Consider the following 57,017-nt stretch of genomic DNA (forward strand, 5'->3'; position numbering starts at 1 on the left):
GCAAATGCCGTAATCAGGTCCGGCCAGCCTTGGAAAGGTGCTACAGCCTCTTGACAGCTAACACGGTAGATCCCGGCTCAAGGCCGGGACGACGAACTGATAGATCCGTTCTCACCCTACGCCCCCAAATTCAACCTTCCGTTCACCAAGTCTCAACTCCCTCCCGGCTAGATTCCGCCCGCTGTCTTGGGGGATGGGGCCTTGATCGTTTCGACCGCTGCCGCGCAGCGCCGCGCGCTGTTCATTCTCGCGCTCACTTTGGTGATTGGCGCGTCGCGCTTCGTCACCGAAAGCTGGGCGGCCGGTGCGTTGGCGGTCGGCAAATGCGGCGCCTATGGCCAGGCCTATGACTATCCTGCCGAAGAGACCGCGCGGGCTGCGGCGCTCAAGCAATGCAAGGGCGACTGCACCGCCGTGACCATGAAGCGTGCCTGCGCCGCGTTTGCCATCGACATGGCCAAGCCCTGCGGCGCCCACGGCTATGCGGTGAAGCCGAAGATTTCGAGCTCGCTCAATGCCGCGACCAAGAAATGCTACGAATTCGGCGGCAAGGAATGCGTGATCCGCGCATGGGCCTGCGACGCCAAGGGGTGACCTCTTGCGTCATTCCGGGGCGCGTCGTAGACGCGAACCCGGAATCTCGAGCTTCCGGGTTCGTCGCTGCGCGGCGCCCCGGAATGACAGCGGAAAAACCCCATGCAATTCGACACCAAAATCGCGGTCGTGATCCGGACCGATCTTGAACCGTGGCAGAAGCTCAACGTGGCTTCGTTCCTGGCCGGCGGCATTGCCGCTTCGTTTCCCGAATGCATCGGCGAGCCCTATGGCGACGGCTCCGGCACCAAATATCTGTCGCTGATCGGCCAGCCGATCCTGATCTACGGTGCCGATCGCGCCGCGCTGTCGCGGGCGCTCGAACGCGCGCTGGCGCGGGACGTGACGCCTGCGGTCTATACCGAAGACATGTTCAAGACCACGCATGACGCCGCCAACCGGGAGGTGGTGAAAGCGGTGATCCGCGCCGAACTCAATCTCGTTGGGCTCGCCATGCGCGCCGAGCGCAAGGTGATCGACAAGATCGTCGATGGGTTGAAGTTTCACAGCTAGGAAATGTGTTCCTGCCTGCAGGTTGGCGCTTTGCCGTCAGGCGGAATCGCCGTCGCCGCTCGCCGGCCAGCCGCCGATCGACGAGCCGATCGAAGTGCCAATCACTGGACCAAGAAAAACGTTGGAGGCCCGGGTCGCGAAATACGCGCGGATCACGCCCAGCGAGAGCATTCCGCCGGCTACGTGATCGAGATCTTCGATGTTCAGTTCACGAATTTCACGGCTCGAATTGGTCATGTTGCACCCCTGCGACCTTCGGTGAGATTCACGCTCACCTCAGGCCGCTGGGTACGCCAATCCAGGCCGGCCATCTGTGCCTGACGTCACGCTGGTTCCGGCAAGATGGCTGCGGCCAATTCAGGCCGGCGGCAAGCCGAGCGCCTGTCCGGCCTCGATCCAGACCGGCAATTCGCGCTGATACAGTGCGTTGCTTTCCTTGAAGCCGATTGCCGGTTCGAGCACGAAGGTAGACAGAATTTCCTTCACCTTCGGATCGTTGTTGGCGGCCACGCAGAGTTCGGACAACCGCTCGACGATCGGCTGCGGCGTCGCCTTCGGCACCGCCCAGCCCGAGAAGCCGCTCACGGTGAAGAATTTCGAGGTTGCGCCGAGTTCGGGCAGGGTCTTGACGTTGGGAATCGCGTCGACCTTCTTGGAATGCACCGCAAACACGACGCCGGCGTTGCTTTGCAGGACCGATTGCGCGGCCGTGTAGCTGCCCATCGCGACGTCGAGGGTGCCGTCCGCGATGCCCGTCCACATCGGCGCTTCACCCCGGTAATGGATCGGCTCGATGTTGAGGCCATACTGCTTGTTGAGTTCATTGATGGTGATGTGCGGGGAAGAGCCGGCGCTGTAGGTGCCGAAGTTCATCTTGCCGCTCTTGCGCGCGAAAGCGACGAAGTCGTCGAATGTCTTGATGCCCGATTTCGTGCTTGCGACCAGCAGCAGCCCGGCGCCCGGGATGATGCTGACGAGCGCCAGGTCCTTGTCCATGTCGTAGCCGGGGTTCTTCATCATGACCCGGTTCATCACAAAGGTGGTCGAAATCGAGCACAGGATGGTGTGGCCATCCGGCTCAGCGCGCGCGACTTCCTGAGCGCCGATCGAACCGGAGGCGCCCGCCTTGTTTTCGATGACGACGGTTTTTCCCACCTGCCTGGAAATGTAATCGCCGAAGCCGCGCGCCAGGAGGTCGGTCTGCCCGCCCGCCGGGTAGCTGCAGACCATCCGGATTTGCCGCGACGGCCATGCGCCTTGCGCCGAGGCCCCGCGCACCAGGAATGGCGCCGCGGCAGCGGCGGTACCGGCGGCGATGAAGTGACGGCGATTGAATTTCGTTGACATGATTCCTCCCTGAATTGGCGGGGAGGGTATCGCATCGTCCGGCTTCCGCCATGCGTGAAAGACGGGACAGATTGGCGCAGCGCAGCGAATACCGGAGTGTCCCCGGTGAATATGCATGCTCGCGTGGGCTTCTTTGTTCGATTTTCACGTTAGACCACGGATGCAGCGCGCATCCGGCATCTCTGCGTTCTAATCGAGGGCAATCTGTTCAAGGACTCGGGGCGTTTCGGGCCGCGGAAGGCGAGCCCGTGTTTGGGTCGCGCGAGTGCGTGGCGAGATGGATTGCTTCGCTGCGCTCGCAATGACGGCTGAACGACCAAATCCTCACGGGGACGTGAAAACGGCAGCTTCAGTCCGATATTGACAATGACTGACCAGTCAGTCATATAAGGATTATGAGCAGAACGCGCCCCAGCACCGACGCCCGTCCAAACCGGCCAAAAGCCGCGTTGTGAGCAGGGCTGCCGCCGCCAAAACGCCAAAAGTGGTCTCGGCGAAGGTCGAGTCCGCAAAGCCCGCTTCGAACCGGGCCGAACGCGCCGCCGAGCGCCGCGAGGCCATTATCGAGGCCGCGATGGATGAATTCATCGCCCGCGGCTTTGCGGCCACAAGGCTCGACGACGTCGCCAAGCGGGCAGGCGTCGCCAAGGGCACGATCTATCTGCACTTCAAGGACAAGGAAGCGCTGTTCGAGGAATTGATCCGGACCGCGATCGTTCCGCTGGTCAACCGTCTTGCCGCAGCAGGGCCGCCGCCGGCTGGCGCCTCGATCCGGGACATGGTGGAGAACTTTGCCCGGGCCTTCATCCATGACGTGGTGACGACGCGGCGTGGCGACATCGTGCGCCTGATCGTTGCCGAAGGGCCGCGATTTCCCGATATCGCCGATTTCTACTACCGCGAAGTGGTCTCGAAGGGGATCGCCGGCATGCGCGCGCTGATCGAACTCGGCGTCATCAGCGGCGAAATCCAGCAGAAGAATCTGGCGCGCTTTCCGCAGATCCTCGTGGCGCCCGCCATCGTCGCGATCATCTGGCAAAGCCTGTTCAGCAAACACGCGCCACTCGATGCGAACGAGATGTTTCGCGTTCATCTCGATCTGATTTTTGGCGAACGGAGGACGACATGACTTCGTCGCGCAAGACCTTTTTGAGAGCGTCGACCATTTTCACCGTGCTCGCGCTGGCTGCCGTGCTGGCCGGCTGCAAGGAGCGCAAGGATCCCGGCTTTCAGGGCTGGGTCGAAGCCGACATGATCTTCGTCAGCCCCGACGAATCCGGGCGCGTGACCAAGCTCAGCGTGCGGGAGGGCGACGAAGTGAAGCCCGGCATGCAGATCTATTCGGTCGATGACGAACTGCAGAAGGCCGATCTCAACCAGCACAATGCGACGCTGGCCAATGCCCAGCAGACCTATGACCGTGCGGCGTCTTTGTCCAAGACCGGTTCGGGCACCCAGGCCAATCTCGACTCCGCGGTCTCGGCGCTGCGTGTGGCGGAGGCGCGCGTCAACACTTCGCAGACGCGGCTGGCCCGGCGCAACGGTTTCGCGCCGGTCGCCGGCACCGTTCAGCAAATCTATTTCCGCGAAGGCGAGATGGTGCCGGCGCAGCGGCCGGTGTTGTCGATCATGCCGCCCGGCAACATGAAGCTGCGCTTCTTCGTGCCGGAGACGCAATTGCCGAAGCTTGCGATCGGCGACGAGGTCAAGGTGACCTGCGACAATTGCGCGGGCGATCTTACCGCAAAAATCTACTTCATCGCGACGACGGCGGAATATACCCCGCCGGTCATCTACAGCCTCGATGAGCGCAGCAAGCTCGTCTATTTGATCCAGGCGCGACCGAACAAGCCGGCCAGTCTGCGCGTCGGCCAGCCGATCAGCGTGTTCGTCAATGCGCCGATACCGGTGGCTGACAAGCGATGAATTCAGCCCCATCAACCGCGCCTGACATTGCGATCAATGTCGAGGGTCTGTCGAAATCGTTTGGCGGCCGGGCGGTCGTGCAAAACCTCTCGATGCAGGTCAAGCGCGGCTCGATCTACGGCTTCCTCGGTCCCAACGGCTCCGGCAAGACCACCACCATCCGCATGCTCTGCGGCCTGCTGACGCCGGATTCCGGCGAGGGCACCTGCCTCGGCTACGACATCCGCCGCGAGGCAGACAAGATCAAGCGCCAGGTCGGCTACATGACGCAGCGCTTCAGCCTGTATCAGGACCTCTCGGTGCGCGAAAACCTGGAATTCGTGGCGCGGCTCTACGGCCTGCCCAACGCACCGGGCGCGGCGCGCGACATGATCCAGCGCATCGGCCTCAACGGCCGCGAGGAGCAACTCGCGGGCGAACTTTCCGGCGGCTGGAAGCAGCGGCTGGCGCTCGGCGCCTGCACGCTGCCCAACCCGCAATTGCTGCTGCTGGACGAGCCGACCGCCGGCGTCGACCCCAAGGCGCGGCGCGATTTCTGGAACGAGATCCATGCGCTCGCAGCCGATGGCCTGACCGTGCTGGTCTCCACCCATTACATGGACGAGGCCGAGCGCTGTCACGAGATCGCCTACATCGCCTACGGCCATCTGCTGGCGCACGGCACGGTCGACGAGGTGATCGCGCAATCGGCGCTGTCGACCTACACCGTCACCGGCGCCGATCTCAACGGGCTTTCCGCTGAACTGTCAGGCAAGCCCGGCGTCGACATGGTGGCGCCGTTCGGCACCAGCCTGCACGTCTCCGGCCGCGACAAGGCCGCACTCGAATCCAGCGTCGCGCCCTACCGGGACAACAGGGGGTGGAACTGGCAGCATGGAGATCCGTCGCTGGAAGACGTGTTCATCGATCTGATGAGCCGCTCAAAGGACAATTTCCAATGAGTACGACCGATACAAACAGCGGGCGCCGCAATGTTCGGGAGCCGTCATTCGGCTTCTGGTGGCGCAGCTATGCCATGCTGGTGAAGGAATTCATCCAGCTCCGCCGCGACCGGGTCTCGTTCGCGATGATCGTGATGCTGCCGGTGATGCAACTCGTGCTGTTCGGCTTTGCGATCAACACCACGCCGCGCCATTTGCCGACCGCGGTGTTGCTGCAGGAAGACAGCGACCTGGCGCGCTCGATTCTCAAGGCGATGGAGAACACCGCCTATTTCCGCTTTACCCATGAAGTGCACAGCGTCGCCGAGTTCGACGACCTCCTGCAATCCGGCAAGGTGCTGTTCGGCGTCGAAATCCCGCGCGGTTTTGAGCGCGCGGTGCGGCGCGGCGATCATCCGGCGCTGCTGGTCGCCGCCGATGCGACCGATCCGGTGGCGGCGGGCTCGGCGCTCGGCACACTCAACGGCATCGTGCAGACCGCATTGGCGCACGATCTGCAGGCGGGCGATCCGCCATCGACGCCGTTCGAGATCCGCGCCCATTCGCGCTACAATCCGGCGGCGTCCTCGCGGCTCAACATCGTGCCGGGCCTGGTCGGCACCATCCTGACCATGACCATGCTGATCTTCACGGCGCTATCGGTGACGCGTGAGATCGAGCGCGGCACCATGGAAAGCCTGCTGTCGATGCCGATCAAGCCGGTCGAGGTGATGTTCGGCAAGATCATACCTTACGTGATCGTCGGCTTCGTTCAGGCAACGCTGATTATCGGCATCGGCGTGCTGTTGTTTGGCGTGCCCATTCTCGGCAGCCTGGCCACGCTGGCGCTGCTGACGACGCTGTTCATCACCACCAATCTTGCGATCGGCTACACCTTCTCGACCATCGTACAGAACCAGTTGCAGGCGATGCAGCTGTCGATGATGTTCTTCCTGCCCAGCATTCTGTTGTCCGGCTTCATGTTTCCGTTCGCCGGCATGCCGAGATGGGCGCAATATATCGGCGAGTGTCTGCCGCTGACGCATTTCGTTCGCATCGTCCGCGCCATCATGCTGAAGGGCGCGACCATCCAGAATTTGCAGTACGACACCATTGCTCTCACTGCACTGATGCTTTTGGCGATGACGATCGCCGTGACCCGCTTCCGTCGCACGCTCGATTGATGCAGAATATGATACGCGACGTCATTCCGGGGCGCCTCGAAGAGGCGAACCCGGAATCCAAGGATTCCGGGTTCGATGCTGCGCATCGCCCCGGAATGACAGGGTGGGGAATGGTCGGATGCTGGGGCTGTGGGGCAATAGAAGTGAGAAGCCTGTGGTGTTATCCGCTGACTTTCAGCACGCGCTGACGCAGCAAATCCTGCGGACCGAGCTGATCCGGATCAAGGCGCTGATCGGGACCACCGTCCTGATCGGGTCACTGATCCTCATCGTCCATGTGCTCGATCCCAATGCGATCCAGAAGCTCTGGCACGGCCGCTTCGATCCGAGCGAGCTCTACATCGTCCTGGTCCCGTTCGTTCTGTTTGAGCTCTGGGTCCACTTCGTCATCACCCGGCATCTTGGCAAGGGCTATGATTTGCCGGTGTACCGGCGCTATATCGGCGCGCTGGTCGAAACCTCGATGCCGACGCTCGCTTTGGCGATGCATATCGACAGCATGGGTCCGGTGGACGCGCTCGGTTTCGCGGTGCCGCTGACCTATTTCATCTTCGTCATTCTATCGACGCTGCGGCTGGATTTCTGGCTCTCGACCTTCACCGGATTCGTTGCCGCGGCCCAGCTGCTCGCCATGGCAATGCTCTATCGTCGCGCCGGCAGCGTGGATCCGCCGCCGGACCTGTATTATCACTCGGTGCGCAGCGTCATCATCCTGATTTGCGGGATGCTGGCGGGCGCGGTCGGCGTTCAATTGCGCCGGCAGTTCGAAGCCAGCATTCTCGCCGCGACCGCGCGTGACCGCATCACCAATCTGTTCGGCCAGCACGTCTCGCCGCAGGTGGTTGAGCGTCTGATGGCCGAGGGGGCGGCGACCGGCAGCGAAATCCGGCGTGTCGCCGTCATGTTCGTCGATTTTCGCAGTTTTACCGCGGGCGCCAGCACCCGCACCCCGCAGGAAGTGGTGGACCGCCTCGATGGTGCATTCGCCGTGCTGGTCGACATCCTCGACCGCCACGGCGGGATCGTGAACAAGTTTCTGGGCGACGGCTTCCTGGCGCTGTTCGGCGCCCCGTTCGACGCAGGTAACGCCGCGCACCGCGCGGTGGCCGCTGCGCGCGAAATGCTCGAGGCGAACGAGCGCGCCAACCAGGCGTCGAGCTGGCCGCTGCGCATCGGCATCGGCATTCACGTCGGCGAGGTCGTCGCCGGCAATATCGGCTCGCCGCGGCGCAAGGAATACACCGTGATCGGTGACACCGTGAATTTCGCCAGCCGGCTCGAGGCGCTCAACAAGGATTTCAATTCGCAGTTCCTGATCTCCGAAGCGGTTCACGACGCGCTCGGAGAGGAATGTCGCGATGCGGTCGCGCTAGGTGAGGTTCCGGTCAGGGGCTATGAGCGGCCGATGACCGTGTGGCAGTTGGGATAGGAGAATGGCAATGCAACGGCGTTACATCACCGTCGACGTGTTCACCGATCGGGCCTTCGGCGGCAATCCGCTCGCCGTGGTGCTCGATGCCGGCGGGTTGTCCACGGCGCAGATGCAGGCGATCGCCACCGAGTTCAATTATTCCGAGACGACCTTCGTGCTGCCGCCGGCCGACCGCGCCAATGACGCGCAGGTTCGTATCTTCACCGTGAACCGCGAGCTTCCGTTTGCCGGCCATCCCAATGTCGGCACCGCCTACGTGCTGGCGACGCAGGCCGCAAAACCACCGGTGCGACTGCTGTTCGAGGAGGGCGCGGGCCTCGTCCCGGTCGAAATTGCGACCGAACAGGGCAGGGTCGTCAGCACCGAATTCACGGCGCCGCAGCCGCTGAAGCGGATGTCGCATCTTGGCGCCGAACAGGCGGCTTCCTGCCTGTCGCTGTCGGCGAGCGACGTGAAGGTTGATCGGCATCCGCCGCAGATCGTCTCGGTCGGGCTGGCGTTCCTCGCCGTCGAACTCACCTCACGCGAGGCGCTGCGCCGCGCGAAGCCGAATGCGGAGGGATTCGCAAAAACCTTCCCGTGCGACGGCAGTGATGCGGTCTATTTCTATACGCGCGACGTGCCGGCAGGCGAAAAGCCGTGCGAGTTGCAGGCGCGGATGTTTCATCCCGGCGCCAGCGGGCTTTCCGAAGATCCCGCCACCGGCAGTGCCACCGCCGCTTGCGCGGCGCTGCTCGCCGATCTCGATCCGTTGAAGGATGGCGAACTGAAATTGCGGATCGGCCAGGGCGTCGACATGGGGCGGCCGAGCCTGTTGCTGACGCGCGTCCGCAAGCAAAACGGCGCGGTCGCCTCCATCCATGTCGGCGGCGCCAGCGTGCAGATGATGGAGGGCACGTTTAGGTTAGCGGGCGAGGGGTGAAATAGCCCGTCATTTGCGAGCGTAGCGAAGCAATCCATTGCGCCGCATAACGGATAGATGGATTGCTTCGTCGCTTCGCCCCTCGCAATGACGCCCCAGCTATACCTGCCTCGCCGCCAAATTCTCCACCTTCACGCCATCGCGGTCCTCGATGATCTCGGCGATCCATTGCCGGTGGCACTGCTGGTGGTCGCGCTCGTAGCAGAGGATGCAGACCGGACCGGACTTCTTCACAAGCGCCGACAATTCGTCGAGTTCTTCCCTGGCCTGCGTGGTCTTCAGATGCGCCGAATAGATCTTGTGCAGCAGATCGAACTTGCCGCTGCGCGCCGCCTCGCGGCCGGTCTTCGGCGTACCCAGCCCCTTCAGATGCAGATAGGAAATGCCGCGCTCGTCAAGGCCGGCCGCGAGCTGGTTCTTGGAAAAGCCCGGCCGCCGTGACGCGGCCACCGCGCGCACGTCGACCAGCAGCTTTACGCCGGCGCATTCCAGTTCATCGAGCACGGCCTTGGCCGGCGTCTGCTCATAACCGATGGTGAAGAGGCGATTCCTGCGTGCCATGTCGATGTCCCGGCGCCGTTGTCCTGACGTCAGGCTAGGTCACCCCGCAACGGATTTCCATAACCGCGGAGGTTATGCCGCAGCTGCCCGGCCGCCAGATGCGTTGCCGCCGGCTGCGCCATGTCGCATAGTCGCGAAAACAGCGCCTGTTGATGGCCGGTTATATCGGGGGAAATACGATGCATGGATTTTGTCGCTCGCTGGCGTGGATGGCCGCAGTCGCGCTGCTGGTTTGCGGCGGCCCGGCGCGGGCGCAGGGCACCTATCCCGACCGGGCCGTGAAAATCATCGTCCCGATCGGTCCCGGCGGCAGCTACGATCTGGTCGGGCGGCAGATTGCCGACGTGCTTGCGAAACGCATGGGACAGGGCTTCGTGGTCGAGAACAAGCCCGGCGCCGGCACCGTCGTGGGGACGCAGGCCGCGAGCCAGAGCGACCCGGATGGCTATACGCTGGTGGTCGGCGGGCTCTCCAACATGGCCTTTAACTCGGCGCTGTATTCCAAGCTCGGCTACGACCCAATGAAGGATTTTGTGCCGGTCGCGCTGGTCTACAAGTTCGGCTATGTGATGGTCGGCCGCAAGGATCTGCCGCAGCCCAAGCTGGCGGATATCGTCGCCGCGGCGAAGGCCAGCCCGGGCTCGATCTCGGTAGCGACCGCAGGCGTCGGCACCGGCCAGCAACTGGTGGCGGCGGCGTTCATGAAAGCTGCCGGCGTGAAGCTGCTGGAAGTGCCCTACAAGGGCTCGCCGCCGGCGTTCACCGATCTGCTGGCGGGCCGCATCGATCTGTTCTTCGACTCGATGGCGGCAGGCCTACCTCACGTGCAGTCCGGGCAGGCAAAGGGCATCGCTGTGCTGGCGTCCAAACGCAGCCCGCTGGCACCCGACGTGCCGACGATGTCGGAAGCCGGCGTTCCCGGGCTCGATGTCGATTCCTGGCTCGGAATCTTTGCGCCGGCCAAGACTCCGCCGGAAGTGATCGCAAAACTGCGCCGCGATATCCGCGCCTCGTTGCCCGACCTCAAGGAGCGCTTCGAGAAGAGCGGCGGCGAAGTCTGGGACCTGCCGGACGACAAGCTCAATGCCTTTGTCGCGTCCGAATACGAGACCTGGACCAAGCTGATCCGCGAGGCCGGCATCAAGCTCGACTGACGAGGAGGTATTCTTTTGACGCGTTTTCTTGACGCGAACCGGCAATCCACCCCGGATCAAGTCCGGGGCGGGCTTTCGCTCGAAAACGCTATGCCTATTTCACCCGCTCGATCAATTCCATTGCGCCCGCGGGCGCGCGTACCTTGCCCTCGTGGATCACGTAGGCGAAGACGTCGCGCGGCGCCTTCTTCGGCTTGGCCGCATCGACGCGCGGCAGGTCGTCGGGCTCGCTTCCCGAAGCCCAGGCCTGAAACCGCTTCGCCCAGGCGTCGAGCTGTTTTGGCGGGTAGCAGGTCTTGAGTTCGTCATTGCCCTTCTGCAGCCGCGCATAGACGAAGTCGCTCGCGATATCGGCAATCGCCGGATATTTGCCGTGCTCGGCGAACACGACGGGCGTTTCGAATTTTCGCAGCAAAGCGATGAAATCGGGCACGCAAAAACTGTCGTGGCGGACCTCGACCACGTGACGCAGCGCGCGGCCCTCGAGTTTGCGCGGCAGCAGTTCGAGGAACTTGCCGAAGTCGGCTTCGTCGAATTTCTTGGTCGGCGCGAATTGCCACAGCACGGGGCCTAGCCGGTCGCCGAGTTCCAGCACGCCTGAATCATAGAACCGCTTCACGGAGTCGCCGGCTTCCGCCAGTACGCGCCTGTTGGTGGCGAAGCGCGGTCCCTTCAACGAGAACACGAAACCGTCGGGCACTTCACGCGCCCATTTGCGAAAACTCTCCGGCTTCTGCGAGCCGTAATAGGTGCCGTTGATCTCGATCGAGGTCAGCTTCGACGCGGCGTAGGACAACTCCTTCGCCTGCGTCAACTTCTCTGGGTAAAATACACCGCGCCACGGCTCGAAGGTCCAGCCGCCGATGCCGATAAAAATGTTGCCGCTGGTTTTTGCGGACGATTTTGCAGGTTTGCTCACCGGGGGCTCGTTACGAAGGAGGGATGATTGCGGGCCGATCTTAATCCAGATCGGACCTAATTGGCCAGATTGCCGCAGGCAAAGGTGAGCGTCCGGAAGTGCGGGATAGAAGCCGGGCGCTGCGGCGCGATATATGGACACAGACGCCGGTTCAGCCGACAATACACGTAGAACTTGGCACATAGAACTTGGCGCGCCAATTGCAAACCTTTGCAACGTAGCAGGCCGTAGGCCCAGGAACTTTTCCGTTCATATCGACGCAGGTTCGGAGTTGGCTACGAGCGGATACATGACAAGCAAACATCAACCATCGCAACGAGAGACCAAGGGCGGCGGGCAAGCCCAGTTCGGGGCCTTGCTGATGACCGATGGTGGAACGCAACGGAGCGGGCCGCCGTCGCTGTTCCATGGCCTCACCGAGTCTGAAATCGCGCAGGTGTTGGGCTCCGGAAAACGCAAAGTGCTCTACCGCGGCGCCCAGCTGTTCAGCCAGGGTAGTCCGCAAGACGGCATCTTCCTGATCGAGAGCGGCCGCATCAAGGTGTTCTACATCGCCCCATCGGGCCGCGAGATCACGCTCGCCTATTGGCACTCCGGCAATTTCGTCGGCGGCCCCGAGGTCTTCAAGCAAGGCCTGCACATCTGGTCGGGGGTCGCCGCCGTCAACAGCACCGTGCTGCATTTGCCGGGCGATATCCTGCGCCGGATGGTGCTCACGATCCCCGCGCTCGCGATCGGAATCATCGAGGGCCTGACTTTCAAGGGCCAGTGCTATTCGGCACTCGCCCAGATGCTCGGGACGCGCTCGCCGACCGAAAGGCTGGCGCAGCTGCTGCTGCATCTGATGAACCTGTATGGCGTTGAAGAACGCGAGGGGTCGCTGATTGCCGCCTCATTCACGCATGCCGATCTCGCGCACATGACCGGCGTGACGCGCCAATCCGTCACCATCAGCCTGAAGCGATTTACCGAGCTGGGAATCCTGCACGCGCACGGTTCCAACCTCGTCATCAAGGACGCGGACAGGCTAAGCGATATCCGCGACGGCAAGCTCGCCAAGGCCGCGGCCTCTGACGACATCTGAAGCGAGCGCCTAACAGTGAGTCCCGCGTCAAACCGCCGCTGATGTCGGCGGGCTTCCAGACCTTTGCGGGCCGAGTCCTGTCTGATTGTAATGACTAATTTATAGACATTTAGCCCGCCGGATAACCAAGACGGGCGCAAAATCTGTTCATTAATTGAGCATCCGCAAATTTCTTAGCAATAGGTTGCTGGTTCGAGGCGTTCGTCGTTTCGGATTCTGAGGAGGCCGTTCAGAACTTGCTTACCGGACGTGATCACGTCCGTGATGGAAGCAAGCGAGTTAGCGGCAAATGACGCCTACCACTCCCTTCGTTAGCCACGCCCTTCGCGAACCGGACCTTCGCGAACCGATAGCCGTCCGCGCCGTCAGGATTGGTCTGATGGCATGTCGTTTGCACCATCGAGATCATCAAGCCAGTCAGTCTGCTCAGCGCCGAGTAACCCTGCCGCCCTTCGCCGCGGCCGGGAGATTCAGCATGGGCCATGCAAGTCACACCGCACAGTTTGGTTCGAAAGGATTTGTCTCATGAGCATCGGCCCTGCGTCTAAACTCTCTGGCTTCCTTCCTTTGATCGCTGCGGCAGCCATCGCATTGGCGCCCGGACAGGCGATCGCGCAGACGCTCGAGATCGGGATCGGCACGCAGAATACGACGACCAACACCGTGACCGGCGGCGTCGTGCTGAAAGAGCTTGGACTCCTGGAGAAGCACCTGCCGAAGACCGGCAAGTACAAAGACATCCAGTACAAGCTGAGCTGGCAAAACGCCACCTCCGGTCCGCCGATCACCAACGGCATGATGGCCAACAATATCCAGATCGGCATGATGGGTGACTACCCGCTGATGGTGAATGGCGCCACCGGGCAGGCGACCAAGAACGAAACGCAGCTCGTCGCGATCATCGCCTACAACGCGTATGGCGGCGGCAATGGCATCGTCGTCCACAAGGACTCGCCGTTCTACGAACTCGCCGATCTCAAGGGCAAGAACGTGTCGGTGCCGTTCGGCTCCGCCGCGCACGGCATGATGCTCACCTCGCTACAAAAGCGCGGCCTGCCGCCCGATTTCTGGAGCCTGGTTTCGCAATCGCCGGAAGTCGGCACTACCAATCTGCAGGAAAAACGTATCGACGCGCATGGCGATTTCGTTCCGTTCGCCGAGCTGCTGCCGTTCAAAGGCTTTGCCCGCAAGATCTACGACGGCGCCGAAACCAAGGTGCCGACGTTCCACGGCGTCGTCGTGCGCAAGGACTTCGGCGAGAAATATCCGGAGATCGTGGTGGCCTACATCAAGGCGTTGATGGAGGCGAACGACTGGATGCGCAAGAACCCGAAGTTTGCGGCCGAGAAGATCGAGGAGTGGACCAAGATCAACAAGGAAGTGATCTACATCTTCCTGGGTCCCGGCGGCGTGCACACGCTCGATGCGACCATCAAGCCGAAATGGGTGGAAGCTGTCGGCGCCAATTACGCGATCCTGCAAAAGCTCAACATGATCAAGGAACTGAACATCGGCGCCTGGGTCAACGACGGCTATGTACGGACCGCCTACAAGGAACTCGGGCTCGACTACGACAAGCAGCTTGCTGCGTATGACACCTATAACGTCACCGGCACCGATCCGGTCTGCAACACGCCGGTCAACAATCCCCTGCAAACCGGCGAGATCTGGATCCAGGGCGGCGACATCGTGCCGTTCAGCTCACCGGTCTGCACGCTGCTCGGCGTGAAGAAGTACGGCTCCGAAGGCAAGAAGTTCAACGCCGTCTATCTGGTCGACCGCGAGCTCGGCATCAAGGTGTTCGCCGACGCTGCGTTCTATTCGGTCGGCGGCCAGGATCCGAAGAAGCCGGATGTCGTGCCGTTCCTGCTCAAGAAGGATGCGGAAGCCTATGCGGCCAAGAATGGCGGCAAGCTTGCCACCTATGCCGAAGTCCTCGGCGCCATCAACCTGGGGCAATAGGGGAATCCGATGGGCAGCACGGCAACAGCCAAGATTGTGGCGCTCCCTATGGTCGACAAGCACGCCGATCCTGAGCCGGTGGCGGTGGAGACGAAAGCCTCCGCAGCTCAAATGTCCGCATCGGAAATTCCGGTGCCGGAACCGGAGCCGATCCCCACGGTCTCGCTGACCAAGGTGTTTCTGGGCCTGCTCGGATACGTGACCCGCGAGCGGATCATCACGGCATTGCTTGCCTGCATCTCGATCGGAGCGCTGTTCCTGTTCTGGTATCTCGGCACCAAGTACAAGTTCGAATTCTACATTCGCTTCAAGAACGTTCCGACGCCCTATGAGGTGTATCAGCAGCTGACGCAGGTCGGACTGTCGAACAAATACCTGTTCAATATCGCCATGAGCGTTCGACGCATTCTGTTCGGCTTCATGATCGCGACCATCATCGGCGTGCCGCTCGGGCTTGCGATCGGCAAGTACGAGCGCGTGCGTGACTTCTTCATGCCTGTCGTCGAGATCATGCGGCCCATTCCGGCGATCGCCTGGGTGCCGATGTCGATCATGCTGTGGCCGAACAACGAGGCCAGCATCGTCTTCATCACCTTTATCGGCGCCTTCTTTCCGATCCTGCTCAACACCATTCACGGGGTTCATTCACTGGATGGCGTGCTGGTACGGGCGGCTCGCTGTCTCGGTGCCAGCGAAATCCGTCTGTTCATGAACGTGATCCTGCCGGGCTCGCTGCCGCACATCTTCACGGGTCTTGCCGTCGGCATGGGCGTGGCCTGGGTCTCGCTGATCGCCGCCGAGATGATCTCGGGTCAGTTCGGCGTCGGCTACTTCACCTGGGAAGCCTACTCACTGGTGGACTATCCCGCGATCGTGCTCGGCATGATCACGATCGGCGTCCTTGGACTGGCGTGCAGCGGCATCATCCGGATGGTTGGCGTCCTTCTGATGCCCTGGCTCGCATTCGCACCCGGAGGCCGGCGATGAGCATGACCGTGGCGGAAACCGAAGTCAGCAAGGGCTTCATCGACGTTCGCGACATGGGCGTGACGTTCGGCGCCAACGACAACAAGGTCGTCGCCGTCGATAATGTCTCGCTCAACGTGCAGCCGGGCGAGTTCGTCTCGCTGATCGGACCTTCCGGTTGCGGCAAGTCGACCTTGCTCAGCATCGTCGCCGGCTTCGTCAAGCCGACCCGCGGCGAGGCGTTGCTCGACGGCAAGGCGATCACCAAACCCGGTTCGGACCGCGGCGTCGTGTTCCAGCAATACTCGCTGTTTCCGTGGCTGTCGGTTCGCAAGAACGTCGAGTTCGGCCTCAAGATGGCCGGCGTCGAGCAAAGCAAGCGCAACACCACGGCGCGGGCGCTGCTCGATCTGGCCGGGCTGCTCTCGTTCGAAAACCATTATCCGGATCAGCTGTCCGGCGGCATGAAGCAGCGCATCGGCATCGTCCGTGCGCTGGCGACCAGCCCTCAAGTCCTGCTGATGGACGAGCCGTTCGGCGCGCTGGACACGCAGACGCGGGTCGTGATGCAGGAGATCCTCACCAACATCTGGCAGCAGTTCCGCATCTCGGTGCTGTTCATCACGCACGACATCGAGGAATCGATTTTCCTCTCCGACCGGATCTACGTCATGACCGCGCGCCCGGGCCGCATCAAGGCTGTCATCAAGGTGCCGCTGCCGCGTCCGCGCACGGCGGAGATGACCGACACGCCGGAATTCATGAACCTGGTGCAGGAACTCAAGGGTCTGATCCGCGAAGAGTCGCTCGCCGCGATGGCGCCGGAGATCAAGGATCGGGGCCTATCTGGCTTTGGAATGAAAGTGGGACCGAAAGGAGTAGGCGAAATCTTCTGACGTAACTTGAACGTCGCGGCCTGACAGGCGCGAACCTAAAAATCGATCACAGCAATCAAGCACAGACGCAAACAGGCGCGCGCGTCAACGATGACTCACGCCTGGCGTCCATCAAATCGGAGCATTCAATGGCAAAGAAACCAAACATTCTGTTTTTCCATGTCGACAATCTGGGCATGGGCGAACTCGGTTGCTACGGCGGCGGCATTCTGCGCGGCGCCGATACCAAGCGCATGGATCAGTTCGCAAAGGAAGGCGCCAAGCTGACGCACTACGTGGTCGAGCCGCAGTGCACGCCGACGCGCTCGGCGCTGATGACCGGCCGTTTCCCGATCCGTTCGGGCAACCACACCATCGCGCTCGGCGGCAATGGCGGCGGCATCGTCAAGTGGGAGCGTACCATCGGCACCATCCTGTCGGACGCCGGCTATGCGACCTCGATCTACGGCAAATGGCACATCGGCGCCGAGGACGGCCGCTTCCCGACCGACCACGGCTTTGACGAATGGTACGGCCCCTTGCGCACCTATGACGAATGCATGTGGCTGACCGACCCGCATTATGTCGCGGAGCGCGACGGCTTCTCGCACATGCATGAAGGCGTCAAGGGCAAGGGTGCCTGGCCGCTGCTCGACGAGCAGCTGACCATGGAGACCAAGAAGACCTGCGACCTCGAGTACCAGAAGCGCGCCATCAAGTTCATGGAAAAGTCCGTCAAGGCGGACAAGCCGTTCTACTGCTACTTCAACCACTCGCTGATGCACTTCCCGATGAGCCCGCGCGACGAATTCGTCGGCAAGAGCACCAATGGCGACTGGGGCGATTGCCTGCTGATGCTGGACCATGATTTCGGCGTGCTGCTCGACAAGCTCGACGAACTCGGCGTTCGCGACAACACCGTCGTCGTGATGTGCGGTGACAACGGCGCCGAGGACCATCTCGCCGGACGCGGCACCGGCGGCTTCTTCGACGGCTCGTATTTCAGTTCGGCGGAAGGCGGCATTCGTACGCCGCTCTTGATCCGCTGGCCGAACCACATCAAGCCGGGCACCGAAAGCAACGAGATGGTTCATGTCACCGACATGTTCACGACGCTGCTGTCCATGACCGGTTGCGAAGCGCCCAAGGATCGGCTGATCGACGGCGTCGACCAGAGCGAGTTCTTCCTCGGCAAGAAGGAAACGTCCAACCGCGAGTCCTGCATCGTCTGGCTCAAGGACGAACTGCACGCCGTGAAGTGGAAGGACTTCAAGATCAACTTCAAGCGGCAGCAGCATTTCCACGATCCGGAGCTGGCGCTCGGATTCGCCCGCATCACGCATCTGAAGGAAGACCCGAAGGAGCGTGACGCCGTCAACCAGCGCTATGTTCGCTGGTGGGTGATGCAACACGCCCAGCGCATCATCCGCGACTTCGAGGAGAGCGCCAAGAAGGAGGAGCTGATTCCGCCGGGCGCGGCACTCGATTTCGTGCCGAAGCAGCGCCAGAAGGCTTGAGGACGATGTCTGCACCGACGATAGCGGCTGACGCCGCGCAGGGTGCAGCCGGCAATCGCCGGGGAGCGGGCTGCTGCTCGCTCCCTGGCCAACCAAACACGGGCGTGACGCCAGGCACAATCAACCGCGATACCATGGTCTGGATCCCGGGCGGCTCTTTCCTGATGGGTTCCAACAGCTTCTATCGGGAAGAACGCCCGTTGCGTCCCGCCTCCGTCGACGGCTTCTGGATCGACACCTATCCCGTCACCAACGCCGAGTTTCAAAAATTCGTTGAGGCGACCGGATACGTCACCTATTCCGAACGCCCGCCGAACCCTTCGATGTATCCCGACGCCGATCCGGAAATGCTGGTGCCGGGCTCGCTGGTGTTCAAGAAGCCCGATCGTCCGGTCAACCTGCGCAACAATCTCGCCTGGTGGGAATACAGACCCGGCGCCGACTGGCGGCATCCGCAGGGGCCGGAGAGTTCGATCGCAGGATGCGAAAATCATCCTGTCGTGCATGTGGCTTATGAGGACGCGCTCGCTTACGCGGCGTGGGCCGGCAAGGAGCTTCCGACTGAAGCAGAGTGGGAGTTTGCGGCGCGCGGTGGTCTGGAAGGCAAGGCCTATCCCTGGGGCGACGCCTCCAATCCGGACGGGCAGTTCATGGCCAACACCTGGCAGGGCCATTTTCCTTACCAGAATTCGGCGGATGACGGCTACGAGGGCACATCGCCGGTCGATGCGTTCCCGGCCAACGGCTACGGCCTGTTCGACATGGTCGGCAACACCTGGGAATGGACGGCGAGCCCGTATGGCGCCGCGCAGGAGCAGCAACAGCAATCGTGCTGTCATCCGAAGCCCGGCGACGACAAATCCGTGCGCCGCGTGGTGAAGGGCGGTTCGCATCTGTGCGCGCCGAATTATTGCCTGCGCTACCGGCCGTCGGCGCGCCAGGGCGAAACCGTGGATTCCTCCACCTGTCATATCGGCTTCCGCTGCGTCGTGCGTCAACCACCGGGCACCTGACGAGTATCCCTTTTCGCAACCGGCGAGGCCGGAGCACCGCCCAACATCTTTTGGAAGTTTCCCATGCAAGTCGCCAGCACCACGACCAACGCGCAACTCCAGTTTGAAGACTCGCCGTCGATCGGCGCGGTGCTGCGTGCGCCCAACCTTTTCGTCCGCGAGTCGCTGGCCGGCATCGTCACCGCGCTGGCGCTGATTCCGGAGGTGATTTCGTTCTCCTTTGTCTCCGGCGTCGATCCCAAGGTGGCGCTGGTCTCCTCCATTGTGCTGTGCCTGGTGATGTCGGCGCTCGGTGGCCGGCCGGCGATGGTCACGGCGGCGGCGGGCTCGATCGCGCTGGTGATCGGGCCGATGGTGAAGGTGCATGGCGTCGGCTACATCCTGCCGACCATCCTCTTTGCCGGCATCATCCAGATCGTCTTCGGACTCGCCGGACTGGCGCGGGTGATGCGCTTCGTTCCGCGTTCGGTGATGATCGGTTTTGTGAATGCGCTCGGCATTCTGATCTTTGCGGCGCAGGTGCCCCACATTTTCAACGTACCATGGCTGGTCTATCCGCTGTTCGCGCTGACGATCGCCGTTGTCCTCATCATGCCCCGCTTCACCACCGCCGTGCCGGCGCCGCTGGTCGCGATCATCGTCGTGACCGCGATCGTGATGGTGGGGCATCTGACCGTGCCCAATGTCGGCGGCGAGGGGGCCATGGCGCCGGGACTGCCGGGCCTTACGGCGTTTATCGTGCCGCTCAACCTTCAGACGCTCAGCATCATCTGGCCGACCGCGCTCAGCGTCGCCTTTGTCGGCCTGCTGGAGACGCTGCTGACGGCCAAGCTGGTCGACGATCTGACCGATACCCGCTCGCACAAGGGCAAGGAGTCCTGGGCGCTCGGCGTCGCCAATATCGCGGCCGGGTTCTATGGCGGCATCGGCGGATGCGCGATGATCGCCCAGACCGTCGTCAACGTGAAGATCGGGCAGGGCCGCACCAGGATATCGACGGCGGTCGCCGCACTCGTGCTGCTGGTGCTGGTGACCGCGCTGAGCGACCTGATGGCGCAAATTCCGATGGTGGCGCTCGCTGCCGTCATGATGATCGCAGCGCTCAAGACCATCGATTGGCACAGCATCACGCCGGCGACGCTGAAGCGCATGCCGATCCCGGAAACGCTGGTGATGGTCCTGACCGTTGCGGTCACGGTTGCCACCAGCAACCTCGCGATCGGGATCGCCGTGGGGGTGTTGCTGGCGATGGTGTTGTTCGCGCGCCGGGTCGCCCATGTCATCCGTGCGGACCGCACGCTCAGCGAAGACGGCCTTTCGGTTCGCTATCACGTCCATGGGCCGCTGTTCTTCGGCAGCAGCAACGACCTCGTCGAGCGCTTCTCCTACGGCGCGGATCCCAAGCGCGTCCTGATCGATCTCACCCATTCCCAGATCTGGGACGCTTCGAGCGTCGCGGCGCTGGATTCGATTGAAACCAAATACCGCGACCATGGCGCGTCAGTCACGTTCGTTGGGCTCGACCAGCGCAGCTCCTCGTTCCACGAGCGGCTGACCGGCCAGCTCGGCGCCTGAATTTCGGAACGCGGAGCGAGAAGGAGCTTCCGATGGCAATCTTCCGATGGCTGTCGACATTCGTCCGCAGGATGATGCGAAACTGGTCCGGCCGCTATCGGCCGGAGCGGCATTACATGCGCGGGGCCGGGCCGGCGTCAAAGCGAAGCGCGCGCCACAGCACAAGCTCCTGAGATGCGGCGTTGATCGCGGAGCCGGGGCCTTCTCCGACAGCGCGTACTCCAGCAGCCCAATCAATCGTGATTGGCCAATTCGCGGAAACCGTGCTGTGCACTCTTGTCTCGATCGCGGGTCGGGCTACGCAAAACAAGAATGGAGAAAAGGATGCGCATCCTGATCGCCGCATTGGTCGTGATGACCACTTTCCCAGTTCTTGCCGACGAGGTCGGTGAGGCGCGCAAATTGGCGGTTTCGGGGCGTGACGCCTACTGGAACTGCCTGGCCCGCGAGTATCCGCGGGAGAGCAACAAGAACATGCCGGAACAGGAATTTGGCGCGTTGATCGCGGCTGCCTGTGCGTCGGAGCGGCAGAATTTCCGGGTGGCGCTGGTGGGCTTTCTCGGGATCCAGTCCCCGGACAAGGATGCGGGCGCGAACCTGACGACGGCCAACGATGCCATCGCCTTCGCCCAGAAGGACATCGTGACGGCGTTCGCAAGGCGCAAAGCCGCGTCGAAGTAGCCAACTCGGTTTTCGCCAGCCTGTTCGACCATTCCGGCCTTCCGTGATATTGATTCCCGATCAGACGGGGGATTGTCGGGTATGAATGCTGAGTCGATAGCCGGTATCTTGGGTGCCATTGTCGCCTCGATCGTGCTGGTGGTTGCGATCGCCTATGGGCCGATCGGGCAGTTTGGCAAGCCGGCGCCGAAGCCGGCCGCTGTCCAGCAACCGTCGCAGATGGCGCCCGCGGCGCCCGCACCACGGGGACCGGTGATCCGGGAAGTGCCGAATTAGTCGACGCAGGGCAGGGGGCAGGCCACCCTTGCGGAAGGCCCCTGGCATCGCTATCTTGCTCCTAACGGCGACGTCGATGCTTAAGCAGCTCCGGCGCCGGGACGACCATGAATAGTTTGGCTGCGCCGGATGTACGCGCGCCCTCTGTTCGTGGTCGTTGGCATTTTGGGGGCCTTTTTGGCCCAGTTTCCCCACCTGAAACCCGTTCCCGCGCCCCTGCTTTGGTAATCTTAGCGGCGGCTTCGATCGCTGGCGGCGCCATTGGTCGTTCTGGCGGCGCCTTGGCATCCCCAGCGGCTGCGGATATACGCTGGCCCCATGAATCAAGCCATCAAACCGGGCCCCGAAAACCCGTCGCAGGCCGCCGGTTTGCCTCAGCTTTCGGTCGTCGTCCCTACCTTTAACGAGCGCGACAACGTCACCGTCCTCTACCGGCGGCTGGACGCGACCCTCAAGGACATCCCCTGGGAAGTCGTGTTCGTCGACGACAATTCCCCTGACGGCACCTGGGAAGTGGTGCGCGGCCTGGCGCAGAAGGATCCCCGCGTCCGCTGCATCCGCCGGATCGGGCGGCGCGGCCTGTCCGGGGCGTGCATCGAGGGCATTCTCGCCGCCAGCGCGCCCTATGCGGCTGTCATCGACGCCGATCTGCAGCATGACGAGACCCAGCTGCCGAAGATGGTGGGCCTCTTGCAACGTGGCGAGGCCGAACTCGTGGTCGGCAGCCGCTATGTCGAGGGCGGCAGCGCCGACAGTTTCAACAAAGGACGCGCCGGCATCAGCGCGCTCGCGACCGAAGTTGCAAGACGCGTGCTCAAGGTCGAGATCGCCGATCCCATGAGCGGCTTCTTCATGATCCGCCGCGACCGCTTCGAGCAACTGGCGCCGCAGCTTTCAATCCAGGGCTTCAAGATCCTGCTCGATATCGTCGCGACTGCGCAAGGCAAGCTGCGCACGGTCGAGGTTCCCTTTACCTTCGGCTCGCGCCAGCACGGCGAGAGCAAGCTCGATTCGATGGTGGCGCTGGATTTCCTGGGTCTGGTGCTGGCCAAGTTCACTCACGACGTGGTCTCGCTGCGCTTTCTGTTGTTTGCGATGGTCGGCTCGATCGGCCTCATCGTGCATCTCGCGGCGCTGTTCATCGCGAACCAACTCTTCAACATGCCATTCCCGGAGTCGCAGGCCGTCGGCGCACTGGTGGCGATGACCAGCAATTTCATCCTGAACAATTTTCTCACCTATCGCGATCAACGCCTGAAGGGTTTTGCCATCCTGCGCGGCCTGCTGCTGTTTTACCTCGTCTGCAGCGTCGGCCTGTTCGCCAATGTCGGCGTCGCGTTCTCGGTCTACGACCAGGAGCCGATCTGGTGGCTGGCGGGAGCGGCGGGCGCGCTGATGGGCGTGGTCTGGAACTACGCGATGTCCGGACTGTTCGTCTGGCGCAAGCGATGATCCAAAAATGAATCCGAACGAGGCGCGGCTTGTCCTCAGCACGGTTCTGACGATCCTGGCGCTGGTCGCGGTACGGCTGGTCGCCGCCGCCTACACGCCGATCACCTTCGACGAAGCCTATTACTGGATGTGGTCGAAGAATCTGGCCGGCGGCTATTACGACCATCCGCCGATGGTGGCATTCGTGATCCGCCTCGGCACCATGATTGCGGGCGACACCGAACTCGGCGTCCGTCTGGTCTCGATCCTGTTGGCATTGCCGATGAGCTGGGCGGTGTACCAGACCGCGGCCGTGCTGTTCGGCGGCAGGCGGGTGGCGACGACGTCGGCGATCCTGCTCAATGTCACGCTGATGGCCGCGGTCGGCACCATGATCGTCACGCCGGACGCGCCGCTCCTGGTAGCGTCGAGCTTCGTGCTGTTTTCGCTGTCCAAGGTGCTCGAGACCGGACGCGGTGCGTGGTGGCTGGCGGTAGGTCTTGCCACGGGCGCTGCGCTGTTGTCGAAATACACCGCGCTGTTCTTCGGCCCCGCGATCCTGATCTGGCTGGTGGTGGTTCCGAAACTGCGGCGCTGGCTGATTTCGCCATGGCCTTATCTCGGCGGCCTCGTTGCGCTCTTGATGTTTTCGCCGGTCATTCTGTGGAACGCCGATCACCATTGGGTGTCTTTCATCAAGCAGATGGGCCGGGCGCGGATCGAGGATTTCAGGCCGGCCTTCATCGCCGAGCTGATCCCGACGCAGATCGCGTTCGCGACGCCGCTGGTATGGATTCTCGGCGCGATGGGTCTCTATGCTTTGTTTCAGCGTCGCGCCGGTGCGCTGCCGGCGCGCGTGCTGGTCAGCACCATGTTCTGGACCATCGTCGTCTATTTCGTCTGGCATTCCCTGCACGCCCGCGTCGAGGCGAACTGGTTCGCGCCGGTCTATCCGGCGTTTGTGGTCGCGGCGGCGTATGCAGCCCATCTGGTGCCATGGGAAAAGCGCGAGCAGCGCACCGTCAATTTCTGCCTGCGCTGGGCGGCGCCAACCGGCATCGTGATGTTTGCGATCCTGATCGTGCAGGCCAACACCGGCGCGCTCTCGGGTTATCGTCGCGACGCCACGGTGCGCAGCGTCGGCGTCGGCTGGCGCGAAATCGCAGGCGAGATCGAAGCGGTGCGGGCGCGCGCGGGCGCATCCTGCGTGCTTGCGCCGGATTACGGCACCACCGGCTGGCTTGCGTTCTATCTACCGAAGGGAACTTGCGTTGCTCAGCAAAGCCAGCGCATCCGCTGGGTCAACATGCCCGAGCCGACGGCGACGCAGCTCGGCGGCAGGCAGCTGTATGTTCGCGAGGCCTTGCCCGGCGATCATCCCTTGAAGGACGAATTTGCCCGCGTCGAGAAGGTCGGTGAGGTCAAGCGCAAGCGCGGCCCGCTTGTGGTCGAGACGTATGCGCTCGATCTGCTGGAGGGGCCGAAGGGGGATGTGCTCGACCGTTCCCCGCCGCCGGAACTGCACTAGGACATCCGCGTTTTGGTCACGTCGCGGCGCCGACAATAATCCGGTGGTCGTGTAGGATCGGCCGTACCGGGATCGTCTTATAGGGAACCCAACAGGCCATCCAACCGCGAGGTCATGCCCATGTCCGGTTCCACCCTGAAACCCGCCGTCGAACTTTCCCGCGCCAACACCGCGCGCATTCCCAATGAGAGCCCAGAGTATCGCCGCGCCCGCGAGCAATTGCTGGCGGAAGAGATCGAGCTTCGCCGTCACATTGAGCGCGTTGCCGAACTGCGCCGCGCGCTGCCACCTGGCGGCGTGGTGACAAAGCCCTATTCGTTCGAAGGCGAGGGCGGCCCTACCACACTGTCGAACCTGTTCGGCAACAAGCAGACGCTCGTGATCTACAGCTACATGTTCGGCCCGCAGCGTGAAAAGCCGTGTCCGATGTGCACCTCGTTCATGAGCACGTGGGAAGCGAAGCCCGATGTCGAGCAGCGCATCGCATTCGTATTCGTGGCCCGCTCGCCGATCGCGCGATTGATCGAGGCCAAGAAGGCGCGCGGCTGGACGCGGCACAAAGTCTATTCGGATATGTCGGGCGACTACACCCGTGATTACGTCAGCGCCGATGATGCCGATATGCCCGGCTACAATGTGTTCATACGCCGCGACGGCATCATCCGTCATTTCTGGTCCGGTGAAATGGGGCCTGCGACGGCGGACCCCGGTCAGGATCCACGCGGTGCGCCCGACCTCGATCCACTGTGGGCCATTCTCGACACCACGCCCGAAGGCCGCGGCAAGGACTGGTATCCGAGCTTGAGCTATTGAAGGTCGCTTTGCGCGCCGGAAAAAGCGCCATGCTGCTGGCAGGCTGTGTACTGCGAAAGTCTCGCCGCTAATGAACCCAAGCGGGTTTTGGTGCGACGACCTATGCTCGGTGCAAGACTGCCGGCGGCGTCCGGCAACCGTGAAGAGGAAGATGCAATGCGGCTCGATCCCTATCAGGAGCGTGCAAGGGCTCTGGCGGTCGAAGCCGGGCTCGACCCCGATGCGAAGATCGATCGCCCCGGTCAGCGGCCGATCCCCGTCTGGTGCACGTTCCGCGACGCTGCGCGCAACGAACAGTTTACGGCGCAGGCTGCGCAATACCAGAACAGCCCACTCAAGATCTTCGGCCAGCACGAGGAAGCCACGATCGCGCAGATGCGCAACTGCATGGCGGTCGGCAACGCCGTGGCCGGCGTGATTTGCGCGGACGGTCATCTGGGATATGCCCAGCCGGTCGGCGGCGTGATCGCCTATGAGAAGCAGATCAGCATCTCCGGCGTCGGCTTCGACATCGGCTGCGGCAACATGGCGGTGCGTCTCGATACGCCGTTCAGCCGGATCGAAAGCAATGTCGGCACGATCATCAAGGACGTGCACAGGGCGATTTCCTTTGGCGTCGGGCGGACCAACGAGGAGCGCGTCGAGCACGAACTGTTCGACGACGGCGATGCCTGGAGAGAATCCGACATGGGCGCGTATCGGCAGAAGGCCGTGTCGCAGCTCGGCACCGTCGGATCGGGCAACCACTATGTCGACCTGATGCGCGACGAAGCCGGCCTTGTCTGGATCGGCGTTCACTTCGGCAGCCGCGGGCTCGGCCACACCAGTGCCACCCGCTACCTCAAGGCTGCAGGCGGCAAGGATGGCATGAATGTGCCGCCGGCTGTCATCGACGAGGACAGCGAGATCGGGCGACGCTACATCGCGGCGATGCAACTGGCCGGCCGCTATTCCTATGCCGGCCGGGAGTGGGTGGTCGAACGCGTGCGAAAGATCATCGGCGGCAACGTCACCGACATGGTCCACAACCATCACAATTATGCCTGGCGCGAAAATCATGCGGGCAAGGATTTGTGGGTTGTGCGCAAGGGCGCGACGCCGGCATTTCCGGGACAGCGCGGCTTCATCGGCGGATCGATGGGAGATGACGCCGTCATCGTCGAAGGCGTCGATAGCCTTGAAGCGAAGGCGTCGCTCTACTCGACGGTTCACGGCGCGGGCCGGAGGTTCGGTCGCAGGGAGGCCAAACGGAGGTTTACGCGCGTCGAGATGGATGCGTGGCTGCAGTTGCGCGGCGTGACGTTGATCGGCGCCGATCTCGATGAAAGCCCGATGGCCTATCGAAGGTTGCCCGAGGTGCTTGCCGAGCATGCCGGCTCGATCAAGGTGCAGCACACGCTGCGTCCGTTCGCCGTCGTCATGGCGGGCGAGAACGAATTCGATCCGTTCAAGGATTGATTGCCAAAATGGGACAGCCGGCCAACGGCCGGATGTCCCGATCGCAGCAACCCCGCATGTTTACGGGCTGATTTGCGCATAACTTCCAATGATTTGCGCATGCCTTACATCTGCCCGCGTTTAATCTGCATTTAACTAAAACTCGCCTTAATGACGCTCCGTGTCTTTGCGAGATGCTGCCCGGGAACCTTTTCGGGCGCGGCATCAAGCGGGGACTTAGTAGAGTTGGTGTGGACGCAAGGCGAATGAGTACGAGTACCGGTGCGTTTGGCCTTGCGGCCCACAACCGCAAGAAGTCTTCCCGGAAAGTCATTCCGCAGCATTTCCTCGGCGGCGTCGCGATCGCAGCCGTGGTGCTGGGCTGCGCCTGGACCGTTTACAGCAATATTTTCGCCTCCAGCATCTATCCCTCGGTCAACAGCGCGGCGTTCGATCCGCCGGTCGTCAAGAGCTCCTCGATTGTCGCGTCGCGTCCGGCGCGGCCCGCCTTCAACGAAGTGTTCGCGTCGCTGCCCCAGCCGGCCCCGAAGATTTCGCCGCCCGCGACCGTCGCTCCTTCGATTATGTTTAACGAAAGGTTTGCAGCCTCGGCGCCGCAAGGCGAGGCATCCAGGGCGATCGAAGCCACCCAGGTGGCGGAGGTTTCGCCGCCGGTCGGTGTGAAGAAGACTGAAGCACCAAAACTTGGCGAAGCGCCGAAGCCGAAGGAAGCCGCACCGACCCAGGTCGCGTTGAACGTTCCGGCCCCGGCGCCCAAGCAGGCTGAAGCCAAACCCGCCGCGAAGGAATCCGGGGCTTCGGTCCGCGACATGGCGCAGCGCGCCAAGGCGGCGGTGATGTCGATTGCGTCCAACGACAAGCCGAGCATGGTCGAGAAATTGTGGGGCAAGCAGCCCGCGCATGGCGGGCTGTTGTCCTACGCTTCCGCCGACGCCAGCATCACCGGAAGCATCCCCGATACGCGCGCGCAAAACCCGATACTGGGTGGATCGCCGCCTTACGACAAGCAGACCGCAGTCTACGACATTTCGGCGAAGATGGTCTATCTGCCTGACGGCACCAAACTCGAAGCGCATTCAGGCCTCGGCGCCAAGATGGACGATGTGCGTTATGCGCATGTGCGGATGCAGGGCGTGACGCCGCCGCATATCTATGACCTGAAGCCGCGCGAGGCGCTGTTCCACGGCGTGCCGGCGCTGCGGCTGACGCCGATCGGCGGGCAGGACAAGATCTTCAACCGTGACGGCCTCCTGGCGCATACCTACATGCTCGGCAGCCGCGGCGATTCCAATGGCTGCGTTTCCTTCAAGGACTATTACGCGTTCCTGAACGCGTACCGGAACCAGGGCATCCGGCGCCTTGCCGTGCTGGCCAGGGTTCAGTGACGCCGCTCGTCGTCCCTGCGAACGTGCGCAGGGACCCATACGCCGCAGCGATCATTGTTGCAGAAGGTATCTAACGCTTGCGTCCTAACGAACCGCCGCAGCGTATGGGTCTGCGGGTTCGGCCTTAGCCCACCGAAGAATGTGATCTTCGTAACAGTGCGACCGCCGCCGATCAGTCATTGCTCCTATCACCGAGGCACTGGTGCATCGGGATCAACCAACCCAAGGTAGGAGGCGTAACTATGGATGAAATCGAAATCGCTGCGTCGGATACCGTGACTGATGCGGAACTCGATGAGGTCAATGGCGGCTTTATCTTCATATTGGTGGGTGCGGCGGCGTTCAGCACCGGCTTTTTCGCCGGGTACGGGGCGGTCAGGTTTGCACAAGACATGTCGAAATAACGCAGTCCGTCTGAAAGAAACGAGCGGAGGCCCCGTCGCTGTGGCGCGGGGCCTTCTGCGCCCCTTGTCATCCCGGGCCACAACGTAAGAGAGGTTCATCCCTGCGACATGCAGCCTCCTCAGGCTGTATGTCGAAGAGAACTTCCATGATGCTTGAAGAACAGGTCAAGCTTTACAGGTTCGCCGGTATCTCGCCAGAACAGTTTTCGACCGAGGCTGGCCGCCACCGCGAGGCGGTGGTGGCCGCCGATCAGAATATGGTCATCCGTTGTTTTGGCGATGATTTCTCCGTCTTCGTCCACGATGATTTTCATGTGCCGCCTCCAATCCAAGGCCGCCCGCCGATCAGCGCCGCCGCGATGGTGCGCATTCTATCTAACCTCGTACGGGCTCCGGGCGTTCCATCCCATGAAGATCATTGTTTTCGGATAACAGGCGCCACAGATCCCCGCACCAAGCGCGCCCTCCGCAGGACCCTGATTCCGATTGCGGACGACCGCCATCGTTCGACGGTCCCGCGCCAACAGGTCACAAAGTTCTCCTTTGATTTAGCCCTGAGTGAGTTGCTGCATAATCTGTTGAAACATTTGGGCCGGATCGTTCTGACCACCCTGTCCACCCGCTCCTGCTTTGATTTGGGTGAAGGCGCGCAAGGGGAGCGGGAACCAGCCGCCAGCCACCGCATCGAGCGTGTCGGCGGACAACTCGCGCACGCTCTTCGAATTGACTGCAGTTCCAGTCATCAGAGTTCTTCTTTGACTTATCCAGCGCGATTATCCAACGCTGGTGCGGCCTCGTTTACCGTCAACTCTCTCGTCGCGAAGTGACGGCGATCACATCGCCAGCCGTCGCGCGCATCGACAAGGCGCGGCACGACGTGGGTAGGCTTCCGGGATGGAAGGCAGCATCATCGGCGCGAGTGCGTCAGCGTCGCAGCGGACAGGCGACCGATAGCGGACGGCATCACGCCATCGAATTGCGACGAATGGGCATACTGGTTCGTTGAATGGCTGTGACGGGTAGTCACAGCAGATGCCGAAATTTGAAAAACACGCTTGCAACTGAAAGATGTTTCGTTTATTAGCCCGCTCCTTCGCTAGGCCATGGGTTCGGGCTCTCTGAGATCCCGACTGGCGCGAGCCGGTGTCCGGTTTCGTGTTCCGCCGAATGAAGACGCGAGGTGTAGCTCATGGAGAGCATCGGGGTGATACCCGAAGGCATCGGTTCGATTCCGGTCTCTTGCACAACCGAAGGATAGCTCAGTGGTAGAGCAGATGAATGTGAATCATCGTGACGCGGGTTCGAATCCCGTTCCAACGCTCCGGTTCAGTCTAAAAAACTGAATTCCCATTGAAGGGGACCGGACGCGCGCTTCAGTCGCAGTCCGGCCGCATTGCCGCAAGGCTCTTCGTCCGAACCTAGACACTGTACGAACGGCTCTGCGCCGCGGTGGATACCGCTTGCGCTGACGCCGGGAAAACCGTTCGAACGCCCGACATTCGTCGGGCGATTGCGCGCGTGCGCCCGTCGTCATGCAAGCTCAAACCACGGCCCGCCGGACCTGCAGGAAGCGCCGTCCGGTCCTCCGTTCCTTCTACACGAAACCAGCTTTCCGACCTCTGGCCGGAAAGCCAATGATGGAGGCGTGCCATGAACTGGCATTTCCTGATGACGCATGTGACGGTGAAGGATGGCGAGCGCGCGTTGCTGGCGCGGAGCGGCAGGCTCGAGCGCGTGCTTGGGCCTGGCCGGCATCGGCTGTTCGATCCGCGCAACGAACTGACGGCCGAAGTATTCAAGGTGGTTCGCGCCGAATTTCCGGTGGTGCGTTACCTGGTGCTGAAGGCTGCGCGGCCCGATCTTGCGGCCGAGCTGTTCGAGGTGGTCGAGACCAAGGCGGATGAAGTTGCCATCGTCAATCTCGACGGCCGTCCGATGCAGCTGATGACGCCCTGGCAGGCGCGCGTCTACTGGAAGGTCGCGACCGCGGTCGATGTCGAACGCATCGACCTGACCGGCGATGTCAGGGTGACGGCGCGTCATCTGGCGATGATCGACCGTAACCGCTCGGCCGTCGTGATGGAAGCGGTGGTCGAGAACCACGAAGCCGGTCTGCTCTATGTCGAGGGCCGGCTGGTGGAGCGGCTCGCGCCCGGCCGGCACGCGTTCTGGATCGTCGGCCGCAAGATCGAGGTCAAGCGTCTCGATCTGCGTCCCCAGGCGGTCGAGATCACCGCGCAGGAGATGCTGACCAGGGACCGCATCGCGCTGCGGGTGACCTTGACGGCGTTCCGCCGGATCGTCGATCCCGAGCGGGTCGTCGCTTCGGTGCCTGACGTGGATGCGTGGCTGTACCGGCTGGTGCAGTTCGCGATCCGCGAGGCGGTTGCCGGCCGCACGCTCGACGAGGTGCTGTCCGCAAAGGCAGCTCTCGATGCGGAGCTTCGGGACTATGTCCGCGGGCGTATCGCGGACAGCGGTGTCGAGGTGACGGAGCTCGGCGTCAAGGACGTGATCCTGCCCGGCGAAATCCGGGAGCTGGTGAACAAGGTGGTGGAGGCGGAGCGGGTGGCGAAGGCCAATTTGATCCGCCGGCAGGAAGAGACCGCGGCGACGCGCTCGCTTCTGAACACCGCCAAGCTGATGGAAGAGAACCCGCTGCTGCTGCGGCTCAAGGAACTGGAGTCGCTCGAGCGGCTGGTGGAGAAGGTCGGCCGTATCGACCTTCACGCCGGTGACGGGCAGGGTTTTGATGCCCTGCTCAACAAGCTGGTTCGCCTGAAGCCCGCAGAAAGCGCGTAACAGGAAGGGTCGCCTACGGGCGGCCCTTGATCGGCGAGTGTGGGGTGCGCTCACGAAGGGCAAGTATGAGCAGGGGGGAGCGTCGGTGGAGTGAGCGTGGTCGCTTGAAATGTTTCCTCGCCCGATGCCACAATCTCCGTCATTCCGGGACGCGCCTCTTGGCGCGGGCTCGGAATCCATACTCACGATGGTGGTTATGGATTCCGGGCTCGACGCTACGCGTCGCCCCGGAATGACGAAGGGGAGGGGTCTCCTATGGCGTATTACGTTTATCTTCTCGCCAGTAAGAAACACGGCACGCTATACCTCGGCGTGACCAACGACATCGTGCGTCGCGTATATGAGCACAAGGCGAAAGCCGTCCCCGGCTTTACTACGCGTTACGACGTAAGCAAGTTGGTGTGGTTCGAAATCTATGAAGACGCCATGACAGCCATTGCACGCGAGAAAGAGCTGAAGAAGTGGCGGCGTGACTGGAAGATACGTTTGATCGAAGAGCAGAATCCTGGGTGGGCTGATCTTTACCCGGGCATTGCAAGTTAGCCCGTCATTCCAGGGCGCGCGAAACGCGAGCCCGGAATCCATACTCCCGACCGTGGTTATGGATTCCGGGCCCGCGCCAAGAGGCGCGTCCCGGAATGACAATTGAGAGAGTTTTGGCCTTCGAAAACCAAAAACAAAAACCCCGGCATTGCTGCCGGGGTTTTGCATTCCTTGAAGTTCGCCTGGATGGCTGGACTTAGAAGTCCATGCCGCCCATGCCGCCGCCGCCGGGGGGCATACCGCCGCCGCCGCCAGCGTTCTTCTTCGGCAGTTCGGCGATCATGGCTTCGGTGGTGATCAGGAGAGCCGCAACTGACGCTGCGTTCTGGATCGCCGCACGAACCACCTTGGTCGGGTCGATGATGCCCTTTGAGACCAGGTTGCCGTATTCGCCGGTCTGCGAGTCGAAGCCGTAGTTGTACTGGTCCTTCTCGAGGATCTTGCCGACGATGACCGAGCCGTCTTCGCCTGCGTTGATCGCGATCTGGCGGGCCGGCGCGGACAGCGCCTTGCGCACGATCTCGACGCCGGTCTTCTGGTCGTCGTTCGCGGTCTTGATGCGCTTGAGCTGCTCGGAGGCGCGCAGCAGGGCGACGCCGCCGCCCGGCACGATGCCTTCTTCAACCGCCGCACGGGTCGCATGCATCGCGTCATCCACGCGATCCTTGCGCTCCTTGACTTCGACTTCGGTCGCGCCGCCGACGCGGATCACCGCGACGCCGCCTGCGAGCTTGGCCAGACGCTCCTGCAGCTTCTCACGGTCGTAGTCCGAGGTGGTTTCCTCGATCTGCGCCTTGATCTGCTGCACGCGCGCCTCGATGTCGGCCTTCTTGCCGGCGCCGTTGACGATGGTGGTGTTTTCCTTGTCGATCATCACCTTCTTGGCGCGACCGAGCATCTGCAGCGTGACGTTCTCGAGCTTGATGCCGAGATCTTCCGAGATCGCCTGACCACCGGTCAGAACCGCGATGTCCTGCAGCATGGCCTTGCGGCGATCGCCGAAGCCCGGCGCCTTGACGGCTGCGACCTTGAGGCCGCCACGCAGACGGTTGACGACGAGGGTGGCGAGCGCCTCGCCTTCGACGTCTTCCGCGACGATGACCAGCGGCTTGCCGGTCTGCACCACGGCTTCGAGCAGCGGCAGCAGCTCGTTCAGCGAGGAGAGCTTCTTCTCGTTGATCAGGATGTAGGCGTCGTCCATTTCAACGCGCATCTTGTCGGCGTTGGTGACGAAGTAGGGCGAGATATAGCCGCGGTCGAACTGCATGCCTTCGACGACGTCGAGTTCGGTCTCGAGCGACTTGGCTTCTTCAACCGTGATGACGCCCTCGTTGCCGACCTTCTTCATCGCGTCGGCGAGGAACTTGCCGATTTCGGCGTCGCCGTTGGCGGAGATGGTGCCGACCTGGGCGATTTCCTCGTTCGAGGTGACCTTCTTGGAGTTCTTGACGAGGTCGGCGACCACGGCTTCCACAGCCAGGTCGATACCGCGCTTCAGATCCATCGGGTTCATGCCGGCGGCAACCGACTTGGCGCCTTCACGGACGATCGCAGCCGCGAGCACGGTTGCGGTGGTGGTGCCGTCGCCGGCCGCGTCAGCGGACTTGGAAGCGACTTCGCGCACCATCTGCGCGCCCATGTTCTCGAACTTGTCTTCGAGTTCGATTTCCTTGGCGACGGTGACGCCGTCCTTGGTGATGCGGGGAGCGCCGAACGACTTGTCGAGCACGACGTTGCGGCCCTTCGGGCCGAGCGTGACCTTCACGGCATTGGCGAGAATGTCGACGCCGCGCAGCATGCGGTCGCGGGCATCAACGCCGAATTTGACTTCTTTAGCTGACATATTTGATTTCCCTGAGTTGAACTTGGTGTCTCACCCTTGTCGGGGAGCGCCTCGCAGGCGCTCCTCAGGGGTGAGCGTGTGCGGGTTTGGCTTAGGCGGCCTTCTTCTTGGTCGCGGGAACGTCAGTGAGGACGCCCATGATGTCGCTTTCCTTCATGATCAGCAGCTCTTGGCTGTCGATCTTGACCTCGGTGCCGGACCACTTGCCGAATAGCACGCGGTCGCCGACCTTGAGGTCGATCGGAATCAACTTGCCAGCTTCGTCACGGCCACCCGGGCCCACGGCGACGATTTCGCCCTGCGAGGGCTTTTCCTTGGCACTGTCCGGAATGATGATGCCGCCAGCAGTCTTCTCTTCGGCGTCGATACGCTTGACCACGACGCGGTCGTGAAGCGGACGGAATTTCATGCAGTCCTCCTAAACTTTTGCAAATGTTGTCGATTTTGGCGTCTTGGCAGTCCGGGCAGGCGAGTGCCAACCCGGCTGCGGGTGATTTAGGCCAGTCTTGTTCGGGGGACAAGGGCCTCTAGCAGAAAAATTGGCACTCAAATATGACGGCTGCCAATTTCATTCATCATGATTAATCGAGGTAAACGGCCAGCCGACCCCGTATTAGCACGTGCGGTAAGCTGCTGCTAACGCGTGATTTTTCAACAGTTCATTAAACATTTAGGCTTGTGATAGGTGGGTATCGTGCGTCACATTTCTCTCATGTGAGCGCATCTCCGCCGGGGTGGCTCGGTGTGGCCACCACGTGAAATGCGCTTCCACCAATGGAGGTTGGCATGGTCTCGCGGGTTGGGGTTGTTTCCGACGATTTCCGGAAGCATGTGCTGGGTTATGGGCTGACGACGGCGGAAATTCTCTATCGGCTGCCGGATCATCCCTCACTGCTGCAAACCTACGTCTGGCAGAATTACGATCTGTTTCCGAAATTTCCGGCGCTGAAAGATTTTCTGGCCTTCTGGCAGGAAAAGCTCGACGGCCCGCTGTATTCGGTCACGGTCGCGCATTCCAAGCTGATCAAGCCGGCCGAACTCCGCGCTGTGGACGGCGTGTTCAGGCTGCATTGAGCGGACAGGATTCGCAGGGTGGGTAGAGCGTAGCGAAACCCCACCATCTTCGTCGCCACGACGGCGGTGGGTTACGGCTTCGCCTAACCCACCCTACGAATTTCATTTTGTGTTAGCCTCCCGCCATCAAACAAACGGGAGGGCGCCAATGGCCAAGCAAAAAGCGACATCGAAAGCCGCAGCCAAAACCGCGGTGAAGAAGAAATGGACGGACCTCGGTACGGCAGCCAAATCTTCAGCCCGCAAGACCATCGCATCAAAAGGCCGCGTCGTCACAGCCAAATCGAAGGCGGCAGCCAAGCCAACGGCCAAGGCCGTAGCAAAGCCGAAGGCGCGGCCGAAACAGCGCATCGCCATCAGCCATCATCGCGATGAGGATTTTAAGGCCGACGGCCTGCGCACCTATGCGCAGTACCGCGATCTCGGCATTGCCGCGGCGACCCATGGCCTCGCGCAAGCGCATGTGATCCGGCTGATCGGACCCTGCAACCCGGAGGAAGTTTCAAAACTGCATTATCACGACGTCGAATTCCAGATGGTCTATGTGCTCAAGGGCTGGGTGAAGACCTACATGGAAGGCCAGGGCGAGACCTTGATGAAAGAGGGCGGCTGCTGGACCCAGCCGCCGCGCATCAGGCATCTGATCCTGGATTATTCCAACGACGTCGAATTGCTGGAAGTGATTTTGCCGGCGGAATTCAAGACGGTGGAATTGGGGACGTAAGACCAAGACGCTGTCATTCCGGGATGGTGCGCTAGCTCCAGACCCGGAATCTCGAGATTCCGGGCTCGTGCTTCGCACGCCCCGGAATGACGAAGGGGCCTCACGCTCGCTTCGTTTCCGGCATCACAAGCGCGATCAGACAGAGCCCGACGCAGGCAATGGCGGACAGGCCGAGGAAGGCCACGCTATGCCCGAACTGGTCGCTGACATAGCCTGCCAGGATATTGCTGCAGGAAGCGCCGATCCCCACCGCCGTCCCCACCACGCCCTGGGCGAGATTGAAGTGCCCGCTGCCGAAGGCGATGTCGGCGACGGTCAACGGGATGAGAACGCCGAACACCGCGGCGGTAACGCCGTCAAAAAATTGCACGGCGACCAGCAGATAGGGATCGGTGACGGTTGCGAACAGCACGCCGCGGATGGCGAGCGCGGTGAAGCCGATCAGCAGCAGCGGCCGGCGGCCCCATTGTTGCGCCTTACGGCCGACCGATGGCGAGGTCAGCGCCACGATCGCTTGCGGCAGGATGATGCACGCCGCGATCAGCACCGGCGCCCACTGGGTCGAACGGGTCGTCACGATGCCGGCCATCAAGGGCAGCATCGCGGCGTTGGCGAGCTGCAGCAACATCACGGCGCCGGCAAAGATCAGGAGCGGGCGCTGGCGCAACAGATGCAGCACGCTGGTGGCTTCGGGATCCGGCTTGGCGCGGACGATCGCGCCATGGGCCTGCTCCGGATCGATTTCGCGATCCCTGATCCGGGATAGCGCTATGATGGTGAAGATCACCAGAACAAAGGTGGCGAGAAACACCGAGCGGCTGGAGATGAAATAGCCGCAGGCCCCCATCAGCGCCGCGGCGACGCCGTTGCCAATTGACGCGAACCGGGCATTGCGCCCGAGCCGTTCGCCGATCGCGGTAGGGCCCACCAATCCGAGACTGATCGCGGCGATCGCCGGGCCGAGCACGCAACTCGCCATGGCGTGCAATGTCGCCGCCGCTGCGATGACGGGAAAGATCGGCCACGCCGCATAGGCCAGCGCTGCAACTCCAATCGCTGCGACCGCGAAACCGGCGACCAGCCGTTCTCGCCTAGCGGCGTCGATGATGGCGCCGCCCGGCATCTGGCCGATCAACCCGACAATGCCGCCGATCGACAGCACCAGCCCGATCTCGACCTGGGTCCATTTCTGCGTCGTCAGATAGACCGCGACGAACGGACCAAAGCCGGTCTGGACGTCGGCGAGAAAGAAGATGAACCAGTCGAGGCCGCGCTGGCTTTGCGCCGAAGGGTGGGGCTCGGGCGATGCCGGCGGCGGCGGTGACGTGTCGCCGCGTTCATCGACGGACGGCGCGCCCCGCGTCTCATCGGCAAAATCCTTGGCAAGATCTTTGGCAGGATCTTTGGGATATGGGTTCGGGCGCGCGGACAGTGGAATTCTCCTCCTCCGTCAGTGGTCGAATTGCAGGGGTTGCAGACTGCCGGTGGCGCCGAGCACCACGATCGGCGTATCTTCCTTGTATTCGGGCGCGGCCTTGACCTGTTCCAACGTCAATTCGAGCGTCATGCTTTCCTTCTTGTTGGTAACTTGTCCGAAGTGGAGTGCGTTCCAGTCGACGACGATCTTTCGGCTGCCGACGCCGAGAAAGCCGCCGAAATCGATCACCGCGGCGCGCACGGTTCCGGAGCGATCGACGATCACGTCGACGATGCGCCCCATGTTCTCGCCAGCCGTGCTGCGGACATCGCGTCCGAGAATCCCGCGTGCGTCCGCCGCGCGGATGACCGTGACGGAAGGCGGGGGCACCGGTTCTTTCGGCGCATCCGGCGAGGTCTTTGCCGCTGGACTTGGTGCGGCGGGGGCCGGCGGGCCCTTGTCTGGCTCCTGTGCGACCGCCAGTGCGCCGAGGGATATCGCGCTCCACACCAGAACGGCTGCCGTGATCTTTTGCCCTGAACGCATGCGGTCTCCTGAAGCTCTTCGCTGTTGCGCAGAGGTGACGAACCGGCCGCAGCCGGTTTCGTCACCATTTCCCGAGTGCGATCGCCGTCAGCGCGACAACACGATCGAGACCTGAACGCGGCCGCGCGTCCGCATCATTTCGAGCGATACATCGTCGCCGTGACGGCGCAGGCGAAGATCGACGCTGCAATCGCCAAGCCGCAAGTCACGCAGCACGACCTCGTTCAGGAATTCCGGCAGACGCGGATTGCGCAGGCGGATTTCGCCGGCCCGCGCATCGAATTCCAGGCCGAGCGAAGCTTCCAGCAGCGTGAACGGCGTCGCGCTCGCCCATGCCTGCGGCGAGCACGCCACGGGATAGAGCGTCGGGCCAAACCGCCGCTCGCGGTGGAAGCCGCAGAACAATTCCGGCAACCGCCTGAGATCCATGTAACTCGCCGCGCCGAACAACCCCTTGAACAGATGTTCGACGGAATGTTTCAGGCCGTAGCGGGCAAGGCCCAGCGCGATCAGCGCGTTGTCGTGCGGCCAGATCGAGCCGTTGTGGTAGGACATCGGGTTGTAGCGGGACTCGCCTGATGCGACGGTGCGAATGCCCCAGCCGGTGAAGAAGCGCGGCCGCATCAGGTCGGCGGCGACCATGCGCGCACGGTCCTCGCCAATGATGCCCGTGAATAGAAGCTGGCCGGCATTGGATGTCCGCACCTTGCACGGCCGCTTGGCGCCATCGAGCGCGAGCGCGTAGGTGCCCATGTCAGGACACCAGAACGCCTCCTCAAAGCGCGCGGCAAGTTGGGTTGCCTCCTCGTCGAGCCTGCGCGCCTTCTCGGCAAAGCCAAGCTGGCGCGCGCAACGCGCCGTCAGCCGTTTGCCGGCGAAGACGTAACCCTGAACCTCGCACAGGGCGATGTGGCCCTCGGCCAACTGGCCATCGGCATGAAAGATCGCGTCGAAGGAATCCTTCCAGCCCTGATTGGCGAGGCCCTGTTCGGACGCGCGCTGATATTCGACAAAGCCGTCACGATCAGGGTCGCCGGGACCGTCGATCCAGGCCAGCGCGGCCTCGATCGCGGGCCACAGCTCGCGCAGCGTGTCCTCGTCGCCGGTGCGCTCGAAATAGAATCCCGCCAGCAGCACGAACAGCGGCGTGGAATCGACGCTGCCGTAATATTGCGCGAACGGCACTTCGCGTAGCGCCGCCATTTCGCCGCCGCGCATTTCATGCAGGATCTTGCCGGGTTCGGCATCGTTCAAGGCATCGACGGCCGTGGCTTGATAGGCAGCGAGCCGTTTGAGCACGCCGCAGGCCACGCGCGGGTCGATCCACAGCATCTGCAGCGCTGATATCAGGCCGTCGCGGCCGAATGTGGTCGAATACCAGGGAATGCCGGCATAGGGATAGCGCCCATGCGGGGTGTCGGTCATCAGCATATTGAGATCGGCCATCGACTGGCACAACACCTCATTGAAGATGCTGTTCGAGGTTTCGACGCTGGCGGTGCCCGCAGTCGAACGGCGCATTTCGCGGCGATGCGCCAACAGGCCATGCATGAACGGCGCCGGCCGGTGCTCCGCGGCATAGTTGCAGGTCACCGCCACGAACACCGAGGTAAGCTGCTGCGGCTCGAGCGCGAAATGATAGCTGCCGCTGTTCACTGCCAGCAGGGTCGGGCGCGGGTCGAAATGCAGATTGGTCGTTCGCGCCTCGCCGTCGAGGCCGTGATATTCGAACCTGACATCGGCGGGGCTGAGCAGCTCGCTGGTGCCGGTGCCGCGGCGCGGGCGCCTGGCGCCGCGCACCTCGAACAGATCGGCGAAATCATTGTCGAACAGGAAGGTCAGATCGATGTGTGCCGCCCGGTCTCCATGGTTCTGGACGGCGATCCGCTGATAGGCGGTGCCGCGCCACAGGAAGATGGTGCGCACGATGTGGATCAGATCCTTCTGCAGGACGATCCGGTCGCCGTCATAGATGTCGGGATTGGTGAGGTCGATCGTCAGTGCGGAATTGTCGTCGCGCAGGTTGGAGCCGAGCAGCAATGGCTGAGTCTGGTTCAGCAAGAGCTCGAGCCGCGCCAGATAGCGGGTATCGGCATTGAACAATCCATCGGGCCCACCGGCCGAGGCACCGATGTCGCCGTGGCTGTCGAGGACGACGAACGTATCGTCGTGCTTGAGGGTCCGGCGCGGCCGTGCCGCCTGGCCGGTCATGGGAATGTAGAACGGCGATTCCGTGATCTGCTCCGCGAGCGGAGCATCCGCCCGCTGGACGTTGGCTTTGGTGGCCATGCGTAACCTCTGTCCTGTAACTCTAGAGCCTTTTCCGTTCCGATTAAATCGGAGCGGGCTAGATTCTTGATTTGACGCGTTTCATTGACGCCAATTCGCTGGAAAACGCTCTAGCGGATACCGCTCCGCACGCCGCGACGCTGATCTGACTGTGTCTCAATTCGCCGCCGCGATTCAGGCTGCGTGGATCGCGAGACGGTTCATTTCCTGGGTCACGAGCTGCCGGTACGGGCCGGTTTCACGCATCAGGCGGTCGGGCGGACCATCCTCGATGACCTTGCCGTCCTTGAGCATCACGACGCGGTCAAAATTGCGCAGCGTCGCGAGACGGTGCGCAATCGCGATCACGGTGCGGCCGCGCATCAGGCGGCTGAGCGCATCGCGGATGGCCTCTTCGGATTCGCCGTCAAGCGCGGCAGTTGCCTCGTCGAGCAGCAGGATCGGCGCGTCCTTCAGAAACGCGCGCGCGATCGCGATGCGCTGTCGCTGGCCGCCGGAGAGCTTGACGCCGCGATCGCCGACCATGGTGGCAAGGCCGTCGGGCAGATTTTCGACGAAGTCGCAGCGCGCCGCGATCGCCGCGCGCAAAACCTCGTCGTCGGTCGCCGTTGGGCGGCCATAGCGGATGTTCTCCATGATGGAGCGGTGGAACATCGAGATGTCCTGCGGCACCACCGAGATCGCCTCGCGCAGGCTTTGCTGGGTAACGCGCGAGATATCCTGGCCGTCGATGGTGATACTGCCTTTGTCGACGTCGTAGAAGCGCTGCAACAGCACGAACAGGCTGGATTTGCCGCCGCCGGACTGGCCGACCAGGCCGACGCGCTGTCCGGGTTTGAGATTCAGGTTGAATTTGTCGAACACCTGGACACCACCGGGATATCCGAACGAGATGTTTCTGAAGGTGATGGCCGCACCGCTCTTGATCAGCGGTTCGGCTTCGGGATGGTCTCGCAGCTCATGCGGTTGCAACAGCGTCGCAATCGCCTCCGAGAGCCGGGCCGTGTGCTGGGTGACATCGACAAGCGCTACCGCAAGATCGCGGGTCGCATGCAGGATGGAGAGGCCGAGCGTACAGACCAGCACCACGTCGCCGGTCGTGGCCTTGCCGCTCTGCCATAGAGTGACCGCCCAGTACAAAAGGGCCACCGTCAACGCCAGCGTGATCACCGCATGGATGAGCCGCAGCTTTTCCAGATAGCGCAGGCTTCGGCCTCGCGCGGTCAATTCGCGGTCGACGGTGTTGTCGAAGCGGTTGTGCTCATGGTCGAGCCCGCAGAAGGCTCGCACCAGCGGCATGTTGTTGATGACGTCGACCATTTCGCCGTCAACGGCGGCGGCCTTGTGGGCGTAGTCGTCATGTAACGGCTTGCCAGCGGCCGCGATCCGGAACATGGCGATGAGGACCACGCTTGCGATCACGACCATGCCGGCGGCCATCGGCAGGCTGACGGTTCCAATCAGAGCAATTGCCACAATTGTGGCGATGCAGGGCGGCAACACGTTCCATACGAACATGTTCTCCACCGTGAAGACGGCATTCGAAGTGGCGGTGATCCGGCTTGTCAGCATGCCCGGCAGCCGATCGATGAAATAGCTCGGGGCATGCCCGGTCAAATGGCGGAACATGTCGCGGCGCAGATCGCCGGTGACGCCGACAAAGGTGAAGCTCGCTGTCCAGCTCGCGACCCGCCACAGCAAAACGTCGGAACCAATCAGCGCTATGAGAAAAACGAATGCCAGCCATACACCGGCGCTATGCGCCGGTCCGGCGGCGAGGGCGTCGACGAGATACTTCACGCCGTATTGGGTGCCGACCGAGCAGGCAACGGCGGCAACAACCGCGACCAATATCACCAGATGCGACGTGCGCCGCTGACGCAGATAGCGCATGACGAAGTGGAAAGGGCGGTTTGCATATCCCGAAAGATTGTCCATGTGCCTGTTAAACCTGTTGGAGATAAACGAGAATCCCTAGCGGATCGCCGATTGCCGGGAGCCGGTCTTGATGAGGATCATCCCGAGGACGCAGCTGCGCCTCATGTGCACAACAATTCCGCAGCAAGGTCGGTCCGAAGAGCCTGATCACATGTGATGTCATGAGCAAGACGACAGTGTGCGCGAAGTGCGCATCATCTTGGAACTTCGCAGGTGCGTAAACGTTCCCGACTTGGCGATGCCGCGCCACGAGGGGCTGAGGGCTTTCAAAGCAGAGTCAGAGATCAGGAGGTTGTTAGGATGCGCATCGCGCAGGTTGCTCCGTTGACGGAGGCTGTTCCGCCCAGGCTGTATGGCGGCACCGAACGGGTCGTCTATTGGCTGACCGAGGAACTGGTCGCTCTGGGCCACGAGGTCACGCTATTCGCCAGCGGCGATTCCCGAACATCCGGAAAGTTAGAGGCCGCATGGCCGAAGGCGCTGAGGCTGGATGGATCGGTTCGCGACGCCAACGCGCTGCACATGCTGATGCTCGAGCGAGTAAGGCAGAAATGCGACGACGAAGAATTCGACTTTCTTCACTTCCACCTCGACTACTACCCGTTTTCGCTGTTCGCACGGCAACCGACGCCGTTCCTGACCACCCTGCATGGGCGGCTGGACCTTCCCGAACATCAACCGTTGTTCAAGACGTTTTCGTCGATACCTCTGGTCTCGATCTCGAATGCGCAGCGGCGTCCGGTGCCGCAGGCGAATTTCATCCGCACCATCCATCATGGTTTGCCGGAAAATCTGCTGACGCCCCAAGTCGTGAAGCCGAGCTATCTTGCCGTCCTCGGCCGTATCGCGCCGGAGAAGGGCGTGGACCGGGCGATCAGGATCGCGATACGCTGCGGTATCCCGCTCAAGATCGCGGCGAAGGTCGATCGCGCGGACCAGGAATATTACGATGCGATCATCAAGCCGATGATGGCTAATCCGCTGGTCGAGTTTATCGGCGAAATCGGGGACCACGAGAAAGCCGATTTCCTGAGCGGGGCGATCGGGCTGCTGCTGCCGATTGACTGGCCGGAGCCGTTCGGCCTCGTCATGATCGAAGCCATGGCCTGCGGCACGCCCGTGATCGCCTACAACCGTGGATCGGTTCCTGAAATCATCGACGACGGCAAGACCGGCTTCATCGTTGAGGATGAAATCAGCGCGGTCGCCGATGTCGGGCGGCTCGGGGAACTGGATCGCCAGGCCATTCGCACGCATTTCGAGACGCGCTTTACGGCACGCCGAATGGCGCTCGACTATGTCAACACCTATCAGGGCATGATCGACGCGGTGAAGCCGCGGATGAAACTGGTCAGCAGCGCGGAGTAGAGAGGGCGGTATCTGTGAGGGCGCCCATTGATCATCTCCGACGATGGCCTGTGCCATCGTCGGGGTCTTCACCGACGGCGTGCAGCACGAACGATTCAGACGCACGCGCGGTTCCGTCGACGGGGACCAATGTCGGGCGCTTTGGACTGTGCTCCTTGACCCATTTTTCGACCCGCTTGCGAACTCCCCGCTTCGGCCGTTGCACCGCCTGGTTTTCGGTGGAGCGAAACAACGCGTAGTCGCGGCTGAATAGCCAGCGCGATGTTTGAAAGACGCCGTGGGTGATGAACAGTGCGGCGAGCACGTCGATCGAATAGTGGTAGTGGCCGAGCAGCACGATCGCGCCGAAGAACGCGGTCAGCGCCAGAAAGAATATCCGCCAGTGCACGATGTGCCAGAACGCCAGCGCCGCAAGGAACGGCATTCCGGTGTGACCGGAAAAGAAGAGATCGCTGCCGTAAAAAATGGAGTTGAAAAACGGCGCCGGCTGCTGCGGATCGATCGGCGACGGCGCCATGTGGGTGAGCGCCACGAAGACGGCGCGGACCACCAGGAACAGCGCCGTGGCCTTCAGCGCGAACGGCAACCGGTTCGGCCGCCAGGCCAGCAACCCAGCCGTGATGACGAAGGCCGTGAACGTACCGTAGATGAACAGAAAGCGGACGTTGTAGGGCCCGACGCGGCTCAGCACAAAATCGGTGACGTGGTTGCTGGCATGGACCGTGGCATAGGTGACGGCGGCGAAGATCGCGATGCTGCTGGCAGTGAGGAAGGCGGCGCCTTCGCATAGCGAGCGGACATACGCGCGCGTACCAAACAGCGTGCGGTAAAGCCGCATCGTGTCCTGCATTGTCCCTGCGCCTCCGTTCGCGGTCGTCGGCGACGATAGGTGCGGCCGTCTTCGTCGCTCGGGCTGCTGGATATCCTGTACTTCAGCGTAACCGTAATGCGAGGTGAAGTATCTGCATGTGAAGTATGCCACACCTCGTCGATTTTTGCCATTGCCCGCTAGCTCACAACCGCACGATCGCACCCATCAGGCAGGTGGTCAGGGTGCTCGACGCGATCGATTTGGCGCGATAGCGCCACCAGCATGGCGCATGGGGACGTCTGCATTCAACAGGTGATCCTGCCCGTCGCAAAATGCTGTCCCTTTGCGCACGTCAAATGCAAGCTGCCGCCGGATACGTTCGACAATTCCTCTTCGCCAAGTTCCATTTCGACGTCAATGAGTGCACGTTTGGCGCGTTCGTTGCTCGGCTTCGTTGGACCAAGGTCCCGGATTTGATTGTTCATGTCACTCTCCTGGAATCGTTTGGGGAAGGGCGTTCCCTCATGTCACGGTCGCAGAGTAGCCGGTGCGGCTCGTTGTCGCTGTGAGGAGCCTCACACAGCGAATTCCAACGATGAAGCGGCGTGCGCGTCCTAGCTCATCACCCCGACGATCGCGCCCATCAGGCAAGTGGCCAGCGTGCCCGATACGATCGACTTCAGCCCGAGCGCGTTGATTTCTTCGCGGCGGTCGGGCGCCATGGTGCCGAGGCCGCCGATCATGATGCCGAGGCTGGCGAAGTTGGCAAAGCCGCACATCGCATAGAGCATGATCAGCCGCGACCGCGGATCGAGCGCATCAGGACCGAGCTTCGATAAATCGACATAGGCGATCAATTCGTTGAGCACGGTTTTGGTGCCCATCAGGCTTCCCGCCGTGATCGCCTGCGACCACGGCAGGCCCAACAGCCAGCATACCGGCGCCATCAGATAGCCGAGCAGCCGCTGCAGCGAAATCTTCGCGCCGCCGATCTCGGGCAACAGGCCGAGGATGGCGTTGGCGAGATAGACCAATGCTACCAGCACCAACAGCATCGCGATGATGTTCAGCAGCAGCTCCAGTCCGGAAGTGGTGCCCCTGACGATCGCATCCATGGTGCTCTTCACCTCCGTATCGTCGGGATCGCTAGCGACCCTGGGAGCGGCCAGCATTCCGCCAGTCCGCTTGTCCGACGTCTCCGGCACCATGATCAGGCTGACCAGGATCGCCGCGGGTGCGCCGAGGACCGAGGCAATGACGAAATGCGCGGCCGCGTCCGGGATCAATGGCGCCAGAAACGTGGCGTAGAGCACCAGCACGGTGCCGGCGATTCCCGCCATGCCGCCGGTCATGACCATGAACAATTCGCTGCGGGTGAGTTGCGAAAGGTATGGGCGGATGAACAGCGGCGCCTCGACCATGCCGAGGAAGATGTTGGCGGCGGCGGAAAGGCCGACCGCGCCGCCGACGCCGAGCGTGCGTTCCAAAAGCCACGCCATGCCGCGCACGATCGGCGGCAGCACCCGCCAATAAAACAGCAGCGTGGTCAGGACGCTCATGACGAGGATGATCGGCAGCGCCTGAAACGCCAGGATGAAATCGGCGCCCGGCGCCTTGAGGTCGAAAGGAAGCGTGCCGCCGCCGAGATAGCCGAACACGAAGGAGGTGCCGGCGCGGGACGCCGCCGCGATGGTATTGACCGCGTCATTGATGGCGCCGAACGCCTTTGCGACGAGCGGCAGCTTGAGCAGCACCAGCGCGGTGAGCACGGTGACCGCAAGCCCGATCGCCATCTGCCGCCATGACACCGCGCGGCGGTTCTCGCCGAGCGCCCACGCGATCGCGAGCAACGCCAGCACGCCGAAAGCCGATTGCAGTTGCAGCATGATCTCAAAGTCCCCCGGTCGATTATGGCAGCGGGGGACTTGCAAGCGCAATGCCGGGCAGCCCTTCGCCGCCGGGCATTGACAGGGGGGCCAGGGTCGTTCACGGCGTAATCAACAACAGCGCAAGCGGGGCCACGGCTCACGCTTCGAGAAGCAGGATACCGGCCTCACCATGTCTTCCCTGATGCCTGTCGGCGCCGGCGATCTGCTCAGGCATCCCTCTTTCCTGTCGTTTCTGCTGTCGCGCAGCCTGTCGCGCTTCGCCAGCCAGATCGGGGCCGTCGCCATCGGCTGGCAGGTCTACGATATGACCGGCAGCGCATTCGATCTCGGCATGATCGGACTGGTTCAATTCCTGCCGACGGCGTTGTTTCTGTTCGTGGCCGGCCATGCCGCCGACCGCTACGAACGCAAACGGGTGGTGCAACTCTGCCAGATCGCCGAGGGGCTGACGGCGTTGTTTTTGGCCTGGGGCGCCTATGCGGGCTTTCTTAACGTGACGCAGATCTTCATTGCGTCCTTTGTGCTCGGTATAGCCGGGGCCTTCGAAAGCCCGGCATTGGCCGCACTGCTGCCGCTGATCGCGCCGAAAGGCTCGCTGCAGCGCGCCACCGCGGTTTCGAGCGGCGCGGGGCAGATCGCCACCATCGCCGGTCCCGCGCTGGGTGGGCTGGCCTATGCCCTCGCACCCAGCGCGGCCTACGGGGTCATGGCGGCGTTTTTGCTGTTCGGGGCCGCAATCATGGGCGCGATCCGGCTGATACAGCCGGCCGTTGTGCGGGATGCCGCGACATCAGATGATATCTTTGCCGGCGTCAAATTCGTCCGCAACAACCCGGCCATCCTCGGCACGATCTCGCTCGATCTGTTCGCGGTGCTGCTCGGCGGCGCCACGGCGCTGCTGCCGATCTATGCGCGCGATATCCTTCTGACCGGCCCGCTCGGTCTTGGCATCCTGCGCGCCGCGCCCGCGATCGGCGCGCTGCTGATGACCGCGTTCCTCGCGCACCACACTATCAACCACCGCGTCGGAATACGGATGTTTCAGGCCGTGATCGTGTTCGGCGTGGCGACGGTGGTGTTTGCGCTGTCGCACTGGATGTGGCTGTCGGTGCTGGCGCTGGTGGTGCTGGGCGCCGCCGACGTCGTCAGCGTGGTGATCCGCTTCTCGCTGGTGCAGCTCGCAACGCCCGACGACATGCGCGGCCGGGTCGGCGCGGTCAATTTCCTGTTCATCAACGCGTCAAACCAGCTCGGCCAGTTCGAAAGCGGCGTCACCGCGGCACTGTTCGGCGCGATGCCGGCCGCCGTGCTCGGCGGCGTCGGCACGATTGCGATCGCGCTATTGTGGATGAAGCTGTTTCCGACGCTGCGCGATGTGGAGAAGCTGGAGTAGGGGGCGACACGTCGTCCCGGCGAAGGCCGGGACCCATACGCCGTGCTCTCCCGATGTGAACGCCAACGGTAGACGCCCGGTAACCCAATCAACGCTGCGGAGTATGGGTCCCGGCCTGCGCCGGGACGACGTGATCGGGCTTAATTAGCCCCGTCCCACGAACGGCATTTTCGTCGCCATGACCGTCATGAACAGCACGTTGGCGTCTAACGGCAGGCCGGCCATGTAGGCCACCGCGTCGCCGACTGCTTTCGCGTCCATGCGCGGCTCGTGTTTCATCGTGCCGTCGGGCTGCATCACGCCGGGGCCGGCGACCATGCGGTCGGTCATCGGGGTTGCGGCATTGCCGATATCGACCTGGCCGACCGCGATGTCGTACATGCGGCCGTCGAGGTTGGTGGCCTTGGTGAGACCGGTGATGGCGTGCTTGGTCGAGGTGTAGGCCGACGAGAACGGCCGCGGCGCGTGCGCCGAGATCGAGCCGTTGTTGATGATGCGGCCGCCGCGCGGGTTCTGGTCCTTCATGATGCGGAAGGCGTGCTGGGTGCACAGGAAGGGGCCGGTGAGGTTGGTGTTCACCACCGCCTGCCACTGCTCGAGCGTGAGATCTTCGAAGTTCACCGGCGGCGCGCCCATGCCGGCATTGTTGAACAGCACGTCGAGCCGGCCGTAGGTTTCCTTGACCTTGTCGAACAGGGCGGCGATCGAGGCCGGGCTCGTCATGTCGGCGGAAACGCACAGGCTCTTGCCGATATTGTCGCCGAGCTTCTTGGTCTCTTCCAGCATTTCCATGCGGCGCCCGGCGAGCACCACGGTGAAGCCGGCATTCATCAGCGCTAGCGATGCCGCGCGTCCGACGCCGGTGCCCGCACCGGTGACGACTGCGATCTTGTTTGTTGCTTCGGCCATTGTTTCCTCGCCTTTACTTCTTTGTTTCTGTTTCTGACTTGTAGGGTGGTCTTGGAATGTTCTGGTGCGCCGCGCGGAGCGCGGCCGACCAGCGCGAACGCAAATCGTGGAAATATGGCTCGCCGGCCTCGATGCGGTGGTTGAGGTCGGCCTCGCAGGCATCCGCGCGCACCACCAGCACGTCGATCGGCAAGCCGACGCCGAGATTGGAGCGCATCGTCGAATCCATCGAGATCAGGCTGGTCTTCAGCGCCTCGTACAGTTCGACGTCGTAATGCATGGCGCGGTCGAGCACCGGCTTGCCGTATTTGTGCTCGCCGATCTGCAGGTACGGCGTGTCGGTGGTGCATTCGATGAAATTGCCGGCGGTGTAGACCATGAACAGCCGCATCCGCGAGCCCTTGATCTGTCCGCCGAACAGGAACGAGACGTCGAAAGAGACGTCTTCCGACCGCAGCGCGTCGCCTTCGGTGGCGTGGACGCTGCGGATGGCGCGGCCGATGCGCTGCGCGGCCTGGAACATGGTCGGCGCGTTCATCAGGGTTTCGACCTCGCCGGTATGCGGGTCTTCGATGCCTTCGGTCAGGGTCGACAGCACCGACTGGCTGATCGCCAGATTGCCGGCGCTGGCGATCGCCATGATGCGGTCGCCCGGCTTCGAGAAAATGTGGAGCTTGCGAAAGGTCGAGACGTTATCGAGGCCGGCATTGGTGCGGGTATCCGCGATCATGACCAGACCGTCCCGTACCAGCACTCCGCAACAATAGGTCATTCCGTGTCCCCAAGCCGTCCGAATTACCGGCGGGGCAACTAGTAGCGAATTTCGGGAGGGCATCCAACCCCAATTACCCAGGACTTGGCATGCGCCGGGTGGGTAAAAAGACGCATTGAATCGGCTCGGCAGGGCTAGGTCCGGGCGAGGATGACATGGGCCTGGATCTTGGCCGATATCTCGCCGCTGCCGTGCCTGATGGCGATGACCGTGGCCGCATGGTCGGTCGCCGCCTCGAGCCGGTCCGGACCCCGTACTTCGATCTCGTTGCGCAGCGGGGTTCCCTGGCAATAGGCCAGCGCGACATAGCGGGCAGAAGGGGCGCGGCTCTGCGCCTCCCGGGTCTCGATCGTCACATCAGTGAAGCCGGCCTTTGCCAGGTCGCTGCGGATCAGTGACGTGTCGTGATAGCCATGAGGCGTGCGCGCCATGAAGCGGGGAGGGTCGTTCGGAAAGAACGTCGCAAGCGCGTCGGTGACGTCGCTCGCGAACACGTTCTCCTCGATGCGATCCCAGGCATTGAACAGGAAATAGCCGCCCGGCTTGAGAACGCGCCGGGCCTCGCGGTAGCCGGATGGGCGATCGGGAAAGAACATGACGCCGAACTGGCAACAGACCAGGTCGAACGCGGCGTCCTCGAACGGCAATGCCTGGGCGTCGGCCTTCTGCCACATGATGCGGCTGTCCGCGCCTTGTCTTGATTTCGCATAATCCAGCATTGGCTGATTGAGGTCGGTGACGACATAGGAGGCATCAGCGGCAAGGACTGGCGCCAGCGCGCGCGTGACCGCGCCACTGCCGGCCGCGGTTTCCAGCACGGCCTTTGGCGCCAGCGTGGCGACGCGTTGTGAAAGGTCGCGCGCGTAGCTCTCGAAGATCAGCGGAACCATATGGCGATCATAGTTTTCCGGGATCGAGCCTGCGAACACCTTGTCGGTTTCCGACATCGCGCGTCTCCTCGCATCCGGTCGTTTTGCCTGGCAGTCTTCCCTCGCAGCCCCATGGATTTTGGCAGCTTTAGGCAAAAATGAAAACATGCTGGGAGGCGGAATTGCGAGAGCGTTCCGCGCTATTCGAACGGCGCCTTCTTGTGGTCAGCCTTGCGGGGAAACGCGGCGATGCCGGGGCCAGGGCCGGCCTGTGCGATGTGTCGCGGACCATCAAACTCGACCGCACGTGCGATGGCGCAAGCCTGCGACGCCTCGAATTTTCGCGGTTGCGAATATCGATCGATCAGAACGAACATGGCACTGCGATGGATGAGGTGTCCTATTTGCCCGCGCCAAGCAGGTTTTTGTAGATTTTCCCGTCCTTCATGATGACGACGAAATTTTTGGCCGGATCTTCGATCAGCTTGATGTTATCGACGGGGTTGCCATCCACCAGCAACAGATCGGCCAGCGCGCCTTCTTCCACGACGCCGAGCCTGCCGGGATAGGGGTTGCGCTTGCCGGACAGCGCCAGCAGTTCGGCGTTTGTCGATGTCGCCATGACCAGCGCTTCGGCGGGGGTGTACCAACGGGTAAGCGAGGCCAGAATTGCCCCTTGTTGTTGGGCCAGTTCGCGGGAGAACAGCACATCCGTGCCCCACGCCGTCTTGATCTTGTATTTCTTCGCCATCTCATAGGCGCGGGCTATCCCGGGCCAGACCTCTTCCGCTTTGGCTCGCTGCACAGAACCCTCAGGAAGGCCCAGCCTCATTCCCTCCGGCAGTGGCTGCATGCTCAGCCAAACACCCTTGTCCGCGATCAGTTTTGCGGTTGCGTCGTCCATCAGGAAACCGTGCTCGATACACCTCGCGCCGGCCGCAATAGCGCTCCGGATCGCAGCCGGCGTAAAGGCATGCGCGGCGACGTAGGTCCCCCAATTTTCGGCTGCTTCGACCGCGGCGCGCATTTCCGCCTCCGTGAAGGTGCTCACGTCGATCGGACTGAAGGGTGACGACACTCCGCCGCCCGCCGTCAACTTGACTTGTGAGGCGCCCTGCATGAGCTGTTCGCGTACGCGTACGCGCACCTCGTCAGGGCTGTCAGCCACGATGGCGCCGCCGATCTGCTCCATGCGGGTAAGCATGCCGCCGATCGTCCGCGGCAAATCAGTCAGCTGCCGGAAATCCCCATGCCCGCTCGTGACAGTGATCATGGCGCCGGACGGATAGATACGCGGGCCCTTGACGATGCCTTCATCGATCGCGCGTTTGAGACCAAACACTGGCCCGCCCACGTCGCGAATGGTGGTGAAGCCGCGCATCAACGTGTCTGTCGCTTCGTCGCCAGCCACCAGATTGTTGAAGCCGACGTCACCGAACGCCTCTACCGGGTTCGTGCGGATCAGCATGGCGTGCCAATGCGCATCGATCAGGCCCGGCATCAGGACGCGGCCGGCACCATTGATCGTTGCGGTTTGAGCGTCGACCGCGATCGACGCCGTCGAAATCTTCTCTATCGTGTTGCCTCGGATCAGGACGTTGGACGGCGCTGAAAGCGCGCCGTTCTTTCCGTCGAAGATCCTGACGTTCTGAAATAATGCAGCTTGCTGGGCCTGCGCGGAGGGCGGGGCGGAGAGGCTCATTCCGATTGCAGCCAGAACGGCCAGCACGGAACGGCCGGGGAATACTCTCAAGCAAGACATTCTCATAGCCGCGCGTCCCCCGTTATCTGATCTGGTTATCGAATCTGACTGTTCTCATTGCGCCTGATGATCTTGAGAACCCAGAAGATCACGCCGGCAATCAGGGACAGGACGCCAAGAAACGATAACGCCGTTGACTCGAGGTTCATGCCTGCGACCAGCAGCACGCATCCCAGCACGATCAGAATCAGACCGCCGAGTTTTTTCGCGAGAAAAACGGACCCTTCGTCAGCACGTGTAACCATAGCGACCACTCCCTTATGCCGTTTTCGCCGCCGGCCGCCACGCATAAGCCAGCCACGCGATGCCGTGAGATATCAGGTCGACGCCGAGGACAAATCCGAGCACCCACAGACCGGTCATCGGGAATCCCGTCAGAATGACGAGGCCAGCCAGGACTCCGAACAATCCCGACAGCAGCATGATCCAGCCGGCTTCTCTCCAGTGGCCGAAGCCCAGCAGAATTCGAACGATGCCGGATATCAGCAGCAACAGGCCGAGGACATAGGTGAGGATCAAGGCGCTGGCGACGGGCTGGCTCACCAGCACCGCGCCGAAGGCGATGTACAGAATGCCCAGCAGCACCTGCCATATGAAGCCGCCCCAACCCTTGGTCCAGAACGCATGAATCACTTCGAAGGCGCCCGCGATGATCGAGATCCAGCCGATGAACATCGTGCTGATAACGGTCACGAGCACGACGTCACCTAACACCAGGAATCCCGCGGCGATCATCACCAGTCCAAGGAGGACGCAGACCCAGAATGGTGGCGCGGACAAGCCATCGGCGCGCAGACGTGAACTACCGTCGTAAGTGGTCATGTCGTCCTCCTAGAGTTCAGAGCCCGTTCGATCGAATGAGCGGCGCAGCGCCGGCCGCTCGCGGCTCGCGTCAGCATTCTGAAATTGGCTATATCCATCGCCAGCCGCAAACGCGGCGCCCGCGGTGCCAATAACAGACCCAACGGCGCCGGCGGCGACGATGGATTGGGCGCCGTCGCGGCGGACGCGCCTCAGGTCGCGGGGGCGGCCGGCGTGTGGCGGCCTGAACCCGTACCGTGAGATCATCCTCCTTGCTGCCGGGATCCTTGCTGCCAAGGTTGCCAAGGTCCTTCTGGGGCGCGAGGGGCATGGCCTCGACCACGGCCGGCAGCGAACCTGCGGCAAAACCTGCGGCTGCGGCCGCACACAGAAGGCCCCGTAATACGCTGCGACGCTCGATTGCATCCATTGGGTTCTCTCCTTTGATCGACGCCTTGTTACTCACCGCGGAGAACACACGTCTCGCAATCGGGATCAGGCCGATTTCGAGCGTTCGACCGCGGGGTCGTCACTTGGGATTTCTCCCGGCAGGTAATTCGGGAGCTGTCCGGCCGGAAACACCGCGAGCAAGGCGAGGCCGGCCATGATGAGCAGGCCGATCTTCAGCGCTCGAAGCCGCGCCTCCGTGTTCACGCGCACCGCTTCCTGCACCTGCTGGGGCGTAGCGGTCGTGTTCTCCATCACGGTCCGCAGGCGCTCGTTGCTGACGAAGGTGATGCTGTTGAGATCGACCTGGCTCTGCAGGTCCTTCGGCAGTACCGGATTTGCGGCGATGCTGCTGACGGCGATTGTGCTCAAGAGGCCGACAAGCAGCGCGCCGGCGACGGCTGTTCCGACTGCCGCGGCGAGATTCTGCGTGGTGCCGCGCGCCGATCCGACGTCGCCTGCCAGTGCCTTGGGCGAGGCGGTGACCAGTACGTTGAACAGCAGCGTGACCAGCGAACCCTGGCCGATACCGAACAGGACGAGGCCGAACAGCACGGGAATCTCGCTCCAGTCGTTCCGCACCACGAACGCGAGCCACACCAGCGCAAGCGTGCAAAGGGCGAAGCCATAGCGGCCGATCTGGCGGGGCGTCAGTTTGTCGTAGACGTTGACGATCAGCATCGCCGTGAAGAACACCGTGAGATTGAACGGCATCATCGCGATCGCGGTCGCGAGAGGGGAGCGGCCCTGTACGATCTGAATGTACAACGGCACGGAAAAGTTAAGCGCCGCCTCCAGTGCGACCACGGCAAATAGCCCGTAGACCGCCGCGCGTTCCTGCGGCGAGTCAATCACCTCGAGGGCAAGCAGCGGCGTCTTCCCGGCCGCCTGGCGCCGATGCGTCCACATCAGAAAGGCCTGGCCGAGTACGATACCCAGAACGATCATGACTGGCGCAGGCGAAAGGCCAAGCAGGTCGAATGGCGCGTTGGGTGTTGCCAGCGCCAGGCCCCAGCCGTTCAGATTATTGAAGCCGAAACTGATGAGGATGATGGCTGTTGCCGCCAGAACGACGCCGGTGATGTCGATCTGGACGTCCGGCCGTCCGTGGTCGGGCCTGAGGCGGAAGCTCAAAACGAAAACAATGGCGGAGGCGGCGATCAGGATGCCGAATGCCGGACGCCAGCCGATATAGGTACCGAGGACGCCGCCAATGATGAACGCCAGCACGCCGGCAGCGGCCCGCGCCGAACCGAGCGCACCCACGGCGGTCGCCTGTTGGCGACCGGTATAATTCTCCGCGATCAGCGCCACCAGCGACGGCACGATCACGGCCCCTGCCGCGCCGCAAAGCGCCTGGGCCGTGATCATCAGGGTCGCGGTGGGGCTAAATGTCATCAATATCTGCGCGGCGCAGAACAGGACGACGGCGGCGCGGAAGACCTGAGCGGCGCCGAACCGCTGGGCGAGTTTCGCGCCCAGCATCACGAAGCCGGCAACCAGCATCGAATAGGCCACGATGCCGGTCGCGACGGTCGTCGGCGGGACGCCGAAGCTCTGCACCATGCCCCCCATCGCGACCGGCAGCGAAGCGACGTTGAAGGACATGATCATCTGGCCGAACGCAATGGCGATCATCGGCACCCATGACGCCTGCGCGTCTTCGCGGATGTCGCCGATAGAAATCGAGTGCGTTGCCATGGCGTCCTCCGGCCTGCTCGGTTCCGGATCGGTCGGGTCTTACAGCCCGTCACAATCCCTTTGGCATCTGAGTCATTCTTCCGGTTGCGACAGGAACAGATCCATTCCCAGCCGCTGCGACAGGAATTTAGCGGCGAGCTGTCCCTTGACGCTGTTGCCTGCGGCGTCGAGCGGGGGCGCGAAGGTTCCGAAGCCGCCTTTGCCTGGGGCAACCGCGACGATGCCACCGCCGATTCCGCTCTTTCCGGGCAGGCCGATGTCGTAAAGCCAGTCGCCCGACGTCTCGTACAGTCCGGCGGTGATCATCACCGCCAGCGCGTAGTGACAGACTGCCGGATCGACCACGCGTTCCCTGGTGATCGGATTGACGCCGCCATCAGCCAGCGTAGCGCCCATGACCGCGAGGTCCCGGGCGCTGACATTCAGCGAGCACTGCCTGGTGTAGAGGTCGGTCGCTTCCCTTGCGTCGCAGTAGATCCGATCAAAACTCTGCAGCAGGCGGGCGATGCTGCGGTTGCGGAAGTTGGTATCCGACGCCGAGGCGTAGACCTCTTCATTCAGCGGCAGCTTTCGGCCCGCGAAACGCGACAATCCGTCATGGATGAATTGCCATTTTTCCTCCGCGGTCGAACCCGGTGTCAGGCTTGTCGTCGCAATGGCGCCGGCGTTCACCATCGGGTTGGTGCGACCATTCGAGCCTTGCTCGATCGCGGCCAGCGAATTGAAGGCCAGTCCCGTGGCGTTCGCACCGAGTTTGTCGCGCGCTGCTTCCGGTCCGATCGTCTCGCAAACCAGCGCGAACACGAACGGCTTCGACACGCTCATGATCGAGAACTCGTAGTCGGTATCTCCGGCGGCGTAGACGCGTCCGCTGGTGCCGACAACGCAGACGCCGAACAAATCGCCGGGGATCCTGGCAAGCGCCGGATAGACTTGGGAGTTTTGGCCGTCGGTGTTCGACTTGAACCGCCGGTGTGTGTCGGATACCAGCTTCTGCACCGTCTCGGGTTCAGGCAAATGCCCTGTTGAGACGTACGGCCGCTCGGCTTGTTCCGCGATCGAAGGTAAGTCCACTGGACCCCTCCACCTGGCTCAAGCAATCCGCTTCAGAGATCGTCAGATCTTTCGGCAGCATCGGCTGCGCGCTGACAAGTGATCCCGATGGATTGCGTCAGCTCTTTTTAAATCGTCGCGTGAGTAAACGCCCAGGTCCGCATCTAGTCAACGGTGCAACCGAATGGGAAGGTTTGCGGCGTGTATGCCGTGCTATAAGAATTTGCGACAAATTGCGCAACGCGATGGCACAAACTGCATATGCCGGGAACCGGCTAATCAAGTCGTGCCGCCACCATGCCGCGGTACGGCATGGACGGATACATCCACATATAGTGCGATCGGGTCATCAGCGTTGCCGACGAAGCCGCCCGAAATTGGAATTGCTTGTTCCGCGTTTCGGGTGACGCCCACGCGGATCAGGTTCTCGCCGGCAATCAAGCCATTCGTCGGATCATACTCAACCCATCCTGCGCCGGGGAGGTAGACGCTGCACCAGGCATGGGTACTGCCGCCCCCGCGAACCGAACCTGAGATATTGTCATACAAATAGCCGGTGACGAAACGCGCGGCGAGCCCGAAGCAGCGCAGCGCTTCCATCATCAGCACTGCAAAATCGCGGCAGGTGCCGGAACCAAGTGCGAGGGTCTCGGCGGCTGTCTGCGTACCCTCCTCATGGCGCGCGACATAACGGAATTCCTCCTTGATTACATGCGTCATTGCATCCAGTACTCGCAAGGTCTCCTTACTATCCACGCTTGACACGACACGGCGGGCCCATGCTTCGACCTTTCGATCGGAGTCCGGCATCTGGAATTCGGTAAACCGAGCCAGATCGGGAAGCTCATGGGCGGCGTAGGCGTATGGAAACTGCTCGGCAGCCGAGTCGAGACTATAAATCGGAAGGGGTGGCCCCTCGGGGTGATGTGTTAAGTCAAGCTCTGACACAATGCTGAGCCTCTTGGTTCTGAGCGCTTCCGGCCAATGCAGGAAGCAGATCGAATTGTCGAAAACGTCATGCTTCCAGTAGATATCGGACGGCGCCGGTTCGACCTTTAGCGTCGCGCTATGAAGTCGCAGATCGTGACTCTCATCCGGCCGGATCATCAGCTTGTGGCGCAACAAGCCCACCGGGTTGCGGTAGGTGTATTCGGTCGTGTGCACGATCCTGACCCTCGCCATATGAGCCTCTTCTGACCGAAATGTCCTAAAGACCAAGTCCAATGCGCACCGGCCGCTAGTTTCCCTTCGGTCCGGCCGGGCCTGGAGGACCTGCTGGACCAGGCGGTCCAGCAGGTCCGGGAAGGCCGCAGTTCTGTATCACCACGTCTCTCGTATCCGGCCCGGACGTGATCTTCACGATACAAGTGGAGGGAAATTCCGATCCAACCCACCTAAAGCCTCCGGTCGATGTGCTCTCAACACGCACCGTTTTGGTTGGGCTTATCTTGATCTCCACGTTGGGGTCGCGCGCTCGCCGAACCCGTCCTACGACAACCAACTCGCCTCGCGATATCGCAGCAGTCGTGATCAATATTTCTGCACGGGCATTTCCACTCAACGTGACCAGCCAAGCGGTCGAAGCAACCGCGACAGTGCCGATAAGCCTTGTGCGCATAACAAGCC

General features: G+C 62.4%; 53 protein-coding genes and 2 tRNA genes. 33 read left to right on the plus strand and 22 right to left on the minus strand.

Features of this window, described 5'->3' with window-relative positions; genetic code table 11:
- Window positions 1-204 precede the first annotated feature (204 nt).
- Together JQ629_RS20405 and JQ629_RS20410 are read left to right on the plus strand one after the other, a co-directional pair.
- Window positions 205-594: a DUF4189 domain-containing protein gene (locus tag JQ629_RS20405; RefSeq protein WP_409363368.1), complete on the plus strand. Its 390-nt coding sequence runs from the start codon at window positions 205-207 to the stop codon at window positions 592-594.
- A 102-nt stretch (window positions 595-696) separates the two neighbouring features.
- Window positions 697-1,107, plus strand: coding sequence for a DUF2000 family protein (locus JQ629_RS20410; RefSeq protein ID WP_212204635.1), 411 nt, complete (start codon window positions 697-699; stop codon window positions 1,105-1,107).
- A 36-nt stretch (window positions 1,108-1,143) separates the two neighbouring features.
- On the opposite strand, the gene JQ629_RS20415 is transcribed toward JQ629_RS20410, so the two are convergent.
- Together JQ629_RS20415 and JQ629_RS20420 are read right to left on the minus strand one after the other, a co-directional pair.
- Window positions 1,144-1,344 (minus strand): hypothetical protein, encoded by a 201-nt coding sequence (locus tag JQ629_RS20415; RefSeq protein ID WP_212414196.1) that lies wholly within the window; start codon window positions 1,342-1,344, stop codon window positions 1,144-1,146.
- Between the two features lie 120 nt (window positions 1,345-1,464).
- Entirely contained in the window at window positions 1,465-2,454 is a 990-nt protein-coding gene (locus JQ629_RS20420) for a Bug family tripartite tricarboxylate transporter substrate binding protein (protein WP_212414197.1), read from the minus strand.
- 484 nt (window positions 2,455-2,938) lie between these two features.
- On the opposite strand from JQ629_RS20420, the gene JQ629_RS20425 reads away from it, so the two are divergent.
- From JQ629_RS20425 to JQ629_RS20450, 6 genes are all read left to right on the plus strand, one after another.
- Entirely contained in the window at window positions 2,939-3,583 is a 645-nt protein-coding gene (locus JQ629_RS20425) for a TetR/AcrR family transcriptional regulator (RefSeq protein ID WP_349631295.1), read from the plus strand.
- Entirely contained in the window at window positions 3,580-4,380 is an 801-nt protein-coding gene (locus JQ629_RS20430) for an HlyD family secretion protein (RefSeq protein WP_212414198.1), read from the plus strand. The genes JQ629_RS20425 and JQ629_RS20430 overlap by 4 nt, the downstream gene beginning before the upstream one ends.
- Window positions 4,377-5,321: an ABC transporter ATP-binding protein gene (locus JQ629_RS20435; RefSeq protein WP_212414199.1), complete on the plus strand. Its 945-nt coding sequence runs from the start codon at window positions 4,377-4,379 to the stop codon at window positions 5,319-5,321. Before JQ629_RS20430 ends, JQ629_RS20435 begins: the two co-directional genes overlap by 4 nt.
- Window positions 5,318-6,484: an ABC transporter permease gene (locus JQ629_RS20440; protein WP_212414200.1), complete on the plus strand. Its 1,167-nt coding sequence runs from the start codon at window positions 5,318-5,320 to the stop codon at window positions 6,482-6,484. The genes JQ629_RS20435 and JQ629_RS20440 overlap by 4 nt, the downstream gene beginning before the upstream one ends.
- Before the next feature lie 118 nt (window positions 6,485-6,602).
- Window positions 6,603-7,913 (plus strand): adenylate/guanylate cyclase domain-containing protein, encoded by a 1,311-nt coding sequence (locus JQ629_RS20445; RefSeq protein WP_212414201.1) that lies wholly within the window; start codon window positions 6,603-6,605, stop codon window positions 7,911-7,913.
- Between the two features lie 10 nt (window positions 7,914-7,923).
- Window positions 7,924-8,838: a PhzF family phenazine biosynthesis protein gene (locus JQ629_RS20450; protein WP_212414202.1), complete on the plus strand. Its 915-nt coding sequence runs from the start codon at window positions 7,924-7,926 to the stop codon at window positions 8,836-8,838.
- Window positions 8,839-8,937: 99 nt separating this feature from the next.
- Here JQ629_RS20450 and JQ629_RS20455 read toward each other — a convergent pair whose 3' ends face one another.
- Complete coding sequence (locus JQ629_RS20455) at window positions 8,938-9,399, minus strand: DUF488 domain-containing protein (protein WP_212414203.1); 462 nt, start codon at window positions 9,397-9,399, stop codon at window positions 8,938-8,940.
- Between the two features lie 179 nt (window positions 9,400-9,578).
- On the opposite strand from JQ629_RS20455, the gene JQ629_RS20460 reads away from it, so the two are divergent.
- On the plus strand, window positions 9,579-10,553 hold the full coding sequence (locus JQ629_RS20460) for a Bug family tripartite tricarboxylate transporter substrate binding protein (protein ID WP_212414204.1): 975 nt from the start codon (window positions 9,579-9,581) through the stop codon (window positions 10,551-10,553).
- Between the two features lie 94 nt (window positions 10,554-10,647).
- Here JQ629_RS20460 and JQ629_RS20465 read toward each other — a convergent pair whose 3' ends face one another.
- Window positions 10,648-11,472, minus strand: coding sequence for a DUF72 domain-containing protein (locus JQ629_RS20465; protein WP_212265912.1), 825 nt, complete (start codon window positions 11,470-11,472; stop codon window positions 10,648-10,650).
- 361 nt (window positions 11,473-11,833) lie between these two features.
- Between JQ629_RS20465 and JQ629_RS20470 the strand changes: the two genes are divergently transcribed.
- The 20 genes from JQ629_RS20470 (at window position 11,834) to JQ629_RS20565 (ending at window position 31,785) form a co-directional block, all read left to right on the plus strand.
- Window positions 11,834-12,556, plus strand: a complete 723-nt coding sequence (locus JQ629_RS20470) for a Crp/Fnr family transcriptional regulator (RefSeq protein ID WP_249133207.1) — start codon at window positions 11,834-11,836, stop codon at window positions 12,554-12,556.
- Between the two features lie 525 nt (window positions 12,557-13,081).
- Complete coding sequence (locus tag JQ629_RS20475) at window positions 13,082-14,518, plus strand: ABC transporter substrate-binding protein (RefSeq protein WP_212414206.1); 1,437 nt, start codon at window positions 13,082-13,084, stop codon at window positions 14,516-14,518.
- Between the two features lie 9 nt (window positions 14,519-14,527).
- Window positions 14,528-15,505, plus strand: coding sequence for an ABC transporter permease (locus tag JQ629_RS20480; protein WP_249135172.1), 978 nt, complete (start codon window positions 14,528-14,530; stop codon window positions 15,503-15,505).
- Window positions 15,502-16,380, plus strand: coding sequence for an ABC transporter ATP-binding protein (locus JQ629_RS20485; RefSeq protein WP_212414207.1), 879 nt, complete (start codon window positions 15,502-15,504; stop codon window positions 16,378-16,380). Before JQ629_RS20480 ends, JQ629_RS20485 begins: the two co-directional genes overlap by 4 nt.
- A gap of 128 nt (window positions 16,381-16,508) precedes the next feature.
- Entirely contained in the window at window positions 16,509-17,876 is a 1,368-nt protein-coding gene (locus JQ629_RS20490) for an arylsulfatase (protein WP_249135173.1), read from the plus strand.
- Between the two features lie 134 nt (window positions 17,877-18,010).
- A complete protein-coding gene (locus JQ629_RS20495) occupies window positions 18,011-18,889 on the plus strand; it encodes a formylglycine-generating enzyme family protein (protein WP_212414274.1) in 879 nt (292 codons plus the stop codon).
- 63 nt (window positions 18,890-18,952) lie between these two features.
- Window positions 18,953-20,464: a SulP family inorganic anion transporter gene (locus JQ629_RS20500; RefSeq protein ID WP_212414208.1), complete on the plus strand. Its 1,512-nt coding sequence runs from the start codon at window positions 18,953-18,955 to the stop codon at window positions 20,462-20,464.
- Between the two features lie 324 nt (window positions 20,465-20,788).
- On the plus strand, window positions 20,789-21,145 hold the full coding sequence (locus JQ629_RS20505; RefSeq protein ID WP_212414209.1) for a hypothetical protein: 357 nt from the start codon (window positions 20,789-20,791) through the stop codon (window positions 21,143-21,145).
- A gap of 81 nt (window positions 21,146-21,226) precedes the next feature.
- The gene (locus tag JQ629_RS20510; protein ID WP_212414210.1) at window positions 21,227-21,421 is read left to right on the plus strand and encodes a hypothetical protein; all 195 of its coding nucleotides are present in this window, start codon (window positions 21,227-21,229) and stop codon (window positions 21,419-21,421) included.
- Window positions 21,422-21,739: 318 nt separating this feature from the next.
- Window positions 21,740-22,873: a glycosyltransferase gene (locus JQ629_RS20515; RefSeq protein WP_212414211.1), complete on the plus strand. Its 1,134-nt coding sequence runs from the start codon at window positions 21,740-21,742 to the stop codon at window positions 22,871-22,873.
- Between the two features lie 7 nt (window positions 22,874-22,880).
- On the plus strand, window positions 22,881-24,380 hold the full coding sequence (locus tag JQ629_RS20520) for a glycosyltransferase family 39 protein (protein ID WP_212414212.1): 1,500 nt from the start codon (window positions 22,881-22,883) through the stop codon (window positions 24,378-24,380).
- A gap of 120 nt (window positions 24,381-24,500) precedes the next feature.
- A complete protein-coding gene (locus tag JQ629_RS20525) occupies window positions 24,501-25,193 on the plus strand; it encodes a DUF899 family protein (protein ID WP_212414213.1) in 693 nt (230 codons plus the stop codon).
- Between the two features lie 156 nt (window positions 25,194-25,349).
- A complete protein-coding gene (locus JQ629_RS20530) occupies window positions 25,350-26,651 on the plus strand; it encodes an RtcB family protein (RefSeq protein ID WP_212414275.1) in 1,302 nt (433 codons plus the stop codon).
- Window positions 26,652-26,896: 245 nt separating this feature from the next.
- The gene (locus JQ629_RS20535; RefSeq protein WP_212414214.1) at window positions 26,897-28,036 is read left to right on the plus strand and encodes a DUF2778 domain-containing protein; all 1,140 of its coding nucleotides are present in this window, start codon (window positions 26,897-26,899) and stop codon (window positions 28,034-28,036) included.
- 242 nt (window positions 28,037-28,278) lie between these two features.
- On the plus strand, window positions 28,279-28,440 hold the full coding sequence (locus JQ629_RS20540; RefSeq protein WP_192734082.1) for a hypothetical protein: 162 nt from the start codon (window positions 28,279-28,281) through the stop codon (window positions 28,438-28,440).
- Between the two features lie 146 nt (window positions 28,441-28,586).
- Window positions 28,587-29,267, plus strand: coding sequence for a hypothetical protein (locus JQ629_RS20545; protein WP_212414215.1), 681 nt, complete (start codon window positions 28,587-28,589; stop codon window positions 29,265-29,267).
- Window positions 29,268-29,615: 348 nt separating this feature from the next.
- A tRNA-Ser gene (locus tag JQ629_RS20550) sits at window positions 29,616-29,684 on the plus strand.
- 8 nt (window positions 29,685-29,692) lie between these two features.
- Window positions 29,693-29,756 (plus strand) — tRNA-His (locus JQ629_RS20555).
- Window positions 29,757-30,090: 334 nt separating this feature from the next.
- Complete coding sequence (locus tag JQ629_RS20560; protein WP_212414216.1) at window positions 30,091-31,242, plus strand: slipin family protein; 1,152 nt, start codon at window positions 30,091-30,093, stop codon at window positions 31,240-31,242.
- A 255-nt stretch (window positions 31,243-31,497) separates the two neighbouring features.
- The gene (locus tag JQ629_RS20565; protein WP_212414217.1) at window positions 31,498-31,785 is read left to right on the plus strand and encodes a GIY-YIG nuclease family protein; all 288 of its coding nucleotides are present in this window, start codon (window positions 31,498-31,500) and stop codon (window positions 31,783-31,785) included.
- Between the two features lie 196 nt (window positions 31,786-31,981).
- Here the strand turns inward: JQ629_RS20565 and groL are convergent, their stop codons facing one another.
- On the minus strand, window positions 31,982-33,628 hold the full coding sequence (gene groL / locus JQ629_RS20570) for a chaperonin GroEL (RefSeq protein ID WP_212265895.1): 1,647 nt from the start codon (window positions 33,626-33,628) through the stop codon (window positions 31,982-31,984).
- Between the two features lie 91 nt (window positions 33,629-33,719).
- Window positions 33,720-34,037, minus strand: a complete 318-nt coding sequence (locus tag JQ629_RS20575) for a co-chaperone GroES (protein WP_212035469.1) — start codon at window positions 34,035-34,037, stop codon at window positions 33,720-33,722.
- Window positions 34,038-34,414: 377 nt separating this feature from the next.
- Here JQ629_RS20575 and JQ629_RS20580 point away from each other — a divergent pair, with 377 nt between their 5' ends.
- Both JQ629_RS20580 and JQ629_RS20585 read left to right on the plus strand, forming a co-directional pair.
- Window positions 34,415-34,702 (plus strand): usg protein, encoded by a 288-nt coding sequence (locus JQ629_RS20580; protein WP_212414218.1) that lies wholly within the window; start codon window positions 34,415-34,417, stop codon window positions 34,700-34,702.
- Between the two features lie 148 nt (window positions 34,703-34,850).
- On the plus strand, window positions 34,851-35,426 hold the full coding sequence (locus JQ629_RS20585) for a cupin domain-containing protein (protein WP_212414219.1): 576 nt from the start codon (window positions 34,851-34,853) through the stop codon (window positions 35,424-35,426).
- Between the two features lie 100 nt (window positions 35,427-35,526).
- On the opposite strand, the gene JQ629_RS20590 is transcribed toward JQ629_RS20585, so the two are convergent.
- From JQ629_RS20590 to JQ629_RS20605, 4 genes are all read right to left on the minus strand, one after another.
- Complete coding sequence (locus JQ629_RS20590) at window positions 35,527-36,864, minus strand: MFS transporter (RefSeq protein ID WP_349631296.1); 1,338 nt, start codon at window positions 36,862-36,864, stop codon at window positions 35,527-35,529.
- A 12-nt stretch (window positions 36,865-36,876) separates the two neighbouring features.
- Window positions 36,877-37,389 carry a PRC-barrel domain-containing protein gene (locus tag JQ629_RS20595; RefSeq protein ID WP_212414220.1) on the minus strand — a complete coding sequence of 171 codons (513 nt, stop codon included), beginning with the start codon at window positions 37,387-37,389 and terminating at the stop codon, window positions 36,877-36,879.
- An 87-nt stretch (window positions 37,390-37,476) separates the two neighbouring features.
- Complete coding sequence (locus tag JQ629_RS20600; RefSeq protein WP_212414221.1) at window positions 37,477-39,678, minus strand: amylo-alpha-1,6-glucosidase; 2,202 nt, start codon at window positions 39,676-39,678, stop codon at window positions 37,477-37,479.
- Window positions 39,679-39,852: 174 nt separating this feature from the next.
- Window positions 39,853-41,616, minus strand: coding sequence for an ABC transporter ATP-binding protein (locus tag JQ629_RS20605; RefSeq protein WP_212414222.1), 1,764 nt, complete (start codon window positions 41,614-41,616; stop codon window positions 39,853-39,855).
- A 300-nt stretch (window positions 41,617-41,916) separates the two neighbouring features.
- Between JQ629_RS20605 and JQ629_RS20610 the strand changes: the two genes are divergently transcribed.
- Window positions 41,917-42,984: a glycosyltransferase family 4 protein gene (locus tag JQ629_RS20610; RefSeq protein ID WP_212265890.1), complete on the plus strand. Its 1,068-nt coding sequence runs from the start codon at window positions 41,917-41,919 to the stop codon at window positions 42,982-42,984.
- A gap of 31 nt (window positions 42,985-43,015) precedes the next feature.
- On the opposite strand, the gene JQ629_RS20615 is transcribed toward JQ629_RS20610, so the two are convergent.
- The 3 genes from JQ629_RS20615 to JQ629_RS20625 form a co-directional block, all read right to left on the minus strand.
- Window positions 43,016-43,834: a phosphatase PAP2-related protein gene (locus JQ629_RS20615; protein ID WP_212414223.1), complete on the minus strand. Its 819-nt coding sequence runs from the start codon at window positions 43,832-43,834 to the stop codon at window positions 43,016-43,018.
- 266 nt (window positions 43,835-44,100) lie between these two features.
- Window positions 44,101-44,280 carry a hypothetical protein gene (locus tag JQ629_RS20620; protein ID WP_212414224.1) on the minus strand — a complete coding sequence of 60 codons (180 nt, stop codon included), beginning with the start codon at window positions 44,278-44,280 and terminating at the stop codon, window positions 44,101-44,103.
- A 129-nt stretch (window positions 44,281-44,409) separates the two neighbouring features.
- On the minus strand, window positions 44,410-45,681 hold the full coding sequence (locus JQ629_RS20625) for a NupC/NupG family nucleoside CNT transporter (RefSeq protein WP_212414225.1): 1,272 nt from the start codon (window positions 45,679-45,681) through the stop codon (window positions 44,410-44,412).
- Between the two features lie 172 nt (window positions 45,682-45,853).
- Between JQ629_RS20625 and JQ629_RS20630 the strand changes: the two genes are divergently transcribed.
- Complete coding sequence (locus tag JQ629_RS20630; RefSeq protein ID WP_212414226.1) at window positions 45,854-47,077, plus strand: MFS transporter; 1,224 nt, start codon at window positions 45,854-45,856, stop codon at window positions 47,075-47,077.
- A 144-nt stretch (window positions 47,078-47,221) separates the two neighbouring features.
- Here the strand turns inward: JQ629_RS20630 and JQ629_RS20635 are convergent, their stop codons facing one another.
- The 9 genes from JQ629_RS20635 to JQ629_RS20675 form a co-directional block, all read right to left on the minus strand.
- A complete protein-coding gene (locus JQ629_RS20635; protein WP_212265885.1) occupies window positions 47,222-47,986 on the minus strand; it encodes an SDR family oxidoreductase in 765 nt (254 codons plus the stop codon).
- A gap of 13 nt (window positions 47,987-47,999) precedes the next feature.
- A complete protein-coding gene (locus JQ629_RS20640) occupies window positions 48,000-48,758 on the minus strand; it encodes a proteasome-type protease (RefSeq protein ID WP_212265884.1) in 759 nt (252 codons plus the stop codon).
- A 134-nt stretch (window positions 48,759-48,892) separates the two neighbouring features.
- A complete protein-coding gene (locus JQ629_RS20645; protein WP_212414227.1) occupies window positions 48,893-49,705 on the minus strand; it encodes a class I SAM-dependent methyltransferase in 813 nt (270 codons plus the stop codon).
- Window positions 49,706-50,027: 322 nt separating this feature from the next.
- Complete coding sequence (locus tag JQ629_RS20650; RefSeq protein ID WP_249135175.1) at window positions 50,028-51,329, minus strand: metal-dependent hydrolase family protein; 1,302 nt, start codon at window positions 51,327-51,329, stop codon at window positions 50,028-50,030.
- 95 nt (window positions 51,330-51,424) lie between these two features.
- Window positions 51,425-51,634, minus strand: a complete 210-nt coding sequence (locus JQ629_RS20655; RefSeq protein ID WP_212414229.1) for a hypothetical protein — start codon at window positions 51,632-51,634, stop codon at window positions 51,425-51,427.
- 13 nt (window positions 51,635-51,647) lie between these two features.
- Complete coding sequence (locus tag JQ629_RS20660; protein ID WP_212414230.1) at window positions 51,648-52,211, minus strand: HdeD family acid-resistance protein; 564 nt, start codon at window positions 52,209-52,211, stop codon at window positions 51,648-51,650.
- A gap of 474 nt (window positions 52,212-52,685) precedes the next feature.
- Entirely contained in the window at window positions 52,686-54,338 is a 1,653-nt protein-coding gene (locus JQ629_RS20665) for an MFS transporter (protein ID WP_249135176.1), read from the minus strand.
- A gap of 72 nt (window positions 54,339-54,410) precedes the next feature.
- Complete coding sequence (gene glsA / locus JQ629_RS20670; protein ID WP_249135182.1) at window positions 54,411-55,355, minus strand: glutaminase A; 945 nt, start codon at window positions 55,353-55,355, stop codon at window positions 54,411-54,413.
- Between the two features lie 315 nt (window positions 55,356-55,670).
- A complete protein-coding gene (locus JQ629_RS20675) occupies window positions 55,671-56,573 on the minus strand; it encodes a transglutaminase family protein (RefSeq protein WP_212414232.1) in 903 nt (300 codons plus the stop codon).
- Window positions 56,574-57,017: the final 444 nt, after the last annotated feature.

It is taken from the genome of Bradyrhizobium sp. AUGA SZCCT0222 (assembly GCF_018130205.1).
Lineage (GTDB): Bacteria > Pseudomonadota > Alphaproteobacteria > Rhizobiales > Xanthobacteraceae > Bradyrhizobium.

What these genes read in the sequence shown, in the direction of transcription:
- JQ629_RS20410 (WP_212204635.1), top strand. Translation starts at nt 697, where the DNA reads ATGCAATTCGACACCAAAATCGCGGTCGTGATCCGGACCGATCTTGAA.
- JQ629_RS20415 (WP_212414196.1), bottom strand. Translation starts at nt 1,344, where the DNA reads ATGACCAATTCGAGCCGTGAAATTCGTGAACTGAACATCGAAGATCTC.
- JQ629_RS20420 (WP_212414197.1), bottom strand. Translation starts at nt 2,454, where the DNA reads ATGTCAACGAAATTCAATCGCCGTCACTTCATCGCCGCCGGTACCGCC.
- JQ629_RS20430 (WP_212414198.1), top strand. Translation starts at nt 3,580, where the DNA reads ATGACTTCGTCGCGCAAGACCTTTTTGAGAGCGTCGACCATTTTCACC.
- JQ629_RS20435 (WP_212414199.1), top strand. Translation starts at nt 4,377, where the DNA reads ATGAATTCAGCCCCATCAACCGCGCCTGACATTGCGATCAATGTCGAG.
- JQ629_RS20440 (WP_212414200.1), top strand. Translation starts at nt 5,318, where the DNA reads ATGAGTACGACCGATACAAACAGCGGGCGCCGCAATGTTCGGGAGCCG.
- JQ629_RS20445 (WP_212414201.1), top strand. Translation starts at nt 6,603, where the DNA reads ATGCTGGGGCTGTGGGGCAATAGAAGTGAGAAGCCTGTGGTGTTATCC.
- JQ629_RS20450 (WP_212414202.1), top strand. Translation starts at nt 7,924, where the DNA reads ATGCAACGGCGTTACATCACCGTCGACGTGTTCACCGATCGGGCCTTC.
- JQ629_RS20455 (WP_212414203.1), bottom strand. Translation starts at nt 9,399, where the DNA reads ATGGCACGCAGGAATCGCCTCTTCACCATCGGTTATGAGCAGACGCCG.
- JQ629_RS20460 (WP_212414204.1), top strand. Translation starts at nt 9,579, where the DNA reads ATGCATGGATTTTGTCGCTCGCTGGCGTGGATGGCCGCAGTCGCGCTG.
- JQ629_RS20470 (WP_249133207.1), top strand. Translation starts at nt 11,834, where the DNA reads ATGACCGATGGTGGAACGCAACGGAGCGGGCCGCCGTCGCTGTTCCAT.
- JQ629_RS20475 (WP_212414206.1), top strand. Translation starts at nt 13,082, where the DNA reads ATGAGCATCGGCCCTGCGTCTAAACTCTCTGGCTTCCTTCCTTTGATC.
- JQ629_RS20480 (WP_249135172.1), top strand. Translation starts at nt 14,528, where the DNA reads ATGGGCAGCACGGCAACAGCCAAGATTGTGGCGCTCCCTATGGTCGAC.
- JQ629_RS20485 (WP_212414207.1), top strand. Translation starts at nt 15,502, where the DNA reads ATGAGCATGACCGTGGCGGAAACCGAAGTCAGCAAGGGCTTCATCGAC.
- JQ629_RS20490 (WP_249135173.1), top strand. Translation starts at nt 16,509, where the DNA reads ATGGCAAAGAAACCAAACATTCTGTTTTTCCATGTCGACAATCTGGGC.
- JQ629_RS20495 (WP_212414274.1), top strand. Translation starts at nt 18,011, where the DNA reads ATGGTCTGGATCCCGGGCGGCTCTTTCCTGATGGGTTCCAACAGCTTC.
- JQ629_RS20500 (WP_212414208.1), top strand. Translation starts at nt 18,953, where the DNA reads ATGCAAGTCGCCAGCACCACGACCAACGCGCAACTCCAGTTTGAAGAC.
- JQ629_RS20505 (WP_212414209.1), top strand. Translation starts at nt 20,789, where the DNA reads ATGCGCATCCTGATCGCCGCATTGGTCGTGATGACCACTTTCCCAGTT.
- JQ629_RS20510 (WP_212414210.1), top strand. Translation starts at nt 21,227, where the DNA reads ATGAATGCTGAGTCGATAGCCGGTATCTTGGGTGCCATTGTCGCCTCG.
- JQ629_RS20515 (WP_212414211.1), top strand. Translation starts at nt 21,740, where the DNA reads ATGAATCAAGCCATCAAACCGGGCCCCGAAAACCCGTCGCAGGCCGCC.
- JQ629_RS20520 (WP_212414212.1), top strand. Translation starts at nt 22,881, where the DNA reads ATGAATCCGAACGAGGCGCGGCTTGTCCTCAGCACGGTTCTGACGATC.
- JQ629_RS20525 (WP_212414213.1), top strand. Translation starts at nt 24,501, where the DNA reads ATGTCCGGTTCCACCCTGAAACCCGCCGTCGAACTTTCCCGCGCCAAC.
- JQ629_RS20530 (WP_212414275.1), top strand. Translation starts at nt 25,350, where the DNA reads ATGCGGCTCGATCCCTATCAGGAGCGTGCAAGGGCTCTGGCGGTCGAA.
- JQ629_RS20535 (WP_212414214.1), top strand. Translation starts at nt 26,897, where the DNA reads ATGAGTACGAGTACCGGTGCGTTTGGCCTTGCGGCCCACAACCGCAAG.
- JQ629_RS20540 (WP_192734082.1), top strand. Translation starts at nt 28,279, where the DNA reads ATGGATGAAATCGAAATCGCTGCGTCGGATACCGTGACTGATGCGGAA.
- JQ629_RS20545 (WP_212414215.1), top strand. Translation starts at nt 28,587, where the DNA reads ATGATGCTTGAAGAACAGGTCAAGCTTTACAGGTTCGCCGGTATCTCG.
- JQ629_RS20560 (WP_212414216.1), top strand. Translation starts at nt 30,091, where the DNA reads ATGAACTGGCATTTCCTGATGACGCATGTGACGGTGAAGGATGGCGAG.
- JQ629_RS20565 (WP_212414217.1), top strand. Translation starts at nt 31,498, where the DNA reads ATGGCGTATTACGTTTATCTTCTCGCCAGTAAGAAACACGGCACGCTA.
- groL (WP_212265895.1), bottom strand. Translation starts at nt 33,628, where the DNA reads ATGTCAGCTAAAGAAGTCAAATTCGGCGTTGATGCCCGCGACCGCATG.
- JQ629_RS20575 (WP_212035469.1), bottom strand. Translation starts at nt 34,037, where the DNA reads ATGAAATTCCGTCCGCTTCACGACCGCGTCGTGGTCAAGCGTATCGAC.
- JQ629_RS20580 (WP_212414218.1), top strand. Translation starts at nt 34,415, where the DNA reads ATGGTCTCGCGGGTTGGGGTTGTTTCCGACGATTTCCGGAAGCATGTG.
- JQ629_RS20585 (WP_212414219.1), top strand. Translation starts at nt 34,851, where the DNA reads ATGGCCAAGCAAAAAGCGACATCGAAAGCCGCAGCCAAAACCGCGGTG.
- JQ629_RS20595 (WP_212414220.1), bottom strand. Translation starts at nt 37,389, where the DNA reads ATGCGTTCAGGGCAAAAGATCACGGCAGCCGTTCTGGTGTGGAGCGCG.
- JQ629_RS20600 (WP_212414221.1), bottom strand. Translation starts at nt 39,678, where the DNA reads ATGGCCACCAAAGCCAACGTCCAGCGGGCGGATGCTCCGCTCGCGGAG.
- JQ629_RS20605 (WP_212414222.1), bottom strand. Translation starts at nt 41,616, where the DNA reads ATGGACAATCTTTCGGGATATGCAAACCGCCCTTTCCACTTCGTCATG.
- JQ629_RS20610 (WP_212265890.1), top strand. Translation starts at nt 41,917, where the DNA reads ATGCGCATCGCGCAGGTTGCTCCGTTGACGGAGGCTGTTCCGCCCAGG.
- JQ629_RS20615 (WP_212414223.1), bottom strand. Translation starts at nt 43,834, where the DNA reads ATGCAGGACACGATGCGGCTTTACCGCACGCTGTTTGGTACGCGCGCG.
- JQ629_RS20620 (WP_212414224.1), bottom strand. Translation starts at nt 44,280, where the DNA reads ATGAACAATCAAATCCGGGACCTTGGTCCAACGAAGCCGAGCAACGAA.
- JQ629_RS20625 (WP_212414225.1), bottom strand. Translation starts at nt 45,681, where the DNA reads ATGCTGCAACTGCAATCGGCTTTCGGCGTGCTGGCGTTGCTCGCGATC.
- JQ629_RS20630 (WP_212414226.1), top strand. Translation starts at nt 45,854, where the DNA reads ATGTCTTCCCTGATGCCTGTCGGCGCCGGCGATCTGCTCAGGCATCCC.
- JQ629_RS20635 (WP_212265885.1), bottom strand. Translation starts at nt 47,986, where the DNA reads ATGGCCGAAGCAACAAACAAGATCGCAGTCGTCACCGGTGCGGGCACC.
- JQ629_RS20640 (WP_212265884.1), bottom strand. Translation starts at nt 48,758, where the DNA reads ATGACCTATTGTTGCGGAGTGCTGGTACGGGACGGTCTGGTCATGATC.
- JQ629_RS20645 (WP_212414227.1), bottom strand. Translation starts at nt 49,705, where the DNA reads ATGTCGGAAACCGACAAGGTGTTCGCAGGCTCGATCCCGGAAAACTAT.
- JQ629_RS20650 (WP_249135175.1), bottom strand. Translation starts at nt 51,329, where the DNA reads ATGAGCCTCTCCGCCCCGCCCTCCGCGCAGGCCCAGCAAGCTGCATTA.
- JQ629_RS20655 (WP_212414229.1), bottom strand. Translation starts at nt 51,634, where the DNA reads ATGGTTACACGTGCTGACGAAGGGTCCGTTTTTCTCGCGAAAAAACTC.
- JQ629_RS20660 (WP_212414230.1), bottom strand. Translation starts at nt 52,211, where the DNA reads ATGACCACTTACGACGGTAGTTCACGTCTGCGCGCCGATGGCTTGTCC.
- JQ629_RS20665 (WP_249135176.1), bottom strand. Translation starts at nt 54,338, where the DNA reads ATGGCAACGCACTCGATTTCTATCGGCGACATCCGCGAAGACGCGCAG.
- JQ629_RS20675 (WP_212414232.1), bottom strand. Translation starts at nt 56,573, where the DNA reads ATGGCGAGGGTCAGGATCGTGCACACGACCGAATACACCTACCGCAAC.